Raw genomic sequence first — 55,362 nt, forward strand, 5'->3', positions numbered from 1 at the left:
CGGATCACCAGCCCCACCCCCTGCACCACCCCGCCGCTCGGGAGCCGGGACGCTCCTGAGGCGTCCCGGCTCCCGAGTGGCGGGGTGGTGCAGGGGGTGGGGCTGGTGATCCGGGATCAGGAGGCGGCGATCGCCTCGGTGACCGCGGAGCGGGCGTCGGCGGCGCTGTCGGCGGCGAGAGCGAGCTCCGCGTACCGCCTGGCGTCGTCGAGGGTGTGCTCGGCCAGCTCGGCGCGGACGTCGGCGAGAGCCGACGGTGACATCGAGAGGGTGGTGGCGCCGAGGCCGACGAGGACCACGGCGAGCAGCGGGTCGGCGGCGGCTTCTCCGCAGATCCCGACGGGCTTGCCCAGCGCCGCTCCCGCGCGGCCGACCTCGCCGACGAGGCGGAGCACGGCCGGGTGCCACGGGTCCTGGAACGCCGAGACCGTGCCGAGCATGCGGTCGGCGGCGAGCGTGTACTGGGTCAGGTCGTTGGTGCCGATCGAGGCGAAGTCCGCGACTCCGAGGATGCGGTCGGCGAGCAGGGCGGAGGAGGGGACCTCCACCATCACTCCGGCGGTGCGGATGCCGAGCTCCCGCGCCATCGAGGTGAAGTAGCGGGTCTCGTCCACGGTCGCGACCATCGGCGCCATGACCCAGAGGTCGGCGTCGGTGGCGGCGTCGGCCTGGGCGAGGGCGGTGAGCTGGTCGCGGAGGATCTGCTCGCTGGCGCGGAGGGCGCGCAGTCCGCGGAGACCGAGGGCCGGGTTCTCCTCGTGGTCGTCGTTGAGGAAGCTCAGCGGCTTGTCGGCGCCGGCGTCGAGCGCGCGGACGACGACCTTGCGGCCGGGGAACGCGGCGAGCAGGCGCGTGTACTGCTCCGCCTGCTCGGCGACCGAGGGCGCCTCCTTCGCGTCGAGGAAGAGGAACTCGGTGCGGAACAGCCCCACTCCCTCGGCGCCGAGCTCGACCGCGTTCGCAGCGCCGTCGGCCGAGCCGAGGTTCGCGAGCAGCGGCACGGCGTGGCCGTCGGCCAGCGCGCCGGGGACGACCGGTGCGGCGAGCATCTCGGCGCGCTCGGCGATCGAGGACTTCGCGGCGCCGATCTCGGCGTCCGAGGGGTTCACCGTCACGACGCCGGAGGTGGCGTCGAGGATGACGAGCTGGCCGTCCCGCAGGTCGAGGGCGCCGGTGGTGCCGACGATGGCGGTGATCGACTTCTCCCGGGCGAGGATCGCCGTGTGCGAGGTCGGTCCTCCGTCGCTGGTGATCAGGCCGAGGACCTTCTCGAGGTCGAGCAGCGCCGTGTCGGCCGGAGCGAGGTCGCGGGCGACGAGCACGAACGGCTCGTCCGACTCGGGGACGCCGGGAGCGGCGACGCCGCGGAGGTGCGCCACGACGCGCTGCGAGACGTCGTCGAGGTCGGTCGCGCGCTCGGCCATGTAGCCGCCCATCGCCACGAGCAGGTCGCGGAAGCCGGCGAAGGCCTCGTGCACGGCGCGCTCCGCGGTCTTGCCCCCGGCGATCCGCGCCTTGACGTCGTCCGCGAGGGACGGGTCCTCGGCCATCAGGGCCTGGGCGTCGAGGACGTCCTTCGCCGAGCCGCCGGCCCGCTCGCCTCGGTGGCGGATCGTCGCGGCGGTGGCGGACAGCGACGAGACGGCGCGCTCCTCCTCCTGGGCGACGCTGCGGGTGCTGGCGGTGTCCTCGGGTTCGGGCAGCGGCTCCGGCATGCGCAGGACCGGCCCGAGGGCCAGCCCGCGTCCCACTCCGGTGCCCTGGAGCTTGGCGGAGGCGTAGGCGGTCTGAGGAGTGGACAGCGTCATGGGTGCTCGTTCCTGTCGTGCGGAGTGCGGGCGGGAGAAGAGGATGCGGGGGCGGCGGCGTGGGGCCGGCAGAGGGCGGGGCCGGGTCCCGCAGGCGCCTGATGCGACCCGGTGAGGGTCGCCGTCACGCTCCAGGGGCTGCCGCGGCTACCGGCGCCGTGGGCGCCGGGGCCGGCCGCCTCGCGTGACGCTCCGCGTCACGCGTCGTGGTCGGTGGTGAGGAAGGTCGCGAGCTCCTCGAGCACGGCCTGCTCGTTGTCGCCCTCGACGCTGACGGTGAGCTCGTCGCCGTGCTCGATGCCGAGCGAGATGATCCCGAGGATCGACGCGGCGTTGACCGGGGTCGCGTCGCCCTTGGCGACGAGGACCTTCTGACCCGACTTCGCCGCGGCCTGGCTGAAGAGCGAGGCGGGGCGGGCGTGGAGGCCCTTCGACGATGCAACCTGCACGGTGCGCTCGACCATGAACGTTTCTCCTTGATCCTGCAGTCGCGACTGCATCAGTGGTGCCCGGAGTCGGGCTCGCCCGGACGGACCGGGCGGGTGGAGGAGTCCCCGTCCGCGCCTGCGACGACCGCGCGAGCGGCGAAGAGGACGGGCAGGGTCTCGAGCACGGCATCGGCACCGTGCGCTCCGAAGACATCGGGCGGGAGGAGGGCGGCCGCGGCTCCCACGAGCTCCGCACGGTGGCGGAGTCCGTCGAACTGCGACTCGAGGTGCGGCCCCACGAGGAGGACGTCGGCCTCGGGGAGGGAGTGGTCGAGACCGGTGAGGGTCTCGGAGCGGAACACGGCATCCATGCCGCGCTCCTTCGCGCCCGCTCGCAGCCGGTGGGCCAGGAACGTGCTCGACGCGCCTGCACCGCAGACGATCAGGATCTTCCGCACCTCGTTCGCCTCCTCGCGTCCGGGTCGTGATTCATCCAAGCATCCCCTCGGAGGGGCGGCACCCTCCAGCAGACAATCTTCCGCGGGGGCGGAAGACGGCCCCTTCCACCCGCGGCGCGGGGGCTCCCGGGCGCGTCGCCGGGGTGATTGACTGACGGGACGTACGACTCGCCGCCCGCGTCCTGCGGGCCCGCGGCAGGGTCGTGGCGCTCCCGGCGCCCGCCCCGACCGCACGCCTGGAGCCTGATGCCTGACAACCGCGAACGACTGCTGGAGTACCTCTCCCGCGCCGACGGCTGGGTGACGGCGCACGAGCTCGCCGACAGGCTCGGAGTCACCACCCGCAGCGTCCGGAGCTACGTCACCGCGGTGAAGGCGCAGGCCGCCCCGCTGGAGCCGGTCGAGTCCTCCGCGAACGGCTACCGGCTCGCGCGCGAGGCGTACGCGGCCTACCTGGAGGCGCAGCGCAGCCGCGACGTCGAGCCCGACACACCGCGTGACCGGCTGTACAGCATCGTCCGCCGCCTGGTCGACTCCGACGAGGGCCTTGACGTCTTCGCCCTCGCCGACGCGCTGTCGGTGAGCGAGTCGACCGTCGACGCCGATCTGCGCCGGGTGAAGGCCCTCGCCGACGAGGCCGGCCTCGGGCTGGTCCGGCGCGGCCCGTCGGTGCGCCTCGAGGGCAGCGAGGAGGCCCGCCGCCGCCTGATCTCGCGGATGTTCCGCGACGAGAGCGCGCAGGGCGTCTTCACGCTCGACGACGTCCAGCGCGAGTTCGCCTCCCCCGGCCTCGGCGCCTTCAAGACCGAGCTGCTGGCCGAGCTCGAGACCCGCGGCTACTACATCAACGACTACGGCGTGAACAGCGTCCTCCTCCACATCGCGATCGCCGTCGACCGCGTCGCCCGGGGCATCGGGGACACCTCCGGCTCCCGCCCCTCCCCCGCGATCCACGGCGAGCTCGCGGCCCTGCTGGCGGAGCTGGTGGAGCGGCACTTCGCGACGCGCCTGACCGACGCCGAGCTCGCCCAGCTCGCGATCCTGATGACGACGCGGGTGGCGACGCCCGGGCAGAACGAGCCGGTCGCCGCCGTGGTCGAGAACTACCTCGACCCGGAGGACCTCGCCGTCGTCCGCGAGCTCGTCGCCGACGTCAACCGCGAGTACCTGGTCGACCTCGACGACGAGGGCTTCATCGTCCGCCTCGCCCTGCACGTGCGGAACCTGATCGCCCGGGCCGCCGAGGGCGGTTACTCCCGCAACCCGCTCACCCGCTCGATCAAGACCAGCTACCCGATGACCTACGAGATCGCGGTGTTCCTGGCGAGCGGGCTGCAGCGCCGGCGGGGCATCGTGGTCAACGAGGACGAGATCGCCTACATCGCCCTCCACGTCGGCTCCTTCCTCGAGCGGGTGTCCCGGCGGGAGGAGCGTCTGTCCTGCGTGATCGTCTGCCCCAACTACTACGACCTCGCTCACATGCTGCGCCTGCGCGTCGAGCGCTCCCTCGGCACCGAGGTGGAGGTGCGCTCGCTGATCACGCGGAGCGACGTCGACTGGGACCGGCTCACCGCCGACCTCGTGATCACCACGATCGACGAGCGCCCCGCGTCCGACGACGTCGTGGTGGTGCAGCCGTTCCTCACCGACCACGACGTCGAGACGGTGCGCCGCGCCATCGCCCGCGTCCGCCGGCACCGCCGCCGCGCGCAGATCAAGGACGAGCTGCTGCAGTTCTTCGACGAGGAGCTGTTCTTCCGCAACGTGCACGCGCGCGACGAGGCGGCGATGATCCGGATGCTGGGCGAGCGGATGATCGCCGGCGGCATCATCGACGAGGACTACGTCGACGGCGCCATCGAGCGCGAGCGGATGAGCTCCACGGCGTTCACCGACAACCTCGCGGTCCCGCACGCGATGGCGATGAGCGCCCGCCGCACCTCCATCGCGATCGTCGTGAACGACACCGCGATGGAGTGGGGCGAGCAGCGGGTGAACGTGATCGCGATGATCGCGTTCGCCTCGGCCGGCCGCAGCACCTTCCAGTCGGTGTTCGACCAGTTCGTCGAGGTGTTCGCCGACCGGGCGGAGGTGCAGCGCCTCATCCGGCGCTCCACGGACTTCGGCGGCTTCATCGAGGAGCTGGTGCGGGTGATCGACAGCTAGCCGACACCCGCACTCCGGGTGGAGCCGGAGGGCGCTGTCGTCCTCCCGCTCCCGCGCTTCGTGGGCGCCCGACGGGCCCCCGCCGGGCGCGAGAGGCCACGAGGAGCCTCCTCCGCATCGGATCTGAGGAGCTCCGCGTTGCGGCCTCTAGGCGAAGGGCGTCGGCACGATCCCGTAGGGGGCGAGGCCGGCCGCGCCGCCGTCGGCGAGCGTGGTGACCCAGATGCCGTCGTGGTGCACGGCGACGGAGTGCTCCCAGTGGGCGGCCATGCTGCTGTCCTCGGTCGCGACCGTCCACTCGTCCTCGCGGACGAAGGTCTCGGCGCTGCCCGCGGTGACCATCGGCTCGATCGCGACGACGAGTCCCGGCTTCACCTGGGGGCCGCGCTGGCGCACCCGGTAGTTGAAGACCGGCGGAGCCTCGTGCATGGTGCGCCCGATGCCGTGGCCGATGTAGTCGGTGAGGATGCCGTAGACGCGGCCCGAGCGCTCGGCCTCGTCCTCGATGTACTCCTCGATCGCCGCGCCGACCTCGTTGAGATGGCGGGCGGAGGCGAGGGCGGCGATCCCCCGCCACAGGGATCCCTCGGTCACCCGCGAGAGCTCGGCGCGTGCCGCGACCTCCTCCGGGCGGGAGGGATCGGGCAGGACCACCGTCATCGCGGAGTCGCCGTTCCAGCCGTCGATCTCGGCGCCGCTGTCGATGGAGACCAGGTCGCCCGGCTCGAGCACGCGCCCGCCGGGGATGCCGTGGACCACCTCGTCGTTGACCGAGGCGCAGATCGTGTGCCGGTAGCCCGGGACGAGCTGGAAGTTCGAGTGGCCGCCGAGCGCGACGATCGCCGCCTCGGCGATCGCGTCGAGCTCGAGCGTGGTGACGCCCGGGCGGACCGCCGCGCGGACCGCGTCGAGCGAGGCGGCCGTGGCGAGGCCCGGAGCGAGCATCGACCGCAGCTGCGCGGGCGTCTTGTAGAGCGAGGAGCGGAACGCCACGGCTCAGGCGGCCGGGGTGTCGAGGCGGCCCACGCGGTGGCCCTCGAGGGCGACGACGATCCGCTCGGTCACCTCGTCGACCGGCCCGAGGCCGTCGACCACGACCACGAGCCCGCGGGCCGCATAGACGTCGATGAGCGGAGCGGTCTGCTCCTCGTAGAGCGAGAGTCGGCGCCGGATGACGTCCTCGGTGTCGTCGCTGCGCCCCTGCTCGAGCGAGCGCTTGAGCAGGCGGCCGACGACCTCGTCGGGATCGGCCGTCAGCTGGACGACCGCGTCGAGCCGGTTGTCGTCCGCGGCGAGGATGCGGTCGAGCTCGTCGACCTGCTCCGTGGTGCGCGGGTAGCCGTCGAGCAGGAACCCGGTCGACACGTCCGCCTCCTGGAGGCGGTCGTGCACGATCGCGTTGGTCAGCTCGTCCGGCACGTAGCGCCCGTTGTCGAGATAGGCCTTCGCCTGGAGACCGAGCTCGGTCTCGTTGGCGACGTTCGCGCGGAAGATGTCCCCGGTGGAGATGGCGGGCACCTGGAGGATGTCGCTCAGCCGAGCGGCCTGGGTCCCCTTGCCTGCGCCGGGAGGGCCGATCAGCAGGAGACGGAAGCCGATCGGGTGCGACGTCATCGGAGGAGTCCTTCGTAGTGGCGCTGCTGCAGCTGGGAGTCGATCTGCTTCACCGTCTCCAGGCCGACTCCGACGATGATCAGGATGGACGTGCCGCCGAAGGGGAAGTTCTGGTTCGCACCGACCAGCGCGAGAGCCACGAGGGGCACGAGCGCGATGAGGCCGAGGTAGACCGATCCGGGCAGCGTCACCCTGGTGAGCACGTAGTTGAGGTACTCGGCGGTCGGGCGGCCGGCGCGGATGCCGGGGATGAACCCGCCGTAGCGCTTCATGTTGTCGGCGACCTCGTCCGGGTTGAAGGTGATCGCGACGTAGAAGTAGGTGAAGCCCACGATCAGGAGGAAGTACAGCGCCATGTAGAGCGGGTGATCGCCCTTGGTGAGGTAGTTCGTGATCCAGGTGACCCAGACCGGGGCCTCCTGGCCCGCGGCGGGCTGGTTGAACTGCGCGATGAGCGCGGGCAGGTACAGCAGCGACGAGGCGAAGATGACGGGCACGACGCCGGCCATGTTGACCTTGATCGGGATGTAGGTGTTGTTGCCGCCGTAGGTGCGGCGGCCGACCATCCGCTTGGCGTACTGCACGGGGATCCGCCGCTGCGACTGCTCCACGAAGACCACGGCGACCACGAGCACGAGGCCCACGCCGAGGACGAGGAGGAAGGTCTCGAAGCCGCGCGACTGCGCGATCGACCACAGGGAGGTGGGGAACTGGGCGGCGATCGAGGTGAAGATCAGCAGCGACATGCCGTTGCCGATGCCGCGCTCGGTGATGAGCTCGCCCATCCACATGATGATCCCGGTGCCCGCGGTCATGGTGATGACCATGAGGAGGATGGAGTACCACTCGTCGGTGATGATGAGCGCCGAGCACTCCGGGACGCCGGAGTTGCCGAAGAGGGCGCCCGAGCGGGCGACGGTGATCAGCGTCGTCGACTGGAGGACGCCGAGCGCGATGGTGAGGTACCGCGTGTACTGGGTGAGCTTGCCCTGACCGGACTGCCCCTCCTTGTACAGGGTCTCGAAGTGAGGGATGACCACGCGCAGCAGCTGCACGATGATCGACGCCGTGATGTACGGCATGATCCCGAGCGCGAAGATCGACAGCTGGAGCAGTGCTCCACCGCTGAAGAGGTTCACGAGCTCGTAGAGACCCGAGGTGCCCTGGTTGCCGGCGAGACAGGCCTGCACGGCGCTGAAGTCGACGAACGGAGCAGGGATGAAGGATCCCAGCCGGAAGATCGCCACGATCGCGAGGGTGAAGCCGATCTTGCGGCGGAGGTCGGGGGTGCGGAAGATCCGCGCAACGGCGCCAAACACTACCTAAGGTCTCCTGCTCAATTCTGTGGTGCGGGATACAGGTCGAGCTTGCCACGCGCTCCCGGAGGGAGTCGGCGTGGCAAGCTCGACCGACAAGCTGCTGGTGCTACTTGATGGATCCGCCCGCAGCGACGATCTTCTGCTCGGCAGAGCTGGAGACCTTGTCGACCGCGACGTTCAGCTTAACCGCAATGTCGCCGTCCCCGAGGACTTTGACCTTCTCGTTCTTGCGGACAGCACCCTTGGCGACCAGGTCGCCGATGGTGACGTCGCCGCCCTGGGGGTAGAGCTCCGCGAGAGCGGACAGGTTCACGACCTGGTACTCGACCCGGAACGGGTTCTTGAAGCCGCGCAGCTTCGGGGTGCGCATGTGCAGCGGCATCTGCCCACCCTCGAAGCCGACGCGCACCTGGTAGCGGGCCTTGGTGCCCTTGGTGCCGCGACCGGCGGTCTTTCCCTTGGAGCCCTCACCGCGACCCACGCGGGTCTTGGCCTTCTTGGCTCCGGCAGCGGGGCGGAGGTGGTGGACCTTGAGCACGTGCTCCTTGGTCGCCGGCGCCGCCGCGCCCTTCGTGGTGGTCGCCTGCGCGGGAGTCGTGGACTCCGCGGCGGCGGCCTTCTTCGTCTCAGCCATTAGTCAATCTCCTCGACCTTCACCAGGTGGGCGACGGTCTTCACGTATCCGCGGTTCTGGGCGTTGTCCTCGCGGACGACGCTCTGACCGATCTTCCTGAGGCCGAGCGAGCGCAGCGTGTCGCGCTGGTACTGCTTCTCGCTGACCTTCGACTTGATCTGGGTCACCTTGAGCTGGGCCATCAGGCACCTGCCTTCGCGTTGGACGCGGCGGCGAGGGCGTCGGCCTCGGCACGGACGAGACGTGCCGGCGCGACCTGGTCGAAGTCGAGACCACGACGAGCGGCGACGGCGCGCGGCTCCTCGAGCTGCTTCAGAGCCTCGACGGTCGCGTGAACGATGTTGATGGTGTTCGACGAGCCGAGCGACTTGCTCAGGACGTCGTGGATGCCGGCGCACTCGAGGACGGCGCGGACGGGACCGCCGGCGATGACACCGGTACCCGCGGCGGCGGGGCGCAGGAGCACCACACCGGCGGCGGCCTCACCCTGGACGGGGTGCGGGATGGTCGAGGCGACGCGGGGGACGCGGAAGAAGTTCTTCTTCGCCTCCTCGACGCCCTTGGAGATGGCGGTCGGGACCTCGCGGGCCTTGCCGTAGCCGACGCCCACCAGTCCGTTGCCGTCTCCGACGACCACGAGCGCGGTGAAGCTGAAGCGACGTCCGCCCTTGACGACCTTCGACACGCGGTTGATGGTCACGACGCGCTCGAGGAACTGGCTCTTCTCGGCGTCACGGCCACCGCGGTCGCGGCCACCCTGGTTGCGGTCGCGGCCGCCGCGGCGGGGCTCACGAGCCTCCTGCTGCGGCTGCGTGGACGCAGCGGTCTCGACGGGGGCCTCCGACACAGCGGCGACCTCGGGTTCCTTGTTCTCTGCGGCGCTCACAGGTTGAGCCCTGCCTCTCGTGCTCCATCGGCGATCGCGGCGACGCGACCGGCGTACTTGTTGCCTCCGCGGTCGAAGACGACCGCCTCGACACCGGCGTTCTTGGCGCGCTCGGCGACGAGCTCGCCGACCTTGCGGGCCTTGGCGGTCTTGTCGCCGTCGAACACGCGCAGGTCGGCCTCGAGGGTCGACGCCGACGCGAGGGTGCGGCCCTGAGCGTCGTCGACGACCTGCACGAAGACGTGGCGGGCCGAGCGGTTGACGACGAGGCGGGGGCGCTCGGCGGATCCGACGACCTTCTTGCGCAGACGGTCGTGACGACGACCCCGCGCAGCGGACTTGCTCTTTCCTCTGGTTCCGAGTCCCATGATCACTTACCGCTCTTTCCGGCCTTGCGGCGAACGACCTCGCCGGCGTAGCGCACGCCCTTGCCCTTGTAGGGCTCGGGCTTGCGGATCTTACGAATGTTGGCGGCCACCTCACCGACGGCCTGCTTCGAGATGCCGTGCACGGTGAGCTTGTTGTTGCCCTCGACCGTGAACGAGATGCCCGCGGGCGGGGTGACGACGACCGGGTGCGAGAAGCCGAGCGCGAACTCGATGTCCGAGCCCTTCGCCAGCACGCGGTAACCGGTTCCGACGACCTCGAGGCCCTTGGAGTAGCCCTGCGTGACACCGATGATGTCGTTCGCGATGAGCGTGCGGGTGAGGCCGTGGAGCGAGCGCGACTCGCGCTCGTCATCGGGACGCGAGACCAGCACCTGGCCGTTCTCGACGGACACCTGGATGGGGCTGGCGACCGAGACGGTCAGCTCGCCCTTGGGGCCCTTGACGGTCACAGCGGATCCGGCGACGGAGACGTCGACGCCCGCCGGGATCTCGATGGGGAGTCTTCCAATACGCGACATGAGGGGTTACCACACGTAGGCGAGGACTTCCCCACCCACGCCCTTCTTCTCGGCCTGGCGGTCGGTCAGGAGACCGCTCGAGGTGGACAGGATGGCGACGCCGAGGCCGCCGAGCACGGTGGGGATCTCGGCCGACTTCGCGTACACGCGGAGTCCGGGCTTCGAGACCCGCTTGATGCCGGCGATCGAGCGCTCGCGGTTCGGGCCGTACTTGAGGGAGATGGAGAGCGTCGTGCCGACGCGCGCCTCCTCGACCTTCCAGTCGGCGATGTAGCCCTCGGTCTTGAGGATCTCGGCGATGTTCGCCTTGAGCTTCGAGCCCGGGAGGGTGATGGAGTCGTGGTGCGCGGAGTTCGCGTTACGGATTCTGGTCAGCAGATCTGCGACCGGATCAGTCATGGTCATGGCTGATGGTGCCTTTCTCGCCTGGTTTCGGCACCCTTTACAAGAGTGACGACCTGTGGTGTGGGACGGCGCCGACGACGTCGACGCCCATGCGACCGCGCGAACGCAGGCCAACGAGCCATGCTACATGGCCGAGGTCCTGCGGTCGAGGGCCGATCGTGCACGGGATCCGGGGATCCCGCGTGGCGCCCGCCGCCGGCTCCGGACGGACCGGCCCGGCGGCGGACGCACGACGAGGCCGGAGGGCGGTTCTCACCGTCCCCCGGCCTCGAGGCTTGCTGCTTACGCGTTGTCCGACGACTTGAACGGGAAGCCGAGCTGCTTGAGCAGCGCGCGACCCTCGTCGTCGGTCTTGGCGGTGGTCACGACGGTCACGTCGAAGCCGCGGACGCGGTCGATGCGGTCCTGGTCGATCTCGTGGAAGATCGACTGCTCCGTGATGCCGAAGGTGTAGTTGCCGTTGCCGTCGAACTGGCGGTCCGACAGCCCGCGGAAGTCGCGGATGCGGGGCAGCGCCACCGAGAGCAGGCGGTCCAGGAACTCCCAGGCGCGGTCGCCCCGGAGGGTGACGTGAGCGCCGATGGCCTGGCCCTCGCGCAGCTTGAACTGCGCGATGGACTTGCGGGCCTTGGTGACCTGCGGCTTCTGACCGGTGATGGCGGTGAGGTCCTTGACCGCGCCGTCGATGATCTTGCCGTCGCGGGCGGCCTCACCGACACCGGTGTTGACGACGACCTTGACCAGGCCGGGGACCTGGTGGACGTTGCCGAAGCCGAACTGCTCCTTGAGAGCGGGGATGATGTCGGCCTGGTACTTGGCCTTGAGCCGCGGCTGAACCTTCGCAGCCACTGCGGTGGTGTCAGTCATTACAGTTCCTCACCCGACGCCTTCGCGTAGCGCACGCGAACGGTCTTGGTCACGCCGTCCTTGGTGACGGCCACGTTGCGGTGGCCGACCCGGGTCGGCTTCTTGGTCTTCGGGTCGACGAGCGCGACGTTGGAGATGTGGATCGAGGCCTCGACGGTCTCGATGCCGCCCTCCTTCGAGCCGCGCTGCGTCTGGCCGACGCGGACGTGCTTCTTGACGAAGTTCACGCCCTCGACGACGACGCGGTTGCGCTCGACCAGCACCTCGAGGACCTTGCCCTGCTTGCCGCGGTCTCCACCGCGGGCCTGGGTAGCGCCCGAGATGACCTGGACGAGGTCACCCTTCTTGATCTTGGCCATGACTAGATAACCTCCGGTGCCAGCGAGACGATCTTCATGAACTTCTTGTCGCGGAGCTCGCGACCGACCGGTCCGAAGATGCGGGTGCCACGGGGGTCCCCGTCGTTCTTGAGGATGACGGCGGCGTTCTCGTCGAACTTGATGTACGAGCCGTCGGCGCGACGGGTCTGCTTGATGGTGCGGACGATGACGGCCTTGACCACGTCGCCCTTCTTCACGTTGCCACCGGGGATCGCGTCCTTGACGGTGGCGACGATGATGTCACCGAGGCCCGCGTAGCGGCGGCCGGAGCCTCCGAGGACGCGGATGGTGAGGAGCATCTTGGCGCCGGTGTTGTCGGCGACCTTGACTCGGGATTCTTGCTGAAGCATGTGTCTCTCCTGCTAACTCAAGTAGGCCGCGGCCTACTTGGCCTTCTCGAGGATCTCGACCAGGCGCCAGCGCTTGGTGGCGCTGAGGGGACGGGTCTCGCTGATGACGACGGAGTCGCCGATGCCGGCGGAGTTCAGCTCGTCGTGGACCTTGACCTTGGACGTACGGCGGATGACCTTGCCGTACAGCGGGTGCTTCACCCGGTCCTCGACCTCGACGACGATGGTCTTGTCCATCTTGTCGCTGGTGACGTAGCCGCGACGGGTCTTGCGGTATCCGCGAGCGCCCGCCTCCTTCACGTCGTGGGCGGCCGACTCGTGGCCGGCGCTGTCATTGACGGTTGCCATTACTTGGCCTCCTCGTTCGACTCGGTCGCCTCGACCTCGGCCTTGGCGGCCTTCTTGGTCTTGGGCTTCTTCTCCGCCTTGGCCGGGGCCTCGACGGGTGCGGGGGTGGCGCGGATGCCCAGCTCGCGCTCACGGATGACCGTGTAGATGCGGGCGATGTCGCGCTTGACGGCACGTAGGCGGCCGTTGGTGTCCAGCTGACCGGTGGCCGACTGGAAGCGGAGGTTGAACAGCTCCTCCTTGGCCTTCTTCAGCTCGGTGACGAGACGCTCGTCCTCGTAGGTGTCGAGCTCGGCGGGGGCGAGCTCCTTGGATCCGATCGCCATTACGCGTCTCCCTCCTCGCGCTTGATGATGCGTGCCTTGAGGGGCAGCTTGTGGATGGCACGGGTCATGGCCTCACGAGCGAGCTGCTCGTCGACGCCGGCGACCTCGAAGAGGACGCGACCCGGCTTGACGTTCGCGACCCACCACTCCGGCGAGCCCTTACCGGAACCCATGCGGGTCTCGGCGGGCTTCTTGGTGAGCGGACGGTCGGGGTAGATGTTGATCCACACCTTTCCGCCGCGCTTGATGTGACGCGTCATCGCGATACGAGCGGACTCGATCTGACGGTTGGTCACGTAGGCGGGGGTGAGGGCCTGGATGCCGAACTCACCGAACGACACCTTGGTGCCACCGGTGGCCTGGCCGGACCGGCCCGGGTGGTGCTGCTTGCGGTGCTTGACTCGACGCGGAATCAACATGGTTATGCCTCAACTCCTGCTGCGACGGGCGCCTCGCTCTGCTGGCGGGGTGCACGGCGCGGACGGTCGCTGCGCTCGGGGCGCGACGACTTGCTGTTCGCCTGCTCGCGGGCGAGCTCCTTGTTGGTGATGTCGCCCTTGTAGATCCAGACCTTCACGCCGATGCGGCCGAAGGTGGTCTTCGCCTCGTAGAAGCCGTAGTCGATGTTCGCGCGGAGGGTGTGCAGCGGCACGCGTCCCTCGCGGTAGAACTCCGAGCGGCTCATCTCGGCGCCGCCGAGGCGGCCGGAGACCTGGATGCGGACGCCCTTGGCGCCGGCGCGCTGAGCACCCTGCAGGCCCTTGCGCATCGCGCGGCGGAAGGCCACGCGGGCGGAGAGCTGCTCGGCGATGCCCTGGGCGACCAGCTGCGCCTCGGCCTCGGGGTTCTTGACCTCGAGGATGTTCAGCTGGATCTGCTTGCCCGTGAGCTTCTCGAGGTCGGCGCGGATGCGCTCGGCCTCGGCGCCGCGGCGGCCGATCACGATGCCCGGGCGGGCGGTGTGGATGTCGACGCGGACGCGGTCACGGGTGCGCTCGATCTCGATGCGGGCGACGCCCGCACGGTCGAGCTGCGTGGCGAGGAGTCGGCGGATCTTGACGTCCTCGGCGAGGTAGTCGCTGTACCGCTGGCCCTTCTTGGTGCTGTCGGAGAACCAGCGCGACACGTGGTCGGTGGTGATTCCCAGACGGAAACCGTAGGGGTTTACTTTCTGACCCATTACTTGGTCCCCTCCTCAGGAGTGGCCAGCACGACGGTGATGTGGCTGGTGCGCTTGTTGATGCGGAAGGCACGACCCTGAGCACGGGGCTGGAATCGCTTGAGGGTGGTTCCCTCATCGACGAAGGCGCGGGACACGATCAGGTCCTGGTCGTCGAGGTACTCGTTCGAGGCATCGGCCTTGACGCGAGCGTTGGCCATCGCCGAGGCGACGAGCTTGTAGACGGGCTCGGACGCACCCTGCGGCGCGAACTTCAGGATGGCCAGTGCCTCCTGAGCCTGCTTCCCGCGGATCAGGTTCACGACACGGCGAGCCTTCTGGGGGGTGACGCGGATGTGTCGCACGCGTGCGATCGACTCCACCATTTCTCTCCTCCTTCTCGTCGCCGCGTCAGCGGCGACGGCCCTTCTTGTCGTCCTTCTCGTGACCGCGGAAGGTCCGAGTGGGGGCGAACTCGCCGAGCTTGTGGCCGACCATGGTCTCGGTCACGAACACGGGGATGTGCTTGCGACCGTCGTGGACCGCGATGGTGTGACCCAGCATCGCCGGGATGATCATCGAACGGCGCGACCAGGTCTTGATGACGTTCTTGTTGCCGGCTTCGTTGGCCGTGAACACCTTGCGGAGCAGGTGGTCGTCAACGAAGGGGCCCTTCTTGAGACTGCGAGGCATCTTCTACAACTCCTACTTGCGCTTCTTACCGGCGGTGCGGCGGCGAACGATGAGCTTGTCGCTCTCCTTGTTGGGGCGACGGGTGCGTCCCTCGGACTGACCCCACGGGCTGACCGGGTGGCGTCCACCGGAGGTCTTGCCCTCTCCACCACCGTGCGGGTGGTCGACCGGGTTCATCGCGACACCGCGGACGGTCGGGCGGACGCCCTTCCAGCGCATGCGGCCGGCCTTGCCCCAGTTGATGTTCGACTGCTCGGCGTTGCCGACCTCGCCGATCGTGGCGCGGCAGCGCGCATCGACGTTGCGGATCTCGCCCGACGGCAGGCGGAGCTGCGCGTAGGGCCCGTCCTTGGCGACGAGGCGGACCGAGGTGCCGGCCGAGCGGGCGAGCTTGGCGCCGCCTCCCGGCTTGATCTCGATGGCGTGGATGACCGTACCGGTCGGGATGTTGCGCAGCGGCAGGTTGTTGCCGGGCTTGATGTCGGCGCCGGCGCCCGACTCCACGACGTCGCCCTGCGAGAGCTTGTTCGGGGCCAGGATGTAGCGCTTGGTGCCGTCCACGAAGTGGAGCAGCGCGATGCGCGCCGTGCGGTTGGGGTCGTACTCGATGTGAGCGACCTTGGCGTTGACGCCGTCCTTGTCGTTGCGACGGAAGTCGATCAGACGGTACTGGCGCTTGTGGCCACCACCGATGTGACGCGTCGTGATGCGGCCGGAGTTGTTGCGGCCACCGGTCTTGGACAGCGGGCGCAGGAGCGACTTCTCGGGCGTCGAGCGGGTGATCTCGGCGAAGTCGGCAACGCTGGAGCCGCGGCGACCGGGGGTCGTGGGCTTGTACTTACGAATAGCCATTGTCTGTTTCCTCTACGCTTCTTCGGCTCAGCCGACGCTCGTGAAGATGTCGATGGAGCCGGACTTCAGCGTGACGATCGCGCGCTTGGTGTCCTTGCGCTTGCCGGTGCCGAACTTCGTGCGGCGGGTCTTGCCCTGGCGGTTCAGCGTGTTGATCGACGCGACCTCGACGCCGAAGATCTTCTCGATGGCGAGCTTGATCTCGGTCTTGTTCGAACGCGGGTCGACCACGAAGGTGTACTTGCCCTCGTCGATCAGGCCGTAGGACTTCTCCGAGACCACCGGGGAGATGATGACGTCGCGGGGGTCCTTGTTGAACGCGGCGGACTGGCTCATGCGTTCACCTCTTCCTTGTTGGACTCGACGCCCGACTTGGCCGCGATGAACGCGTCGAGCGCGCCCTTCGAGAACACGATGTCGTCGGAGACGAGCACGTCGTACGCGTTGAGCTGGTCGGCCGGCAGGATGTGCACGAACGGCACGTTGCGGAGCGAGAGCTCGGCGATGTAGTCGTCGCGCTCGAGCACCACGAGGACGTTGCGCGACACCGAGAGGGCGTCGAGCAGGACGAGGACGTCCTTGGTCCGGGGGGTGTCGCCGAGGGCGAGGGACTCGACCACGTGGATGCGGGCACCGCGGGCGCGGTCCGAGAGAGCGCCGAGCAGAGCAGCGGCGATCATCTTCTTGGGGGTGCGCTGCGCGTAGCTGCGGGGGGTCGGTCCGTGGACCACGCCACCACCGGTCATGTGCGGGGCGCGGATCGAGCCCTGACGAGCGCGACCGGTTCCCTTCTGCTTGAACGGCTTGCGACCGGCTCCGGAGACCTCACCGCGGTTCTTCGTCTTGTGGGTTCCCTGGCGCGCCGCGGCGAGCTGGGCCACGACGACCTGGTGGATGAGGGGGATGTTGGTCTGGACGTCGAAGAGCGCGGCGGGGAGCTCGACCGAGCCCGCCTTCTGGCCCTTGACGTCGATGATGTCGACAGAGGTAGCCATGGAACTACGCTCCCTTCACGGCGTTGCGAACGAACACGAGGCGACCGCGGGCACCGGGGACGGCGCCCTTGACGAGCAGCAGGCCCTTCTCGGCGTCCACGGAGTGCACCTTGAGGTTGAGCACGGTGACGCGCTCGCCACCCATGCGACCGGCCATGCGCATGCCCTTGAAGACACGGCTGGGGGTCGAGGAGGCGCCGATGGAGCCGGGCTTGCGGTGGTTGCGGTGCGAACCGTGCGAAGCCGAGACGCCCTTGAAGTTGTGACGCTTCATGACACCGGCGAAGCCCTTGCCCTTGCTGGTGCCGACGACGTCGACCTTGGTGCCGGCCTCGAAGACGGCGTCCACGGTCAGCTCCTGGCCGGCCGAGTAGTCGGCGGCGTCGGAGGTGCGGACCTCGGTGAGGTGGCGGCGGGGGGTGACGCCCGCGGCGTCGAAGTGACCGGCGGCGGGCTTGTTCACCTTGCGCGGGTCGATCGCACCGGCGGCGAGCTGGACGGCGGTGTAGCCGTCCTTCTCCTCCGTGCGGACCTGGGTCACGACGTTGGGGCTGATCTCGATGACGGTGACCGGCACGAGCTTGTTGTTCTCGTCCCAGACCTGGGTCATTCCGAGCTTGGTGCCGAGGAGGCCCTTGCTGGTCTTCAGCGTGGGGGAAACAGTGACAGACATGGTGGCACTCCTCCTTAGAGCTTGATCTCGATGTTGACGTCGGCCGGCAGGTCGAGGCGCATGAGCGAGTCGACGGCCTTGGGCGTCGGGTCGATGATGTCGATGAGGCGCTTGTGGGTGCGCATCTCGAAGTGCTCGCGGCTGTCCTTGTACTTGTGGGGAGAACGGATCACGCAGACCACGTTCTTCTCGGTCGGCAGCGGCACGGGGCCGACCACCGTTGCACCGGCACGGGTGACCGTGTCGACGATCTTGCGCGCCGACGTGTCGATGACCTCGTGGTCGTACGACTTCAGTCGGATGCGGATCTTCTGTCCCGCCATGTGTGATCTCTCACTCTCTTGTTATTGCGTCGTACGCGACTCCCCCGGCCGGAGCCGGACTCGTCTCGCATTGGACGCGCTCGCGAAGGAACTCCGGTGACCCGGAAAAGTGCAACCAGTGTTCTTCTGTCAAAAGCACCGCACCCCTGAGGCGCTCCGATCGGCGTGCAGAACGCACGACGCACGGAGAACCCGTTGAGATGTCGGTTGTTGTCGTTCTGCTACCCGCCGCCTCGACGTCGCATCCGCGTGGCCGCCCTCTCGGGTCGAGCCTCCGCGATGCCGTCTCGGCACTGCCTGGCAGTGTCCCCCTCCGAGCAGCACGCCGCCCGAGAGGAAATTTTGAACTAGAAGAGTCTCCCACAGATGCCCCACCCCTGCAACCCGGGCGTGTCGCGCCGGAGGGCTCCTTCGCGAGCACGTCGTGACGGCCCCTGGGAGCCGGTCGCTCCGAGCAGCAGCGCGGGCCGGAGGGCCTCCCCCGCTACTCGAAGAGCAGCGCCCGGACGGCGGTCTCGGCCGACGCGGGGCGCGACGCGTCGATGGTCTCGCCGGCGCGGAAGTGGTCCAGAAGCCGCGGGTCGACGTAGCTGGCGCGGGCGACCGTCGGCGTGTTACCGAGCACGTCGGAGGCGTCGCGCATCGCCTGGGCGATCGCGGAGTTCCGAGCGCGCTGCGTGGCCTGCGGGCCCGACTTCGCCAGGCTCAGCGCGGCCGCGACCGTGCCGTGCAGAGTGCGGAAGTCCTTCGCCGTGAAGTCGTCGCCGGCGCGCTCGCGCACGTAGTCGTTGATCTCGGGTGCCGAGATCGGCCGCCACTCCCGCCCGTCCTTCCAGGCGAGCAGGCGGGCGTTCGGCCCGCGACGCTTGAGTGCACGGACGACGCGCGAGAGGTCGTGGTCGAGGATCTCGCTCGTCCACGCCTGGTGGCTCTTCCCGGGGAAGGCGAGGGCGACCCGGTCCCCGTGGGTCGTGGCGTGCGCGCACAGGAGCGTCGAGAGGCCGATGCTGCCGTGCTCCTTCGCGTACCTCTCGCTGCCGACGCGGAGCGACCCGGTGTCGAGCATCCGGAAGGCGGTGGCCAGCGCGCGCTCGCGGCTGGGTCCGTCCGAGCGGAGGGCGATGGTCACGGCCCGGCGCGCCCCGGGCAGGGCCTCCGCGAGCCGCAGCGCCCGGTCGAACTTGATCCGGTCCTTCTGCTCGCGCCAGGTCGGATGGTAGATGTACTGGCGGCGGCCGGCCGAGTCGACGCCGGTGGCCTGGATGTGCCCGTTGGGGTATGGGGCGATCCAGACGTCCGTCCAGGCCGGCGGGATGCCGAGACGGTCGAAGCGCGCGCGCAGCTCCTTGTCGGCGACGGTCGCGCCCTTCGGGTCGCGGTAGCTGAAGCCGGAGCCCGCGCGCACCCGGGTGTAGCCGCGCCCGCTCGAATCGGTCCTGCGGAGTCGTTGCGCGCGAGTGTCAGCCATCGATCCGACGATAAGACGGCGGATCCGAGGCCCGCACCCGCTTGACGGCGGGGAGGAGCAGTCGGACGGCAGCCGCTACTCGTTGCCGATCCGCTTGTCGGCCTGGCGCTTCAGGTCCTCGATGCGGTCGTCGTACTTGCCGTTGGTGAGGCGGCTGGCGATCTCGCCCGCCTTCTCGAGGGTCTGGTCGGAGACCTGCTCGGCCTTCTCGCTCCGCAGCGCGTCCTGGGCCTTCCGGCTGTTGAGCAGTTCGCCGGCCTGGCGTCCGAGCTTCCCGAGATCCACGATGATGCCTCCTTGTAAACGCGCACAGGGCGGCGCATGCCTCAGTGTGGCGCTCCCGGCTGGGGGAACGGTGCGGGCGCGCCGGTCAGCCGGCCAGTGTGATCACCTGCTCCGCTGCGTCTGCCAGGGCGCGGCCGTAGGAGGGACCGTGACCGGCGGCGTGGACGGCGAGCGGGTGCAGCTGATGGAGTGGCACCCGCTCCTCGTAGCCGGCCCCCAGCGGATGCTGCTCGCGGTAGCCCTCGAGGACGGCGTCGAGGTGCGGAGCGCCGAAGAGGGCCAGCATCGCGAGATCGGTCTCGCGGTGGCCCCCGTGAGCGGCGGGGTCGATCAGGACGGCGCCGTCCGCCGACCAGAGCACGTTGCCGGTCCAGAGGTCCCCGTGGATCCTGGCGGGCCCCGCACCGTCGTCGAAGGCTCCGGCCGCCACCCGGTCCAGAGCCTGCTCGACGAGCCGCGACTCGGCTGCCGTGAGGTTGCCCGCCTCCACGGCGGGGCCGAGGAACGGCCGCACCCGCTGCTCTGCATAGAAGCGCCCCCACGACTCGTCCGGGCGGCACGGCATCCCGCGGCGGCCGATGTAGGCGGGGCCGGTCCATCCCGGGGGCGGCGCTCCGAACGCCGCGGCTCCGGCGTCGTGCGTCCGGGCGAGCGCGGCGCCGAAGGCCCGAGCCGATTCGGCTGAGGGACGCACGGAGCGGATCTCCTCCAGCTCGATGCGCCCGGGCGACACCCTCTCCACCCCGACACAGCGCGCACCGCCGTCCTCCTCGCGCAGCCAGTCCAGGCCGGCCGCCTCCCACTCGAAGAACTGCGGGAGGGCACGGGGGTCGCTCTTCACGAAGGGCATGCGGCCACGCTAGCCGGGCGTCCCCGGGAACGACGAGAGGGGCCGCCCGCCGAAGCGGACGACCCCTCTCGAGAGATCGGTAGGACGGACCTACTTGATGATCTTGGTGACCGTACCGGCACCCACGGTGCGTCCACCCTCACGGATGGCGAAGCCGAGGCCCTCCTCCATGGCGATCGGCTGGATCAGCGCGACCGTCATGTCGGTGGTGTCGCCGGGCATGACCATCTCGGTGCCCTCGGGCAGCGTGATGACGCCGGTGACGTCGGTGGTGCGGAAGTAGAACTGCGGACGGTAGTTCGCGTAGAACGGGTTGTGACGCCCACCCTCATCCTTCGACAGGATGTACGCGGTGCCCTCGAAGTCCGTGTGCGGCGTGACCGAACCCGGCTTGACGACGACCTGGCCGCGCTCGACGTCCTCGCGCTTGGTGCCGCGGAGGAGCAGACCGCAGTTCTCGCCGGCCCAGGCCTCGTCGAGCTGCTTGTGGAACATCTCGATTCCGGTGACCGTGGTCTTCTGCGTCGGGCGGATGCCGACGATCTCGACCTCGGAGTTCAGAGCGAGGGTTCCACGCTCCGCACGGCCGGTGACGACGGTTCCACGACCGGTGATCGTGAAGACGTCCTCGATCGGCATGAGGAACGGCTTGTCCTTATCGCGCACCGGGTCCGGGATGGACTCGTCGACCGCGTCCATCAGGTCGAGGATCGACTGGGTCCAGGTGTCGTCGCCCTCGAGGGCCTTGAGGCCGGAGACGCGCACGACGGGGGCGTCGTCGCCGGGGAAGCCCTGCGACGAGAGGAGCTCGCGGACCTCGAGCTCGACGAGCTCCAGGATCTCCTCGTCGTCCACCATGTCGGCCTTGTTCAGCGCGACGAGGAGGTAGGGGACGCCGACCTGCTTGGCGAGGAGGACGTGCTCACGGGTCTGAGCCATCGGGCCGTCGGTGGCGGCGACCACGAGGATCGCGCCGTCCATCTGGGCCGCGCCGGTGATCATGTTCTTGATGTAGTCGGCGTGACCGGGGGCGTCGACGTGCGCGTAGTGGCGCTTCGGCGTCTCGTACTCGACGTGCGAGATGTTGATCGTGATGCCGCGCTGGCGCTCCTCGGGAGCGGAGTCGATCGACGCGAAGTCACGCTGGACGTTGGTCGCGGACGGGAACTTGTCCGCCAGAACCTTCGAGATCGCCGCGGTGAGCGTGGTCTTTCCGTGGTCGACGTGACCGATGGTTCCGATGTTGACGTGCGGCTTGGTCCGCTCGAACTTGGCCTTAGCCACTGTGGGTCCTCCTCAGGACTTAGGTGCAAGCATCCGCATCCGGGCGGCCGCACGGGGCGGCACGAGGACAGGAGGACTTGCGGGGGTTTTGTGTACGTATGTTACCGGCAGTGGTCGTGCGGCCGTCCCGCTGCGACAGGGGGCGCGCTGCACTCGGCAGCAAACCCGCACGACACTACCAGGCCGCCGCCGTTCCGGGGAACGGGGACGGCCCAGGGGCGGAGCTACTCGCCCTTGTTCTTCTGGACGATCTCCTCGGCCACGGCCTTGGGGACCTCGGCGTAGGTCTCGAACGTCATCGAGTAGACGGCGCGGCCCGAGGTCTTCGAGCGCAGGTCGCCGATGTAGCCGAACATCTCGGACAGCGGGACATTGGCCCGGATGACCTTGATGCCGGTGGCGTCCTCCATCGACTGGATCATCCCGCGACGCGAGTTGATGTCGCCGATGACGTCGCCCATGTACTCCTCGGGAGTACGGACCTCGACGGCCATGAGCGGCTCGAGGAGGACCGGCTGCGCCTTGCGCGAGGCCTCCTTGAACGCGATCGAGCCGGCGATCTTGAACGCCATCTCGGAGGAGTCGACGTCGTGCGCCGCTCCGTCGACCAGGGTCGCCTTCACGCCGACCATGGGGTAGCCGGCGAGCACGCCGACCTGCATGGCGTCGCGGATGCCCGCGTCGACGGAGGGGATGTACTCGCGCGGGACGCGGCCACCGGTGACGCCGTTGACGAACTCGTAGGTCTTGTCGGCCTCGACCTCCATCGGCTCGATGGTGATCTGGACCTTCGCGAACTGGCCGGAGCCGCCCGTCTGCTTCTTGTGGGTGTAGTCGTACTTCTCGACCGTGCGGCGGATCGTCTCGCGGTACGCGACCTGGGGCTTGCCCACGTTGGCCTCGACGTTGAACTCGCGCTTCATGCGGTCGACCAGGATGTCGAGGTGCAGCTCGCCCATTCCCTTGATGACCGTCTGACCGGTCTCCTGGTTCTGCTCGGTGCGGAACGTGGGGTCCTCCTCCGCGAGCTTCTGGATCGCGGTGCCGAGCTTCTCCTGGTCCGCCTTCGTCTTGGGCTCGATGGCGACCTCGATGACGGGCTCCGGGAAGGTCATCGACTCGAGCACGACCTGCGCGGCCGGGTCGCTCAGGGTGTCACCGGTGGTGGTGTCCTTGAGGCCGATGACGGCGTAGATGTGGCCGGCGGTGACCGAGTCGACCGGGTTCTCCTTGTTGGAGTGCATCTGGAAGATCTTGCCGATGCGCTCCTTCTTGCCCTTGGTCGAGTTGATGACCTGGGCGCCGGAGTCGAGCTTGCCCGAGTAGACGCGGACGTAGGTCAGGCGGCCGAAGAACGGGTGCACGGCGACCTTGAACGCGAGCGCCGAGAAGGGCTCGGTCGAGTCCGCGTGGCGCATGATGACCTTCTCCTCGTCGCGGACGTCGTGCGCCTCGATGGCGGGGACGTCGAGCGGGGAGGGGAGGTAATCCACGACAGCGTCGAGCATCGGCTGGACGCCGCGGTTCTTGAACGCCGAGCCGCAGAGCACCGGGTAGATCTCGGAGTTGACGGTCATCTTGCGGATGGCGCCCTTGATCTCCGCGACGGTGAGCTCCTCGCCGCCGAAGTACTTCTCGAGCAGCTCGTCGGAGGTCTCCGCGACGGTCTCGAGGAGCTTCTCGCGGTACTCCGCCGCCTTGTCGGCGAGGTCGGCCGGGATCTCCTCGATCTCGTACTTCGCGCCGAGCGCGACGTCGCCCTTCGAGTCGCCGCGCCACGTGAGCGCGCGCATCTCGACCAGGTCGACGACGCCCTCGAAGGAGGACTCCGCGCCGATGGGCAGCTGGATGACCAGCGGCTTCGCGCCGAGGCGCTTGATGATCGTGTCGACCGTGTAGTAGAAGTCGGCGCCGAGCTTGTCCATCTTGTTGACGAAGCAGATGCGCGGGACGTCGTACTTGTCGGCCTGACGCCAGACGGTCTCGGACTGGGGCTCGACGCCCTCCTTGCCGTCGAAGACGGCGACGGCGCCGTCGAGGACGCGGAGCGAGCGCTCGACCTCGACCGTGAAGTCGACGTGACCGGGGGTGTCGATGATGTTGATCTGGTTCTTGTTCCAGAAGCAGGTCGTCGCGGCGGACGTGATCGTGATGCCGCGCTCCTGCTCCTGCGCCATCCAGTCCATCGTCGCGGCGCCGTCGTGGACCTCGCCGATCTTGTGCGTGATACCCGTGTAGAACAGGATGCGCTCGGTGGTGGTGGTCTTGCCGGCATCGATGTGGGCCATGATGCCGATGTTGCGGACCTTGTTCAGGTCGGTGAGCACATCTTGTGCCACGGAGTTCCTCCGATAGGTGATGGAGCCAGCGCACCGGGTTCATGGCCGAATGGCTGGGATTCTGGTGGTGGCGGTCGCCCGGTCGCGGGGATCGGGCGATCCGCCGCCGGGACCGGGCCCGCAGCGGTGACGCCGCGGGCCCGGTGGTCGCGGTCGCCCGGAGGCGGCCGCGGGGTGCGCTACCAGCGGTAGTGCGCGAAGGCCTTGTTCGACTCGGCCATCTTGTGGGTGTCCTCGCGACGCTTGACAGCGGCGCCCAGACCGTTCGACGCGTCGAGGATCTCGTTCATGAGACGCTCGGTCATCGTCTTCTCGCGACGGGCCTTCGCGTAGCTGGTGAGCCAGCGGAGCGCGAGGGTGTTGGCGCGGTGGGGCTTGACCTCGACCGGGACCTGGTAGGTCGAGCCGCCGACGCGGCGGCTGCGGACCTCGAGGGTCGGGCGGACGTTGTCGAGCGCCTTCTTGAGGGTGACGACCGCGTCCTGGCCGTTCTTGCCGGCGACGCCCTCGAGGGCACCGTAGACGATGCGCTCGGCGAGGCCCTTCTTGCCGTCCAGGAGGATCTTGTTGACGAGCTGGCTGACGATGGGGGCGCCGTAGACGGGGTCTGCGACGACGGGGCGCTTGGGAGCGGGGCCCTTACGAGGCATTACTTCTTCTCCATCTTCGCGCCGTACCGGCTGCGAGCCTGCTTGCGGTTCTTGACGGCCTGGGTGTCCAGGGCGCCGCGAACGATCTTGTAGCGGACACCGGGGAGGTCCTTGACGCGACCGCCGCGCACGAGCACCATCGAGTGCTCCTGCAGGTTGTGGCCCTCGCCGGGGATGTAGGCGGTGACCTCGGTGCCGTTGGAGAGCTTCACGCGGGCCACCTTGCGGAGGGCCGAGTTCGGCTTCTTGGGCGTGGTCGTGTAGACGCGCGTGCAGACGCCGCGCTGCTGGGGGTTGGCCTTCAGGGCGGGCGCCTTGGTCTTGGTGACCTTCGGCGTGCGTCCCTTGCGGACCAACTGCTGAATCGTTGGCACTGGTTTTGCTCCTTGAATGCTGCACGGTGACAGCGGATCGATGGTCGACATTCGGCCCTCCCGTCTCCGGGAACGGCCGAGTTCATCTGGACCCGACGCACCCCGCGGCCCCGCGAGCGGGACCGGGAGGGTGAGGGGTATGCCGTGGGGGCCGCCCGATCGGACGAACCCGCGGATCCTCGCGGACCCGGTGGAGCGAAGTGCGGCGACCGCATCGACCCGGAGGCACGACACGAGCGCACGGCAAAGCGCACACCCGAAGAATATTACGGGGAGTGACGGGGCCGGTCAACCGAGCGGCGTTCGCCCTGGGAGATGCCGCAGCGCCGCGCTGAGCCGCGCCGGGACTCCGTCGTCACTCCCGCTCGTCGCCCTCCCAGCCCCAGTGGGGGCTGCGGCCGCCGGCGTCGCGACGAACCAGGAGCAGGAGGAACACGAGCTGGACGGCGGCCGCGAGCACGCCGGTCGCGATCGCGAAGACAGTGGGGGCGTGGTCGAGGATCCAGCCGAGGATCTCCCCCGGCTCCTGGCGGCCGAGCCCGTAGAGCGCTCCGCCCGTGACGAGGAAGAGCAGGTAGACGACGACCCCGGTCAGCAGCGACGGGCCGAGGACGCGGTGGACGGCGGGACGGGCGGCGAGGGTCACCATCGCGACCAGCACGGCGACGACGCAGACCGCCACCGAGACCGGCCCCAGCAGCGGGCCGGCGTCGCGCTCGGGCACGACGTCCTGGTCCAGCAGGAGGCTGAGGACCCCGAACGCGCAGACGACCAGGGCGAGGTAGAGGAACGCGGCGAAGCCGGCCAGCGCGAGGCCGTAGCCCAGACCGGCTCCGCGGCCCTGCCCCTGCCCCTCCGGAGTCACGACTGCGCGGCCGCTTCGCGCTCGGCGTTGCGGCGCTTGACGCCTCGGGCGCGGCCCGCGATCGCGGCGCCGCCCCAGACGCTCGCCTCCCGGCCGAGGACGCCGGCGGCGAGGACCGCCGCGAGGACGGCGGGATCGCGGACGTAGTCGAGCGCGAGGGAGCGGTCGATCGGCAGGGCGAGCGGTCCGACGGCGCTCCAGCCGCCGACCAGCGCGGCCGCGGCCGTGAGGAGGGCGACGAGGAAGCCGCCGAGGACGTAGGCCCACCAGCCCGCGCGGTTCACGACCAGCACGATCAGCGCCAGGCCGACCAGGAACGCGGCCACCGGGGCGAGGAAGAGCGCGGTCGGCGCAGCGTCCAGCGCGAGGGCGACCGGGTCGCCGCCGACGCGGTCGACGAGGAGGCGGATCGCCGTCAGGGCGACGAGGTACAGGACGGCGAAGACCGCGGTCGTCAGGAGGGCGAGCGCGAGGCCCGCGAGGCGGTTGCCGGAGCGCCGGACCGGCTCGGGCTCGGCCTCGACCGGCCCGAGGGCGCTGGGGGCGGACGCCGCGACGGCCGGGGCGACGGGCTCGACGGTCGGCTGCCGGCCCGTCACGGGTTCGGGCCAGACGTACTCCCGGGTCGGCTGGGGTCCGGTTCCGCCGGACGTCTCGGTCGCGGAGGGGATCCGCGTGGTCTCGGCGTCGCTGCTCCAGGTCACCCGGACAGCATAGGCACGCCTTCCGCCGCGCCCGGTGCGCCGCGCGGCTCCCCGTCGACGGGGGACAGCGCCGACCGTCTACTCGAGCGGGTGGAGGAGGCGGTGCAGGAACTGCCGCGTGCGCGGCTCGCGCGGCTCCCGGAGGATCTGCGCAGGGGCGCCCCGCTCGACGACCACGCCGTCGGCCATGAAGACGACCTCCGAGGCCACCTGCCGGGCGAACTCGAGCTCGTGCGTCACGACGAGCATGGTCCAGCCCTCCCCCGCCAGCTCCCGCATCAGCGAGAGCACGTCGCCGACCAGCTCCGGGTCCAGCGCCGAGGTGGGCTCGTCGAAGAGGAGCAGATCGGGCCGCAGCGCGAGCGCCCGGACGATGCCGACGCGCTGCTGCTGACCGCCGGAGAGCTCGAAGGGGTAGGCGCTCCCCCGGCCGCCGAGGCCGACGCGCTCGAGCAGGCGCTCCGCCTCCGGGACCACCTCGGACGCGGGACGGCGCTGCACTCGCAGCGGCCCCTCCGTCACGTTCTGGAGGACGGTCAGGTGCGGGAAGAGGTTGAAGTGCTGGAAGACCATCGCGGAGTGGTCGCGCAGCCCGGTCAGCGCCTTCCGTCCGACGCCGCGGTCGAAGTCGAGGACGCTGCCGTCGGCGAGCTCGACCACCCCGCCGTCCGGCACCTCGAGGCTGTTCAGCGAGCGCAGGACGGTGGTCTTGCCCGAGCCCGAGGGCCCGATCAGGGCGACGACCTCGCCGCGGCGGATCTCCAGGTCGATGCCGCGCAGCACCTCCACCCCGCCGAACGACTTGCGGAGGCCGCGGGCCGTGAGCACGGGCCGCGCGTCGGTCGGAGTGTCAGCGGGCGACATAGCGGTCCAATCGCTTCTCGAGCAGGCCCTGGCCGCTGGAGAGCACCAGGCAGATGAGCCAGTAGATCAGAGCGGCCTCGAGGTAGAGGAGCATGAACTCGCTCGACGCGGTGGCGATCTTCTGCGCCTGCCGGAAGAGCTCGGTCACCAGGATGAGGGAGGCCAGCGAGGTGTCCTTCACCAGCGAGATGAAGGTGTTCGACAGCGGCGGGACGGAGACGCGCGCGGCCTGCGGGAGGATGATGCGCCGCAGCGAGAGCGAGCGGCTCATGCCGATCGTGTGCGCCGCCTCCCACTGCCCCTTCGGGACGCTGAGGATCGCCGCGCGGATCACCTCCGCCGCGTAGCCGCCCACGTTGAGGGCGAACGCGATGGTGGCGCTGGGCCAGGGGTCGATCTTCAGTCCGAGGCTCGGCAGCCCGTAGAAGATCACGAACAGCTGCACCAGGAGCGGCGTGCCCCGGATGACGGAGATGTAGGCGCGCGCGATCCAGGAGAGGATCCGCACCCGCGAGAGCCGCATCAGGGCGACCGCCAGCGCGAGCACGAGCCCGATGGCGAAGCTCGCCAGCGCGAGCGGGATCGTCCCGACGATGCCCCCGGAGAGGATCGGCCAGAACGACCGGAGGACGAGGTCCATTGTGTTCTCCCGCCTTCGCGGGAGGATCCGCGGTCGGCTCGATCGGGTGGTGGCGTCGGGGGCGGATCGTGTCCGCCTCCTGGGGAATGCTGGCACGCTTCGCGCCGGGGCGGGCGCCCTTGCGGGCGGACCCGCGGCCTGAGCCGCTCCGCCGCTCCCCCGCGACGGGACCGCTCACGCACGAGACGGCCCCTCCCGGAAGGGGAGGAGCCGTCTCGAGGTGGGGCTACTGGGAGACGTCGGCTCCGAAGTAGCGCTCGGAGATGGAGGCGAGGGTGCCGTCCTCGCGCAGCTCGTCGAGGGCGGAGTCGACGGCCTCGACGAGGTCGTCCGAGCCGTTCGGGAAGGTGAAGGCGCTCTCGGAGGTGTCGTCGGTGGTGACGGCGACCTTGAGGCCCGCGGCCTGGTCGGGGTAGGTCGTGGACCAGTCGAGCCAGGTGAGGCGGTCGTTCACGGTCGCGTCGACGCGGCCCTGCTCGACGAGGGCGATGGCCTGCGCCCAGCCCTCGACGCCCTCGACCTCGGCGCCGTTCTCCTGCGCGACCGTGTACCAGTTGCTCGAGAGCGACTGCGCAGTGGTCTTGCCGGAGAGGCCGGCGAGGTCGGTGATCGAGGTGTCGCTCGAGGGGACGATCACGACGCCGGGGCTGACCGAGTACGGCTCCGAGAAGTCGTACTTCGCCTCGCGCTCGTCGTTGATCGAGACCTGGTTCGCGATCACGTCGAAGCGCGCTCCGTCCAGGCCCGCGAACATCGCGTCCCACTGCGTCTCCTGGAAGTCGGGTTCGACGCCCAGCTTCTCGGCCACGGCGGTGATCACGTCGACGTCGTAGCCGGTGAGAGCTCCCGTCCCGCCGTCGGCGTGGAAGGAGAAGGGCGGGTAGGTGCCCTCGGTGCCGATGGTGAGCTTCCCCGACTCCTCGACCTCGGCCAGGGTCAGGCCGGAGCTCGCGGAGGCGGTGCCCTCGCCGCTCGAGCCGGAGACCACGTCGTCGGTCGAGGCGGGCGCGCAGCCGGCGAGGACCAGGGCGGCGGCGGCGGCGGTCGTGCCGAGCAGGACGCGCAGAGAGGTGCGGGCGGAGAGGGTCACGGTGTTGTCCTTCGGTGCATCACGGAGTCGTGGCGGTCCCGCTGCGCCGGATGCGGCGCGGGGATCGACGAGGGGACGGGTCGTCCCGGGGCGGACCGCTGCTCGGCGGAACCGCCCGGAGTGACGATAACCAGTGGAGGGGGCGGCCCTATTCCCGGATGTCGCCGTGTGACGCCGGGAGTCCGGCCAGGAAGTGCTCGGCACCGGCGACCTCGTCGCTCGTGAGGCCCGTCGCCGACTCCGGACGCACCAGGTGGAAGGGGGTGCTCTGCTCGCGGGCCCAGTCGTAGGCGTCCTCGTGGAGGTTGTCGTCGATCCACACCACGGCGTCGATCGCGCCGCGCTCGGCGGCCGCCTCCAGCCACACCGCGACGGGCTGGAGCTTGCCCGTCCGGCCCGGGAACCGCGGGTCGCGCGGGAGGCCGCCGTCGAAGACGATCGCCTCCGTGCCCGCCGGCAGCCCGAGGTCCTGGGCGAGGACCCGCGTCAAGCGCGGCGGCCAGGTCGTGGCCCACACGATCGTGCCGACCGCGGCCAGGCGGGAGACGAGCGCCGCCCGCTCCGGCTCGAGCTCCAGGCGGTGCGAGCCCGAGGCGCGATCGCTGCGGACAGAGGGGTTCAGGACGCCGTCGACGTCGAGCAGGATCAGGGCGGCCATGCCTGTCACCGTAGCGGCGGACCTTCCTGGATGTCGAGGATAACCGTCTCGTTTTTCACTCGAGTCAACGACGCTTCGCGCCATGAATTATTGCTCGCTGGGCAAGCCATTTAACAAGCTCGATCTCCGGATTCATAGCCAAGACTTCTCGGCTCGAGGGGAGGATGACTTCATCTTTGGCCCCTTCTAAAGATTCCTTGGTGTGGACGATCCTGTTCCTCAACGCATAGACGCGCTCAGAGACCTCCTCTTGAAGCCGACTGGATTTTGGATCCAAAGCCTTCAATCCGGCGATCTTCTGCCGTCTTTCAGTAAAGTGTTCAACCTCTTCGAAGGTCAGAATGAATTGTTCAAGTTCCTCAGGAGAGATCATAGCCTTCACGGCACCTATTAGCTGACTGAGCTCCTGTGACCGCCCCCTGTGGGCGTCGGCGGTAGTCTCTATCAGTCGAAGGATGTCAGCCTGATCTTCAGAATCGAACGTTGGGTCTCTTATCAGACGCGACAATGCACCAATAACTGATTCTCTGTTGAATTGCTGAAAGAAATGTTCGATAACCTGGTAATAGGACAAATATCGCAAGAGAGGGAAGTCGAGCGCCGCATTGCCGTGCGCATACAACGATTTGGCGTTAGTTGAGTACGAATTTACTGGGAAGGCGAAAGGCCGGGCTTTCCGCGGCAACGCGACCTCGCGAGAGCCAGAAGGAGGCTTTTGAATCCAGATATTTAGGCCATAAATAAGGTTTAACTCGAGAAGGAAATCTGTAAGCACACCGGAGATGATCTTCTCGGGCGAGGACATCGCAGTGCCAGAGGTCGTGATCTTGGCAGATGTAAGTTCGCCAAATTCTGAAGCGAGCAGAGCGTGGAACACATCTGACTTCGGAGAGATCTCTATCCGGACATTCGCTTTCTCCACGACAAGCTGCCACCCCAGCGGGACACCCATCAGGTCGGCAATCAGTTCCTGCTTTGAGAATTTGCTTCTGTCTTTCGGGAGATCGGAGACCAGAGGATCACTGCCTTCCACGTAAGCGACAATATCCCAGATGTTGATTCCCGACCGCGTTGATCCGTCTTGTCGCGTAAGCGCAACTTCTAAGGTCGAATTTTGCGTAAAAACAATTGCTTCGTGGTATTCAACAAAACGCAGAGACGCAACCTCACCGCTTACAGCAACGTCCGCGTCGTACTCGTCAATACTGACGATTCGAGATTCTCGGCCATTCGGCAAAGCGAACACGGTACGCGACCCGACCTGCTCGTGCTCGATCGATTGTTCGTCCAAGTAGTCAGCGAGTCGTTTCACATTTACCGCACGCTCTTCTTCGCTGGGCACAGGAGTGCTTTCAGTCTTCCTCAAAACAACCTCTTTTCGACCAAGATGACTTCATCGCTGCGGACGGAGGGGTTCAGGACGCCGTCGACGTCGAGCAGGATCAGGGCGGCCATGCCTGTCACCGTAGCGGCGGCGGGGCGGATCGCGCGAGGAGCGCTAGCGTGACGGGATGCCTCCGTCCCTCCTGCTGCCGGGAGGCCGCACAGCCGTGCTGGGGCCGGATCCCGTGCGGCCGGAGGCGCTGCTGCTCACGGTCGGCGGCGCGGAGCAGTCGCTGATCGATCCGGGCGATCCCCGGGCTCTGCACCTCGAGTACCTCGCGCGCCTCGGCGCGGTGGTCGACGCCGCCGCCCCGCCCGGCGAGCCGCTGCGCGTGCTGCACCTCGGAGCCGGAGCCCTGGCCCTGGCCCGGTACGTCGCCGCGACCCGGCCGGGCTCCGAGCAGCTCGCGGTGGAGAGCGCGACGGGACTCGTGGAGTTCGTGCTCGAGCACGCGCCGCTCCCCCGCGGCGCGCGCGTCCGACTCCTCACGGCCGACGCCGCAGGGCCCCTGCCGCCCTGGAGCGCCGACCTCGTCGTGCTCGACGTCTACGACGGGGACGAGATCCCGGAGGCGTTCTACCGCGCGTCCGTCCTCGCTCCGCTCGCCGCCCGGGTCGGCGCCGACGGGCTCCTCGCGGTCAACGTCGCCGACGACGCCGACCACCGGAGGCTGGACCGCCTGCGCGGGGTCGTCCGGGAGCTGCTCCCGGTGACCGCAGCGGTCGGATCGACCGCCTTCGTCGAGGGGCGCACCGGCGGGAACGCGATCCTGCTCGCCTCAGGCTCGGCGCTCGCCGACCACGTCGCCGGCCGCCTGCTGCGCGCCGGCCCGCACCCGGTCTCCGCCGCGGCGGATGGCGACGTCGTGGTCGCCGAGGTGGCGGTAGAAGTCGACCCGTGAGTCGAGAGTGACGCCGGTCTCGAGGTACTTGGCTCGGATCCGCTTGATGTACGTGCGGACGGTGTGCTCGGCGACGCTGAGGTCGACCGCGACGGTACGGACCGCGGCACCCGCTCCGTAGGCGCGCATCACACGGCTCTCCTGGGGGCTCAGCACCGGGCGGCGCTCCTCGCGCCCGTGCACGAGCCGGTGGCGGGCGGTGTCCGAGATCCAGGTCCGGCCGGAGGCGACCGAGACGACCGCCGCGGCGAGCTCGCTGGGGTCGTCGCCCTTCCAGACGTAGGCCGCTCTCTCCCGTCGCAGCACGGCCCGCACCGGCTCCAGCGAGTCGGAGGAGGAGAGCACGACGAGGCCGACGGTCCGGGTAGCCGCACGCTCGAGGGTGTCGGCCACCTCCTCGCCGGGCACACCGTCCAGGTCGAGGACCGCGATGCGGTCGACGCCCTCCTCGTCGTGCGAGAACTGCGGCAGCAGCTGCGCGAGCAGCGCCTGCAGCGCGGCGCGCTCGATCGCTGGTCCGTCGACGACGGCCAGCGTGAACCGATCGAATCCGGTCACGGGGGTCCCCTAGCAGGGGCAGGTTCGGGTCCGCCCCGGCTGCACCGTAGCGGTCCGCGACGTCGTCGTGCACGTGATGGGACATTCCGTCTCAGTGGGAGGACGCCCCCAGAGCGCTCCGGATCGGCTCACGGAGCGCGTGGAGGACCACCCGCGGTACCGTCTCCGGCTAGTGTCCCTCTCCATGGACGACAGCGCAGAGGGCTCCCGGCGGGCCCGGAGGATCCCCGCGGAGCAGGTCCGCAGCCGCATGATCGCCACGGCGCGCGACGTCGTCTCGAACCACGGCCTCACGGTGAGCTTCGCGCACCTGCCCATGGAGGAGTACATCCGCCTGGCCGGCGTGCCGCGCAGCTCCGTCTACCGGATCTGGAGCACGCGCGAGGAGTTCGTGGCCGACCTGGTCGGCGAGGTCTTCGTGCGGGACCGGTACGCGGAGGGCGCCGATCCCGAGGCCCAGCAGGAGATGCGCGAGGTCTACGAGCGCTCCACCGATCTGCTCTCCACGGCCGCCGGCCGCCGCCGGGTCGCCTGGGAGACCATCCGCATCGGGGCGCGGGCCAATGCCGAGTCGCTCCGCCGCTCCGCCGACTGGTCGTCGTACAACGCACTGCTCGCCTGCACCTTCTCGATGGAGGAGGGGCCTTCACGCGACGCCGTGCGCGCCACGGCGAAGCGGATCGAGGGCATGCTCACGCGCCGGATGCGCGACTTCTACGAGGAGACGCTGCAGGTCTTCGGCGGGACGATGCGCCCGGGATTCACGACGCTCCAGCTCGCCCACCTCACCGCGATCGTGATCGACGGGCTCGCGCACCGGGGCCGGCTCCTCGACGACGACCTCGACGCTCCGGTGACCGCCCCCGGCCTCGACGGCGAGCCGGTCGAGTGGACCCTGGCGGCCTGGACGATCCGCTCGATCGTCGACGGGATGCTGGAGCCGGTCGCGGAGGACTGAGCGGACCCCGCGACCCGGATCACTCGTCCGGTTCGGTGAACCCGTCGATCAGCAGCAGCACCGACACCACCGCCAGCGACGGTCCCTCGGGATCGGCCGGGTCGAGCGGGCCGGTCACCAGCTCCGGTGCCGCGATCCGCGCGATGCACAGACCCTCGATCAGGGCCGAGACGGCGGAGGCGAGAGCGGCGGAGCCGCGGTCCGGGCGCAGCCGGAGCCCCGCCTCGGCGAGGGTGTGCTCGTAGTACTTCGCCATGTTGTCGATGAAGTGCAGCTGGCGGGACCGCAGAGCGGATCCGATGGCGGTCCGTGCCGGCTCCTCGTGCGAGCCCACCGCGCCGGCGAGAGCGATGAAGTTGCGCCAGTGCTGCGACGAGAAGACGTTGTCGACGTTCGCATCGACGGCGACCCGGACGGAGGCGATCAGGGCCTCGCGGCGCTGCGCCGGGGTCGGCTCGGGGTCGAGGCTGCGGTGGAGGTGGGAGTTCCCGGCCCGCAGGGACGGCTGGTCGAGGCGGGTGGCGAGGACCCGCTCCGGGATCGCGGCGATCAGCTCGTCGTAGAACGACTGGCGAGTGGGCCAGATCCGGTACACGGTGCTGCGCGGAACACCCGCCGAGCGGATGACGTCCTCGAGGGGCAGGTGGGCGACTCCGACGCGCAGGCCCTCGGCGCGGACGACCGCGAGAGCGGCGTCCAGCAGGCGGGTGCGGACCTGCTCGCGGGTCAGGCGGGGAGGACGCGCCGGCTCCTCCGCATCGAGGGGGTCGTCGCTCATCAGGCCTCCGGCGCCGGGATGCACGGAGGAGCCTCCGACATCTACTGTCCAGCCGAGCGTACCCGGAGGGAGCGCGGAACGTGAGAGGAGATCGGAGACGGGCGCGGCCCGCGCATGCGGCTCGGGTGCCGCGCGGGCCGCGCTGCCTGTCCCCCAGGCGGCCTCCCCATGGGCCGGTCCGACCGTATGCTTCCCGACAGACGTCCGTCAACTGACGCGACATGGTGTCTCCTCGGCGGTGTCCGCCGACCGGTCACGAGGACCGCCTCCGGGACTCCTCCGCCGCCGGGAGCGCCCTCGCCGCGGTCTGCGCTCGAGAGGCGTGCGGAGCGGACAGCTCGCCCGCGACGACGTCCGACACGACGCCGGTGGCGTGCTCGACGAGGTCGACGTTCCGGGTCAGCCGCGCGTGGTGGCACGGGCTCGCGTCGACGTCGACCACGAGCTTCGCGAAGCGCAGAGCATCGCCGAGCCGCGCGAACGGCGAGAGCTCGGCGACGAGGGACGGCACGTCCGCCGCGGCGAGGTAGGTGTAGCGGCAGGTCGAGACCACGTAGTCGTCGACTCCGGCCGTCGCCGATCCGGTCGCGACCATGATGTCGCCGAGGTCGACCGGCGCGGTGGCGAGGCCGAGCGCCACGGCGGCGGTCACCTGGATGTCACCCACCAGCGCCGTCACGTGCACGCCGGCGGGCCAGGGCGGCAGGGAGCCGAGCTCGGTCGATCCCGTCCGCAGGCCCTTGCCCGCCGCCGAGGCGAGGGCGTCGATCATCGGCACTCCCGTGCACTCCCCCGCGTGCTCGGCGTCCTCGGAGACGGCGTCCCCGCAGGAGGCGAGCATCGCCGAGACGCTCAGCCGGCTCTGCGGGTCCAGTCCTGCGATCACCGCGGGGCTGACCTGACCGGAGTCGTCGACCATCCGTCCGAGGCGCTCCGCGACGTCGGATCCCGTGTTCGGGGTGCCGAAGGTGAGGACGGACGAGACCATCGAGGCGACGGCGGTCCCGTCGACCGAGCCGCTCAGCGCCTGGCGGGCGGCGAGCCCTCCCATCGAGTGCGCGACGACGACGGCGCGGTGCCCGGTCGCGGAGACGAGGCAGGCGATCGAGGAGGCGAGCGCGTCGCTGATCCCCGGGTCGGTGACCCAGCGCGCGGCGAGCCGGCGGTAGTCGAAGGTGTAGACCGCGGCGCCGTCGATCTGCTGCAGCCGGCCGAGGAGGGACGGCTCGGGAGCGTCGAGCGGAGCGGTCGCCGACTCCGACGACACCATGTCGACGAGATGGGAGAAGGCCCCTGTGCGGTCGGCGTCGTGCGTCGCCGTGCCCAGCCAGCCGTGCAGCATCACGATGGGGACCAGGGCGGCGGCGGAGCGCGGCCGGACGTCGTCGCCCGTGAGCACGGGAGCCAGCTCGGCGACGCCGCAGGACGAGGGTGCGACCGCCTCGCCCGCCTCCGCCCGCCCCGCGGGCACCACGACGACGCCGACCACCACGAGCAGTGCGGCCAGCACGACGATCACGAGTCTCATCCGCGCGTTTCCTCACGTGCCGCGACCAGGACGGGGAACGGGTACAGGCTCGACCCGACGAGCACCCATCGAGTCAATCACCCCGCTCCTGCGGGGGAGGACGCTCGTCGCGAACGGGCGGCCCCCCGTGCGGGTGACCGCGGGTCGGGGACGACGAAGGCCCCGCCGGTGTCCCGACGGGGCCTTCGATCGTTCAGCTCACCTGGATCAGCTGTAGTTGCCCGGCTCGTAGCCGTCGCTCGAGAACGAGTCGAAGTCGACGAACGAGAGGTCGGCGTCGCTGAACGCGGCGTCGTCCGCGAAGATGCGGTTGGGGTACCGCTCGGCCTTCGCCTCCTCGGTCGCCTCGACCGACACGTTCCGGTACTTGGGCAGACCGGTTCCCGCCGGGATCAGCTTTCCGATGATCACGTTCTCCTTCAGGCCCATCAGCGGGTCGCGCTTGCCCTCCATGGCCGCCTGCGTCAGGACGCGGGTGGTCTCCTGGAAGGACGCGGCCGACAGCCACGACTCGGTCGCGAGCGAGGCCTTGGTGATGCCCATGACCTCCTGGCGGGCGGACGCGGTCCGCTTGCCCTCGGTCAGAGCCGCACGGTTGACCTCGCTGTAGCGCGAGCGGTCGACGAGCTCGCCCGGCAGCAGCTCCGTGTCGCCGTGGTCGACCACGGTGACCTTGCGGAGCATCTGACGCACGATGACCTCGATGTGCTTGTCGTGGATCGGCACACCCTGCGAGCGGTAGACGCCCTGGACGCCGCCCACCAGGTGCTTCTGGACCTCGCGGACGCCCAGCACGCGCAGGACCTCCTTGGGGTCGACCGTTCCGACGTGCAGCTGCTGCCCGAGCTCGACGTGCTGGCCGTCCTCGATGAGGAGCTGCGAGCGCTTGAGCACCGGGTAGATGACCGCCTCGTCGCCGTTGTCCGGCTGGAGGATGACGCGGCGGGCACGGTCGGTGTCCTCGATGGTGATCCGGCCGGCGGCCTCCGCGATCGGCGACGCGCCCTTGGGGGTGCGGGCCTCGAAGAGCTCCTGCACGCGGGGAAGACCCTGCGTGATGTCGTCGGCCGAGGCCGATCCACCGGTGTGGAAGGTGCGCATCGTGAGCTGCGTGCCGGGCTCGCCGATCGACTGGGCCGCGATGATGCCGACGGCCTCTCCGATGTCGACGAGCTTGCCGGTGGCGAGCGAGCGGCCGTAGCAGGCCGCGCAGACGCCGACGGCGGACTCGCAGGTCAGGACGGAGCGCACCTTGATGTGGCGCACGCCCGCTCCGACCAGCTTCTCGATGAGCACGTCGCCCACGTCCTCGCCGGCCTCGGCGACGAGCTCGCCGGCCTCGTTCGACGCCGGGGTGGCGAGCGAACGGGCGTAGACGGAGTTCTCGACGTTGGAGTCCTTGATCCAGGCGCCGGTGGCGTCCTGGAGCATGATCGGCAGGTCGAGGCCCTTCGAGGTGCCGCAGTCCTCCTCGCGGATGATGACGTCCTGCGAGACGTCGACGAGTCGACGCGTCAGGTAGCCCGAGTCCGCGGTGCGGAGCGCGGTGTCGGCCAGGCCCTTGCGGGCACCGTGCGTGGCGATGAAGTACTCGGCGACCGACAGGCCCTCGCGGTACGAGGAGATGATCGGTCGGGCGATGATCTCGCCCTTCGGGTTGTTCACCAGGCCTCGCATGCCGGCGATGTTGCGCACCTGCAGCCAGTTGCCGCGGGCACCGGAGGTGACCATGCGGTTGATGGTGTTGTCCGTCGGGAAGTTCGCGCGCATGGCCTTGGCGACCTCGTCGGTCGCCTCGGTCCAGATCTTCACGAGCTCCTGGCGGCGCTCGGCCTGAGTGGTCAGACCCTTGTCGTACTCGGACTCGACCTTCGCGGCCTTCTTCTCGTAGCCCGCGATGATCTCGGGCTTCGACGGAGGCGTGAGGATGTCGGACAGCGCCACGGTGACACCCGAGCGGGTGGCCCAGTAGAAGCCGGCGTCCTTGATCCGGTCGAGGGAGGCGGCGACCTCCACCTTCGGGTAGCGCTCCGCGAGGTCGTTGACGATCCCGGAGATGGTCGTCTTGTCGGCGACCTGCTCGAAGTAGGGGTAGTCGACCGGCAGCGCCTCGTTGAAGAGGGCGCGGCCGAGCGTGGTCTCGAGGAGGACCGGCGCGATGACCTTGCCGTTCTCGTCGATCTCGACGCCCTCGGGTGCCTGACCCTGCGCGAAGTACACGTCCGACATGCGGATCCTGACCTTCGAGTTCAGGTGCAGCGAGCCCTGGTCCTTCGCGAGGATCGCCTCCGAGACGGAGGAGAACGCGCGGCCCTCGCCGGCGGCGCCCTCGCGGATCGTCGTCAGGTGGTGGAGGCCGATGATCATGTCCTGCGTGGGCAGGGTGACCGGACGGCCGTCCGAGGGCTTGAGGATGTTGTTCGACGCGAGCATCAGGATGCGCGCCTCGGCCTGGGCCTCGACGGACAGCGGCAGGTGGACGGCCATCTGGTCGCCGTCGAAGTCCGCGTTGAACGCGGCGCAGACGAGCGGGTGCAGCTGGATCGCCTTGCCCTCGACCAGCTGGGGCTCGAAGGCCTGGATGCCGAGACGGTGCAGCGTGGGCGCGCGGTTCAGCAGGACGGGGCGCTCGCGGATGATCTCCTCGAGCACGTCCCACACCTGCGGGCGCGAGCGCTCCACCATGCGCTTGGCGGCCTTGATGTTCTGCGCGTGCGACAGGTCGATCAGGCGCTTGATCACGAACGGCTTGAACAGCTCCAGCGCCATCTGCTTGGGCAGACCGCACTGGTGCAGCTTGAGCTGCGGGCCGACGATGATGACCGAGCGGCCCGAGTAGTCGACGCGCTTGCCCAGCAGGTTCTGGCGGAAGCGACCCTGCTTTCCCTTGAGCATGTCGCTCAAGGACTTCAGGGCGCGGTTGCCGGTTCCGGTGACGGGGCGGCCGCGGCGGCCGTTGTCGAAGAGGGCGTCGACCGCCTCCTGGAGCATGCGCTTCTCGTTGTTCACGATGATCTCGGGGGCACCGAGGTCGAGCAGGCGGCGGAGTCGGTTGTTGCGGTTGATCACGCGACGGTAGAGGTCGTTCAGGTCGCTGGTCGCGAACCGGCCTCCGTCGAGCTGCACCATCGGGCGCAGCTCCGGCGGGATGACCGGGACGACGTCGAGGACCATCGCGGCCGGCGAGTTGCCGGTGGCGAGGAACGAGTTGACGACGCGCAGGCGCTTGATGGCGCGGATCTTCTTCTGACCCTTGCCCTCGGCGATCTGCAGGTGCAGCGTCTCGGCCTCGGCCTGGAGGTCGAACTGCTCGAGGCGCTTCTTGATCGCCTCGGCGCCCATGTAGGCCTCGAAGTAGACGCCGTACCGGTCGACGAGCTCGTTGAAGACCGCGTCCTCGGGCTTGAGGTCGCCGACCTTGAGGGTGCGGAACTGCTCCCACACGCTCTCGAGCCGCGCGATGTCCTCGTCGAAGGACTTGCGGATCTGGCCCATCTCCTTCTCGGCGCCGTCCTTGGTGCGGCGCTTCTGGTCGCTCTTGGCGCCCTCCGCCTCCAGGGCGGCGAGGTCGGTCTCCAGGCGCGCCAGGCGGTCCGCGATGCGGGAGTCGCGCTGGTCCGAGAGGGTCTTGATCTCGAGCCGGAGCTCGTTCTCGAGCCCGGGCATGTCGGCGTGACGGCCGTCGTCGTCCACGTCGATGATCATGTATGCCGCGAAGTAGATGACCTTCTCGAGGTCCTTCGGCGCCATGTCCAGCAGGTATCCGAGGCGCGAGGGGACGCCCTTGAAGTACCAGATGTGGGTGACGGGGGCGGCGAGCTCGATGTGGCCCATCCGCTCGCGGCGGACCGAGGACTTGGTGACCTCGACGCCGCAGCGCTCGCAGACGATGCCCTTGAAGCGGACTCGCTTGTACTTGCCGCAGGAGCACTCCCAGTCGCGAGAGGGTCCGAAGATCTGCTCGCCGAACAGGCCGTCCTTCTCGGGCTTCAGGGTGCGGTAGTTGATGGTCTCGGGCTTCTTCACTTCACCGTGCGACCAGCGACGGATGTCATCGGCCGTTGCGAGGCCGATGCGCAGCTCATCGAAAGTGGTTACGTCGAGCAATGTTTTCTCCTTGTCGGAAAACAGGGTGTCTCGTCAGAGACGGGAGGTCGTCAGATGCTGGCGCGGATCAGATGTCGTCGACGGAGGACGACTCGAACCGGGAGGAGATGTTGATGCCGAGCTCTTCCGCGGCGCGGTAGACCTCGTCATCGGTGTCGCGCAGGCTGACCGCGGTGCCGTCGGCCGAGAGGACCTCGACGTTCAGGCACAGGGACTGCATCTCCTTGATGAGGACCTTGAAGGACTCCGGGATGCCGGGCTCCTGGATGTTCTCGCCCTTGACGATGGCCTCGTACACCTTCACGCGGCCGAGGATGTCGTCCGACTTGATGGTGAGGAGCTCCTGGAGGGCGTAGGCGGCGCCGTAGGCCTCGAGGGCCCACACCTCCATCTCGCCGAAGCGCTGTCCGCCGAACTGCGCCTTACCACCCAGCGGCTGCTGGGTGATCATCGAGTACGGGCCCGTCGAGCGCGCGTGGATCTTGTCGTCGACGAGGTGGTGCAGCTTCAGGATGTACATGTAGCCGACCGAGACCGGGTCCGGGAAGGGCTCCCCGGAGCGGCCGTCGAACAGCTGCGTCTTGCCGGACGAGCCGATCAGGCGCTCTCCGTCGCGCGTCGGGGTGGTGGAGTCGAGGAGCCCTGCGAGCTCCTCCTCCGCCGCACCGTCGAAGACGGGGGTCGCGACCTTGGTGCCGGGCGCCGCCTCGCGGGCGTGCTCGGGCAGGCGCGCGGCCCACTCCGGCTGACCCTCGACCTTCCAGCCCTGCTTCGCGATCCACCCGAGGTGGATCTCGAGGACCTGGCCGAAGTTCATGCGGCCGGGGACGCCGAGCGGGTTGAGGACGATGTCGACCGGGGTGCCGTCGGCGAGGAACGGCATGTCCTCGACCGGCAGGATCTTCGAGATGACGCCCTTGTTGCCGTGGCGGCCGGCGAGCTTGTCGCCCTCGGTGATCTTGCGCTTCTGGGCGATGTAGACGACCACGCGCTGGTTGACGCCCGAGCCGAGCTCGTCGTCGCCGTCCTGCGCGTCGAACACCTTGACGCCGATGATCGTGCCCTGCTCGCCGTGGGGCACCTTCAGCGACGTGTCGCGGACCTCGCGGCTCTTCTCGTTGAAGATCGCGCGGAGCAGGCGCTCCTCGGCCGAGAGCTCGGTCTCGCCCTTGGGCGTGACCTTGCCGACGAGGATGTCGCCGGGGCGGACCTCGGCGCCGATGCGGATGATGCCGCGCTCGTCCAGGTCGGCCAGGAGCTCCGGGCTGACGTTGGGGAGGTCGCGGGTGATCTCCTCCTTGCCGAGCTTGGTGTCGCGGGCGTCGACCTCGTACTCCTCGATGTGGATCGAGGAGAGGACGTCGTCCTTCACCAGGTTCTGGCTGAGGATGATCGCGTCCTCGAAGTTGTGGCCCTCCCACGGCATGAACGCGACGAGCAGGTTCTTGCCCAGCGCGAGCTCGCCGTTCTCGGTGGCGGGGCCGTCGGCGACGACCTCGCCGACCTCGATGCGCTCGCCGGCCGAGACGACCACGCGGTTGTTGTACGAGGTGCCCTGGTTGGAGCGGTCGAACTTGCGGAGGAAGTAGGTCTGCGTGCCGCCCTCGTCCAGCTGGACGGTGACGGAGTCGGCGGAGACCTCCTGGACGACACCGGCCTTGTCGGCGGTGATGACGTCGCCGGCGTCGATGGCCGCGAAGCCCTCCATGCCGGTTCCGACGACGGGCGACTCGCTGCGCAGCAGCGGGACGGCCTGACGCTGCATGTTCGCGCCCATGAGCGCGCGGTTCGCGTCGTCGTGCTCGAGGAACGGGATCAGCGAGGTCGCGACCGAGACCATCTGGCGCGGCGAGACGTCCATGTAGTGGACGCGCTCGGCGTCGACGAGCTCGACCTCTCCGCCCTTGGGGCGGACCAGGACCTTGCCCTCCGCGAAGCGGAAGTCCTTCGTGAGGGGGGCGTTCGCCTGGGCGACCAGGTACTCGTCCTCCTCGGACGCGGTGAGGTAGTCGATCTGCGAGGTGACGGTGCCGTCGACGACCTTGCGGTACGGGGTCTCGATGAAGCCGAACGAGTTGATGCGCGCGAAGGACGCGAGCGATCCGATCAGGCCGATGTTCGGGCCTTCCGGGGTCTCGATCGGGCACATGCGGCCGTAGTGCGAGGGGTGGACGTCGCGGACCTCGACGCCGGCGCGCTCACGGGAGAGTCCACCGGGGCCGAGCGCCGACAGGCGGCGCTTGTGGGTCAGACCCGCGAGCGGGTTGTTCTGGTCCATGAACTGCGACAGCTGGCTGGTCCCGAAGAACTCCTTGATCGCGGCGACGACGGGGCGCACGTTGATCAGGGTCTGCGGGGTGATCGCCTCGATGTCCTGCGTGGTCATGCGCTCGCGGACGACGCGCTCCATGCGGGACAGTCCGGTGCGGACCTGGTTCTGGATCAGCTCGCCGACCGCGCGGATGCGGCGGTTGCCGAAGTGGTCGATGTCGTCGACGTCGAGACGCAGCTCCACCGGCTCGCCGTCGCGCACGCCGGGGAGGGCGGTGCGGCCGTCGTGCAGGGCGACCAGGTACTTGATGGTCGCGATGATGTCCTCGACCGTGAGCACCGAGTCGGACAGCGCCTTGTCGATGCCGAGCTTGCGGTTGATCTTGTAGCGGCCGACCTTCGCGAGGTCGTAGCGCTTGGAGTTGAAGTAGAAGTTGTCCAGCAGCGCGCGGGCGGCCTCGGCGGCGACCTGCTCGCCCGGACGGAGCTTGCGGTAGATGTCGCGGAGGGCGTCCTCCTTGGTGAGGATGTTGTCCTTCTCGAGGGTCAGCTCGATCGACTCGTAGCCGGCGAACTGCTCGAGGATCTCCTCGCTCGTCAGGCCGAGTGCCTTGAGGAACACGGTGACCGACTGCTTGCGCTTGCGGTCGATGCGCACGCCGACCTGGTCGCGCTTGTCGATCTCGAACTCGAGCCAGGCTCCACGGCTCGGGATGACGCGGGCGGAGTAGATGTCCTTATCGGACGTCTTCTCCTGCTGGCGCTCGAAGTAGACGCCGGGGCTGCGCACGAGCTGGGACACGACGACACGCTCGGTGCCGTTGATGATGAACGTGCCCTTCTCGGTCATCAGCGGGAAGTCGCCCATGAAGACCGTCTGGGTCTTGATCTCACCCGTGAGGTGGTTCATGAACTCGGCCTCGACGTACAGCGGAGCGGCGTAGGTCTTGCCGCGCTCCTTGCACTCCTCGATCGTGTACTTCTCGGGCTCGAGGTACGGGTTCGTGAAGCTCAGCTGCATCGTCTCGCTGAGGTCCTCGATCGGGGAGATCTCCTCGAAGATCTCGTCGAGGCCGGAGTTGGCGGGGAGGTCCTCCCGGCCGGCGGCCTTCGCCTCGGCGACGCGGGTCTTCCACGCCTCCGAGCCGACGAGCCAGTCGAAGCTCTCGGTCTGCAGCGCGAGCAGATCCGGAACGGTCAGGGTGTCGCTGATCTTGGCGAACGAGAGACGCGAAGCTCCGCGTCCGTTCTTGGGTGAGGTGGTGGTCGCGGTGGACGCAGCAGCCAAGGAAGGAACCTCCGTAGACCCTCGCGGGTCTCAATCTGTGGGATGTGTGGAGTGGGCTCCCGCCGGACGGGCCGCCACCCCTGCCCGCACGCCGTGCGGACCGAGGCGACTCGGTCTTGGGGGCGGGGCTAGAGTGTGGCAACGGCATCCACCATCTGATGCCGGGTTCCGGTGACCTGCCGACCGCGATATGAGGGCATGGGTACTCGGGAGCGCAAAGTACGAATATAGCCGCATCGCGCCACGCCGCGCAAGTGCGGATGCTTGCGCCGCCCCGCGGGGTCCGGTATACGAGGCCACGGCCTCCCGGATCGATCCGACCGGGCCGGGCGCGGAGCCCCGCCGTCCCGCCGCCGCGGCAGACTGGTCGGATGCAGGAACGCACCGGCCGCCGACGCGGAGACGACTCCGAGCACCCCCGCGCCGTGCTCGCCAGCGGGTACACCGCGCGGATCGAGCCCGACCGCCACTCGCCCGACGCGGCGACCCTGGTCGTCGACGGCACTCCGCAGTCGCACGTCGACCTCGCGGATCCGACGCACCTCTCCTTCGAGTACGTCCGCCGGATCGGCCACGCGATCGACCTCGTCGCCCCCGAGGGCGACAGCGTCACGGCGCTCCACCTGGGCGCCGGAGCGCTGACCCTCCCCCGCTACGTCGCCGCGACCCGGCCGGGCTCGCGCCAGCAGGTCGTCGAGATCGAGGGCGCTCTGGTCGAGCTGGTGCGCGAGGCGCTCCCGCTCCCCCGCGGGGCGCAGATCCGCATCCGCCAGGGCGACGCCCGCGAGGTGCTCGGCAAGCTGCCGCCCGGGCTGCGCGGCACGGTCGACGTGGTCGTCGTCGACATCTTCTCGGGCGCGCGCACTCCCGCGCACGTGACCAGCGCCGAGTTCTACGGGGCGATCGCGCCGCTGCTCGCCCCCGGCGGCCTGGTCGCGGTGAACGTGGCCGACGGCGGCGCGCTCGCCTTCGCCCGCGCCCAGGCCGCGACGCTCGCCTCCGTCTTCGCGCACACCGCGATCATGACCGACACCCAGATGCTCAAAGCCAAGCGCTTCGGGAACGTGGTGATGCTCGCCTCGGCCGATCCGCTGCCGCTCGACGGCCTGCCGCGGCGCCTCGCCTCCGACCCCGCGCCCTCCAAGCTGGTGCAGGGGCGGGAGCTCGAGAACTTCATCGCCGGCGCCCTCGTCGTCACGGACGAGACCGCCACCCCGTCGCCGCTGCCGGCGCGGAGCATCTTCCAGGTGCGACGGGGCTGACCCGGGCCGCGCGTCGGGGCGCCGTCCGGGGACCCGCCGGTACACTCGACGCCGGGGTCAGCGACCCCGACCGTCCTCTCGTCCGCCGCGCGCGACGATCCGGATCCGCACTCCACGAGGAAGCATCGCCCTGAGCATCATCATCCGCCACGACCCCGCGACCCTCCACGAGGAGATCGACGTCGACGCCGCCCAGGAGCGCCTGGAGGAGATCGGCGCGCTGCGCAGCCTCGCCGCGCTCACCGAGAAGGCGGAGCTGCTGCGCCTGCTCGGGCGCGTCGACGAGGCGTGGGACCTCGCGAACGAGGCCGTCCGCCGCACCCGCTTCTCCGGCGACCGCGCCGAGCTGCTCACCGCCCGTGTCCGCCGCGCCCGCCTCATGCAGCTGCGGGGCCGCACCGACGAGGCCCTCTCGGAGCTCGCGCTCTGCGTCGAGGAGGCGCGCACGCACGAGTGGCACCTCGAGCACTCCTTCGCGCTCAAGCACCGCGGCCTCACCTTCTTCGAGCTGGGCGAGTACGGCCGGGCGATGCGCGACTTCGACGCCGCGACCGCCCTCGGCGAGCGCGTCGGGGTCCCCGAGGAGGAGCTCGAGGTCGCCCGCCTGGGCTACGCCGCCGCCTCCGAGTTCCAGGACGGGACCGACCGAGAGGCCCGCACCGACGGCACCGCCCGCGGCCGCCGCCGCGCCGACGGCGACGAGTCCTAGGCAGCGCCACCGGTGGCCGACCTCGAGGACGTGGCCCGCTGGGCCGACGCGCTGATCGAGGAGCACCTCGACCCCTCCTGGTCCTTCGCGCTCGACCACGCGCGCACCCGCGGCGGCGCCTGCCACTGGACGCGCCGCCGGATCACGGTCTCGCGCCACCTCGCCGCCCGCTGGAGCGACGAGGAGGTCCGGCAGACACTCCTGCACGAGGTCGCTCACGCGCTCGCGGGGCCCGACGCCGGGCACGGACCGCAGTGGCGGCGGATCGCGGCGCGGCTCGGCTACACGGGATCGCGCACCCACAGCAACCCGACCGCGGACGAGCTCGCACCGTGGGTCGGCACCTGCCCGGGCGGACACCTCTTCTACCGCCATCGCCGGCCCACCCGGCCCCTGGCCTGCGGCCGCTGCGCGCGCCGGTTCGAGCCCGCGAACGCGATCCAGTGGCGGCGCCGACCGGTCCCGGCGCCGTGACCCCGGACGAGGCCCCGCACGGCGGGCGCACGCCGGTCACCGGGCAGTGGCTCCCCGAGGCCGACGGCCGGCGCTGGTGGTTCGACTCCGGGAGCCTCGCACTCGACTTCGCCACGACGGGAGCACTGCCTCCGGGAGCGGCCGAGCACCTCGACTCCGACGCCGCCCTGGCCGCCTGGCTCGCCGAGCGCTTCGAGGCGGTCGGCCCCGAGAGCCGGGACGCGCGCCTGGACGACGCGCTGATGCTCCGGGGCGCGATCGCCCGGCTGGCCGTCGCGGCCGAGGCCGGCACCGCGCTCGACCCGCGCGACGTCGACGTGGTCAACCTGGTCGCGGCGATGCCCGACATCCCGCCGGTGCTGGGCGGCGGATCGCGGCAGGCAGGACGGCTCCACGCGGCGGGCAGGCAGGCGCTCGCGTCCATCGCCCGGGAGGCCGTGGGGCTGCTGGGTCCGGCCGCGACCGGACGGCTGCGGCGCTGCGCGGATCCGGAGTGCCGGATGCTCTACCTCGACACGTCCCGAGCCGGGTCGCGCCGCTGGTGCTCGATGCAGCGCTGCGGGAACCGGTCGAAGGTCCGGGCCTACCGGGCGCGCGCCGCCGCCCCGCGCGGCTGACGCACCGCCGCGGCACCGGGAGCGGCGCCGCGGCGGGACGGGTCAGTCGGAGACGCGGACCGAGCGGTCGAAGGCGACGTAGCCCGAGAAGTCCTTGCCGACGCGGTCGAACGCCGTCGGGTAGGGGTGCGGGTACGACCAGGCCTTGTCCTTCTGCAGGCCGTCGCCGGTCTGCACCGAGAAGTACTGGCACTCGCCCTTCCACGGGCAGGTGTAGGGCGTGGGGCTCTCGACGAGCACGCCCTCGGCGATGCTCGACGGCGGGAAGTACCAGTTGCCCTCGATCGAGATCAGGTCGGAGTCGGGGGCGTCGGCGAGGACGACGTCGTTGAGGACGGCTTTCATGCGGGCCAGCTTTCGGTCGGGGCGGGGGGCGGAGGGACCGCCTCCGCCGAACGCTACGCCGGGGGCGGGCGAGTGGTCGAGGCGGCGGCTCGGATCCGCAGGGGCTTGTGCGCTCCGCGGACGCCCTGCACCGCTCGGAGGCCGCGCCCGCCGGAGCGGCGGGTCAGCGGAGGACCGCCACCTCGTCGACGGTGTCGACCCGGGCAGCGGCCCGGACCTCGTCCGCCCGCCCCTCGGCGGCGAGCAGGCGGCCGGACTCGGACGCGGTGAGCAGATGCGCGCACGCCCGGCGCAGGCCCTCGTAGGACGAGCAGGCCACCGCGGCCTCGGGCGAGACGTGGTCGATGCCCAGCCCGATGAGCGCGTCGACGACGGCGCCGGCCGCCAGCTGGTCCTCCATCGCGAACCGCGCCGCTCCGCTGTCATCGATGTCGCCGAGGGCGATCACGTTGACGCTGGTGCGCCCGCCGTTCTCGTGCTGGCGCTCCAGGATCCAGCGGGCGACGGCCGAGCGGTCGGCCAGGCCCGCGCGGACGACGCGGCCCTCCACTCCCCCGAGGTCGGGGCTCTCGCCTCCGGGCAGAGCGTCGACGAGCACCGTGACGTGGGCGGGGGCGAGCACACGGAGGGCGCGGGCCCCCCACTCGAAGCGGATCTGGTAGGTCGACTGGTCGACGGAGGCGGCGGGAGCGGTCACCCTGACACGGTAGCGAGCACCGGAGGCGCATACACGTCCGGGGCTCCGCGCGCACCCGGTTCCCGCGCAGGGGCGGGCGGAGGAGGATGTCCCTCGTGAAGGTGATGCTCAAGCACGTGCTCGACACCGACGCCGACTCCGCCTGGCGCGCCCTGCAGAGTCCGGCCGTGTTCCGGGAGGTGATGTCCCCGCTCCTGACCGCCGCGTCGCTGGACGAGGGCGGCTTCCGCCCGACCTGGGGGCTCGGCTCCCACGAGGTCGCGATGGACGCCCTCGGGATCGTGCCGATGGGCGCGCAGGAGATCGACCTCTCCTACCGCCGCGTCCCCTCGATGCCCGACGTGCGGATCCTGCGCGACAGCGGCGGGCCCCTCACCGGCTCCCTCCGACTGATCACCGCGTGGGACCACCGCATGGCCGTCGCCCCGCTCCCCGACGGGCGCACGCTCTTCCGCGACCGCCTCGAGTTCTCGGCGGGCCTCGCCTCGGCCGCGCTCTGGCCGTCGATGTGGGCGTTCTGGCAGTGGCGCGGCATCCGCATCCGCTCCCTCGCCCCGTCCTGGCGCCACGATCTCGGTGCCGACACCCGCCCGCGCGGGGAGTCCGCCGCATGAGCCCCGACGGCGTCGCCGAGGAGGAGACCGAGCTGTCGCGCTCGGAGCTCCTGCGCCTCCAGTGGCCCTCCGCCGACGAGGAGGAGCAGGACGACGACGGCGTCTCGCCCCACCGCCGCCTCACGACCGCGGTCGAGGTGTCGGACTGGCGCCGCCACGTCCAGGCCCTCTACGCGGAGGTGCGCCGGCTCTCGAACGTGGACCTGCTCGCCGCGCACGCGTCCTGGATCCGCGGGCGCAACGCGCTCTTCGCGCAGCACCCCTCCACCCCCCTCCTCCCGGCCGACCGCGCGCACTTCCGCTCGCTGCCGATCGCGCCCTACGACGCGGCCTGGCGCTTCGAGCTCGAGGTGGCCCCGGCCGAGGAGGCGCGGCGGATGGACGTGGAGACCGGCACCGACGGCACCGTCCCCTTCGAGCTGATCGGCACGGTCGAGGTGCCGGACACCGGCAGCCTCGACGTCTGGCGCCTGGCGTCCTACGGCGGAGGCCTGTTCCTGCCGGTCAAGGACGCCCTCGCGGGGACACCCGGCGGCACCTACGGCGGCGGCCGCTACCTCCTGGACACCGTGAAGGGCGCCGACCTCGGCCCGGGCTCCGCCCCGGGGACGCTGGTGCTCGACTTCAACTTCGCCTACAACCCCTCCTGCGCCTACGACCCGGCCTGGGCCTGCCCGCTCGCCCAGGCGGGCAACCGGCTGCCGGTCGAGGTGCCGGTCGGCGAGCGCTACCGGGGCTGACACCGACCCTGGACGTTCTCGGAGGGGCGGCCGATAGCCTCCGGGCGGCGCCGTCGTGCGCCGGAAAGCAGGAAAGCCGCATGCCCCGTCCCGTCCTCCTCGTCACCGGAACCTCCACCGGCATCGGCCGCGCCACAGCGATCGAGGCCGCGCGCGCGGGCTGGCGGGTGGTCGCCACCGTGCGGGATCCGGAGCGGGCGGAGGGCCTGCGCGCCGCCGCCGCCGAGGCCCGCGTCGAGCTCGACCTGCGGGCGCTCGACCTGACCGACGCGGACTCCGTCGCCGGCTGCCTCCGCGCCGTGGAGGAGGAGCTCGGCGGTCTCGACGCCCTCGTGAACAACGCCGGAGCCGGCCACCTCGGCACCCTCGAGCTGGAGGATCCGGAGGAGCTGCGCCGCGTGATGGAGGTCAACTTCTTCGGCACCGTCGCGGTCACCCGCGCCGCGCTGCCGATGCTGCGCTCGTCCCGCGGCCGCATCGTCACCGTCTCGAGCGTCGGCGGCGCGATCGGGCAGCCGTTCAACGAGGACTACTGCGCGGCGAAGTTCGCGGTCGAGGGGTTCTTCGAGGCACTCGCCCCCGTCGCCGCCTCCGTCGGCGTCCACGTGTCGCTGATCGAGCCGGGAGCGGTCCGCAGCAGCTTCGTCGAGAACGTCGGCATCGACGCGGCGGCGATGCTCGCGCAGGCCGGCCCCTACTCGCCGGCGCTCGGCGCCTACCTCGACCGCGCCGCGTCGTCCTTCTCCTCGACCCACGCGCAGGACCCGTCCGACGTCGCCGCCGTCATCCTGAAGACCCTGCGCGACCCGGAGCCGGCCTTCCGCGTGCAGACCTCGGACTGGGCGGGCGACTTCGTCGGGACCAAGCTGAGCGACCGCGACGGCTCCCGCGTGCAGGCCGCGATGCGCGGATGGATCGGCATCCACTAGAGTGGGACGGTGCGAGCGCAGCGACTGCGCTCCCCCGCGTCGTAGAACGCCCCTTGTCCCCTAGGACTCTGACCGTCGAGGATCCGTCCCGACCATCTGGCGCACGTGCATGAGGCCCCCGGCCGCGCGCACCGAATCGTACGGCGAACGGATGTGACCACCGTCACCTTCGCCCGAACGCCGATCACCCGCGCCCCGGCCACCGCCCGCGCGTCCTCGATCGGCATGATGCCCCCGAAAGGCACCACTCCATGTCGAACACCCCCCTCTCCTTCAGCGCCCTCGGCGTGCCTGCCCCCCTCGTGGCCGCGCTCACCGCGAGCGGCATCACCGAGCCCTTCCCGATCCAGGTCGACACGCTGCCCGACACCCTCGGCGGACGCGACGTCCTCGGCCGCGGCAAGACCGGCTCCGGCAAGACCCTCGCCTTCTCCATCCCGATGATCGCCCGACTCGGCGGCTCGCTCGCCGGCGGACGCCGCCGCCCCGGCCGCCCGCTCGGACTCGTCCTCGCGCCGACCCGCGAGCTCGCCACGCAGATCACCGCCGCGATGCAGCCCCTCGCCGACGCGTACGGCATCGTCACCACCACGATCTTCGGAGGCGTCTCGCAGCAGCGCCAGGTCGCCGCGCTCAAGCAGGGCGTCGACATCGTCGTGGCCTGCCCGGGCCGCCTCGAGGACCTGATGAAGCAGGGCTTCGTGAACCTCGACGCCGTCGAGATCACCGTCCTCGACGAGGCCGACCACATGGCCGACCTCGGCTTCCTGCCGGTCGTCACGCGCATCCTCGACAAGACCCCCCGCGGCGGGCAGCGCCTGCTGTTCTCCGCGACGCTCGACAACGGCGTGGACAAGCTGGTCAAGAAGTACCTCCAGAACGAGGTGCTCCACTCGGTCGACGAGGCCAACTCGCCGGTCGCGCTGATGACCCACCACGTGTTCGAGGTCGACGGCCTCGACGCCAAGAACGCTCTCGTGAAGACGCTCGCGTCCGGCACCGGCCGCCGCATCCTCTTCATGCGCACCAAGCACCACGCGAAGAAGCTCGCCAAGCAGCTCACCGGCCAGGGCATCCCCGCGGTCGACCTGCACGGCAACCTCTCGCAGGTCGCCCGCGACCGGAACCTCGCCGCGTTCGGCGCCGGCACCGTCAAGGTCCTCGTCGCCACCGACGTCGCCGCCCGCGGTGTGCACGTCGACGACGTCGAGCTCGTCATCCACGTCGACCCGCCGATGGAGCACAAGGCGTACCTGCACCGCTCGGGCCGCACCGCCCGCGCCGGCAGCGAGGGAGACGTCGTCACCGTCGTCCTGCCCACGCAGCGCAGCGACGTGAAGACCCTCCTCCGCAAGGCCGCGATCCAGGTCGCGCCCCAGCAGGTGACGGCCGACTCGGCCGCCGTCGCGAAGCTCGTCGGCGACGTCGCTCCGTACGTCACCCCCAGCGCCGTCGTCGAGCCCGTCCGCGGCCAGTCGCAGGGCGGACGCTCGCAGGGCGCCAACGCGCAGCGCAAGCGCGCGGCCCGCACCGAGGGCACCGCCGCACCCCGCGGCGGACGCTCGACGGGTGCCGCGACCGGCGGAGGCGACCGCCCCCGCCGCGACCGCACCGCCGCCGAGGGACCCGCCCGCGGCGGCGCCCGCGGCGGCCGCAGCCGCTCGGCCGCCGGTGCCCCCTCGACCTCGGGCGGATCGCGCTCGTTCTACAGCACCGCGACCGGCGGAGCAGCCTCGGCCGCTCCCGCCCGCGAGTCCGCCGGCGGCGGCGCCCGCCGCGGCGGGCGCCGCGCTCAGGGCTGAGTCCGATTGTGCGCCGCGGAGCGGCGCACCGCGGTCGGCTTCAAGCACGGTCGCGACGCGCAGAGCGTGTCGCGACCGGCTAGGCCGATCCGCTCGCACGCGGATCGACCGTTCGCCTCGCGGGCAGCCGCGGAACGGCGCACCGCGGTCGGCTTCAAGCACGGTCGCGACGCGCAGAGCGTGTCGCGACCGGCTAGGCCGACCCGCTCGCACGCGGATCGACCGTTCGCCTCGCGGGGAGCGGCTGGTCCGGGGGCTGAGCGTTCGGTGATCGCACCTCAGCGCTCGTCCTGATCAGGGCGCCGACATCACGAAGGGCCGGGGCCCGCGACTACTGGTCGCGGGCCCCGGCCCTTCGTCGTTCACGCTTCACCTCTTCGAGCGGAGTCCCGCGCAGGGAGCTCCGGAAGTCCTCACCGCGTCCTGATCAGGCGATCCCCTGCTGCGCCGTCGTCGGGCAGGGGCGCCGCCTCTCCTCGCCCGGTCACAGAGGTCCCGTGGACGCCGGATCCACGAGCCGAACGGCCGAGTCGCGTGCCGGCGGATCGGTCCAGGCGGACGCCCGACACTCCAGCCGGCCCGCCGTCCTTGCGAGCCGACCGCGGCGCGCCGCTATCGGTGCGCAGAAGGGAGCGCCGCGGCCGATCCGCGCCGCTAGGACAGGCGGCCGACGGAAGCGAGCGCGGCGCGGATCAGCGCGCCCCGCCCGCCCTCCATCTCGGCGGAGATCGCGTCGGAGCAGGCCTCGTCGGGGGTCATCCAGGTGAGCTCGAGGGCGTCCTGGCGGGGGTCGCAGGTGCCGGTGACGGGAACGACGTAGGCGAGGGAGACCGCGTGCTGGCGGTCGTCGGTGAACGGTCCCATGCCGGGCATCGGGAAGTACTCGGCGACGTGGAAGGGGAGCGGGCTCGCGGGGAGGAGGGGGAAGGCCATGGGGCCGAGATCCTTCTCGAGGTGGCGGAACAGCGCGTCGCGCAGCGTCTCGCCGTACATCACGCGGCCCGAGACGATCGTGCGGGTGATCTGGCCGGAGGGGGTCGCGCGCAGGAGCACGCCGACCTCGGTGACCTGCCCGAGCCCGTCGACCCGGACGGGCACGGCCTCCACGTACAGCAGCGGGAGCCGCCGGCGGATCTCGGCGAGTTCGTCGTCGGACAGCCACCCGGAGTTCGGGTCAGGGGTGCGCACGCTCATGCAGCCATTCTCACCCTTCGCGGCTGGTGTTCCGACCGGCGGCGGCGATCCCGCACTCAGGGGGATGATGGAGCGATGGGAATCGACGCGAACGCGGTGCTGTGGTCCTCCTCCGAGCGCGACCGCGTCGGCAGGCCCCTCCTGGTGCTGCTGCACGGCTACGGCTCGCACGAGGGGGACCTGTTCTCGCTCGGCGCCTACCTGCCGCTGGAGCCGGTCCTCGCGTCCCTCCGGGCGCCTCTCGCCCTGGGCGGCGGGGCGAACGCGTGGTGGCCCCTCCGGGTGCCGCTGGTGCCGGACGAGCCGCGGGCCGATCCCGAGGCCGTCGAGGCGGCGGCGGCGGGTGTGATCGAGTGGCTCGACGCTTTGGAGCACCCGGGTCCGGTGGGGCTGCTGGGCTTCTCCCAGGGCGCCGCGCTGGCGGTGCAGCTGCTGCGGCGCGCGCCGGGCCGCTTCGCCTTCGCGGTCGCTCTGTCCGGGTTCGTGGTCCCGCTCGCCGAGGGCGACGACGCGGACGAGCGGCTCGCCCGCGAGCGTCCTCCGGTGTTCTGGGGCCGCGGGACGCTCGACACGGTGATCCCGGAGGAGCTCGTGCGGGACGCGGCGGCCTGGTTCCCGGAGCACACGGCGCTCGACGCCCGGGTCTACGAGGGCGTCGCCCACGGAGTCGGGCAGGCCGAGCTCGCCGACATCGGCACGTTCGTGCGTCTCGGCTTCGCCTGACGGGCGGGCTCCCCCGCGTCAAGGGCTCGCCCCCGGGCCGCGGCCCCGGCAATGTCGGAGGTGGCAGGGAGGATGGGTGCATGCCGGACGTCCTCGAGCGCTTCTCCCCCGCCACGCGCGCGTGGTTCGAGGGCGCGTTCCCGGCGCCGACCGCCGCCCAGGAGGGCGCCTGGTCGGCCATCTCGAGCGGAGCGCACGCCCTCGTGGTCGCTCCCACCGGCTCCGGCAAGACGCTCTCGGCCTTCCTCTGGGCGATCGATCGGCTCGTGCAGGGCCCGCCGCCGGAGGATCCGCAGCACCGCACGCGCGTGCTCTACGTCTCGCCGCTCAAGGCTCTCGGCGTCGACGTCGAGCGCAACCTCCGCTCGCCGCTCGTCGGCGTCACCCAGACGGCGCTGCGGCTGAGCGCCGAGGGCATCGGCAGCGCGCCGGCCACGGTCACCGTCGGGGTGCGGTCGGGAGACACGCCCGCCGCCGAGCGGCGCGTGCTGCAGAAGACGCCGCCGGACATCCTGATCACGACCCCCGAGTCGCTCTACCTCATGCTCACCTCGGCGGCGCGCGAGTCGCTCCGCGGCGTCGAGACGGTCATCGTCGACGAGGTCCACGCGGTCGCGTCGACCAAGCGCGGGGCGCACCTCGCCGTCTCCCTCGAGCGGCTCGACGCCCTGCTCCCGAAGCCGGTGCAGCGCATCGGCCTCTCGGCGACGGTGCGTCCGCGCGAGGAGGTGGCCCGGTTCCTCGCCGGCCGCTCCCCGGTCGCGATCGTGGCTCCGGCGTCCGAGAAGCAGTGGGACCTCAGCGTCGTCGTCCCGGTCGAGGACATGTCCGAGCTGGGGACGGCGGCTCCGCAGGACGGATCGACGATGGGGGCCACCGGTCCGCAGAGCGGGTCGATCTGGCCGCACGTCGAGGAGTCGATCGTCGACCGGGTCCTCGCGCACACCTCCTCCATCGTCTTCGCGAACTCCCGCCGCCTCGCCGAGCGGCTGACCGCCCGGCTCAACGAGATCTACGCCGAGCGCCGCGAGCTCGCCGCGGAGCGGGCGCGCGAGGCGGGCGAGCCCGTCGCGGTCGGCGCCCTGCTCGCCGAGGCGGGCTCCTCCTCCGTCCGCCGCTCCCCGGCCGAGGCGATGGGAGCGGCCGGGGGCACGAGCGGCAGCGGGCAGTCCGCGCCCGACGAGGAGCCACTGCTCGCCCGCGCTCACCACGGCTCGGTGAGCAAGGAGCAGCGCGCGATCATCGAGGACGACCTGAAATCCGGCCGCCTGCGCTGCGTGGTCGCGACCTCGAGCCTCGAGCTCGGGATCGACATGGGCGCGGTCGACCTCGTCGTCCAGGTCGAGACGCCGCCCTCGGTCGCGAGCGCCCTGCAGCGCGTGGGTCGAGCCGGCCACCAGGTCGGCGAGGTCTCGCGCGGGTCCTTCTACCCCAAGCACCGGGCCGACCTGCTCCACTCCGCCGTGACGACGGAGCGGATGCGCTCGGGATTGATCGAGGCGATCGCCGTCCCCGCGAACCCGCTCGACATCCTCGCGCAGCAGACCGTCGCCGCGACGGCCCTCGAGAGCCTCGACGTGGACGACTGGTTCGACACCGTCCGCCGCAGCGCCCCCTTCGTGTCCCTGCCCCGCTCCGCCTACGAGGCGACCCTCGACCTGCTCTCGGGCCGCTACCCCTCCGACCAGTTCGCGGAGCTGCGGCCGCGCCTCGTCTGGGACCGCGACGCGAACACGCTCACCGGCCGGCCCGGCGCCCAGCGCCTCGCCGTCACCAGCGGCGGCACCATCCCCGACCGCGGGCTCTTCGGCGTGTTCATGG

At 70.4% G+C, this 55,362-nt stretch carries 60 protein-coding genes (1 of these 60 only partly in view); 12 read left to right on the forward strand and 48 right to left on the reverse strand.

Features of this window, described 5'->3' with window-relative positions; translation table 11 throughout:
* Positions 1-116: 116 nt before the first annotated feature.
* The 3 genes from ptsP to C5C25_RS13115 all read right to left on the reverse strand — a co-directional run bounded on the left by ptsP (position 117) and on the right by C5C25_RS13115 (position 2,733).
* A complete protein-coding gene (gene ptsP / locus C5C25_RS13105; protein ID WP_374955575.1) occupies positions 117-1,715 on the reverse strand; it encodes a phosphoenolpyruvate--protein phosphotransferase in 1,599 nt (532 codons plus the stop codon).
* Positions 1,716-2,005: 290 nt separating this feature from the next.
* On the reverse strand, positions 2,006-2,272 hold the full coding sequence (locus C5C25_RS13110) for an HPr family phosphocarrier protein (RefSeq protein ID WP_104224553.1): 267 nt from the start codon (positions 2,270-2,272) through the stop codon (positions 2,006-2,008).
* A gap of 35 nt (positions 2,273-2,307) precedes the next feature.
* Positions 2,308-2,733: a PTS sugar transporter subunit IIB gene (locus tag C5C25_RS13115; protein WP_181065531.1), complete on the reverse strand. Its 426-nt coding sequence runs from the start codon at positions 2,731-2,733 to the stop codon at positions 2,308-2,310.
* A 207-nt stretch (positions 2,734-2,940) separates the two neighbouring features.
* Between C5C25_RS13115 and C5C25_RS13120 the strand changes: the two genes are divergently transcribed.
* The gene (locus C5C25_RS13120; protein WP_104250877.1) at positions 2,941-4,860 is read left to right on the forward strand and encodes a BglG family transcription antiterminator; all 1,920 of its coding nucleotides are present in this window, start codon (positions 2,941-2,943) and stop codon (positions 4,858-4,860) included.
* A 147-nt stretch (positions 4,861-5,007) separates the two neighbouring features.
* Here C5C25_RS13120 and map read toward each other — a convergent pair whose 3' ends face one another.
* From map to C5C25_RS13305, 38 genes are all read right to left on the reverse strand, one after another.
* Positions 5,008-5,853: a type I methionyl aminopeptidase gene (gene map / locus C5C25_RS13125; protein ID WP_104250878.1), complete on the reverse strand. Its 846-nt coding sequence runs from the start codon at positions 5,851-5,853 to the stop codon at positions 5,008-5,010.
* A gap of 3 nt (positions 5,854-5,856) precedes the next feature.
* Entirely contained in the window at positions 5,857-6,474 is a 618-nt protein-coding gene (locus C5C25_RS13130) for an adenylate kinase (RefSeq protein ID WP_181133704.1), read from the reverse strand.
* Complete coding sequence (gene secY, locus C5C25_RS13135) at positions 6,471-7,793, reverse strand: preprotein translocase subunit SecY (RefSeq protein ID WP_104224557.1); 1,323 nt, start codon at positions 7,791-7,793, stop codon at positions 6,471-6,473. The genes C5C25_RS13130 and secY overlap by 4 nt, the downstream gene beginning before the upstream one ends.
* A gap of 106 nt (positions 7,794-7,899) precedes the next feature.
* The gene (gene rplO, locus C5C25_RS13140; protein ID WP_104226755.1) at positions 7,900-8,427 is read right to left on the reverse strand and encodes a 50S ribosomal protein L15; all 528 of its coding nucleotides are present in this window, start codon (positions 8,425-8,427) and stop codon (positions 7,900-7,902) included.
* On the reverse strand, positions 8,427-8,609 hold the full coding sequence (rpmD, locus tag C5C25_RS13145; protein WP_181024623.1) for a 50S ribosomal protein L30: 183 nt from the start codon (positions 8,607-8,609) through the stop codon (positions 8,427-8,429). Before rpmD ends, rplO begins: the two co-directional genes overlap by 1 nt.
* Positions 8,609-9,313 carry a 30S ribosomal protein S5 gene (rpsE, locus tag C5C25_RS13150; protein ID WP_104224559.1) on the reverse strand — a complete coding sequence of 235 codons (705 nt, stop codon included), beginning with the start codon at positions 9,311-9,313 and terminating at the stop codon, positions 8,609-8,611. The genes rpmD and rpsE overlap by 1 nt, the downstream gene beginning before the upstream one ends.
* Positions 9,310-9,681 carry a 50S ribosomal protein L18 gene (gene rplR, locus C5C25_RS13155; RefSeq protein ID WP_056037296.1) on the reverse strand — a complete coding sequence of 124 codons (372 nt, stop codon included), beginning with the start codon at positions 9,679-9,681 and terminating at the stop codon, positions 9,310-9,312. The genes rpsE and rplR overlap by 4 nt, the downstream gene beginning before the upstream one ends.
* Before the next feature lie 2 nt (positions 9,682-9,683).
* Positions 9,684-10,220, reverse strand: coding sequence for a 50S ribosomal protein L6 (gene rplF, locus C5C25_RS13160; protein ID WP_104224560.1), 537 nt, complete (start codon positions 10,218-10,220; stop codon positions 9,684-9,686).
* Between the two features lie 6 nt (positions 10,221-10,226).
* Complete coding sequence (gene rpsH / locus C5C25_RS13165) at positions 10,227-10,625, reverse strand: 30S ribosomal protein S8 (protein ID WP_068209423.1); 399 nt, start codon at positions 10,623-10,625, stop codon at positions 10,227-10,229.
* A 282-nt stretch (positions 10,626-10,907) separates the two neighbouring features.
* Positions 10,908-11,492, reverse strand: coding sequence for a 50S ribosomal protein L5 (gene rplE / locus C5C25_RS13170; RefSeq protein ID WP_068209425.1), 585 nt, complete (start codon positions 11,490-11,492; stop codon positions 10,908-10,910).
* Positions 11,492-11,851, reverse strand: coding sequence for a 50S ribosomal protein L24 (rplX, locus tag C5C25_RS13175; RefSeq protein WP_104224561.1), 360 nt, complete (start codon positions 11,849-11,851; stop codon positions 11,492-11,494). Before rplX ends, rplE begins: the two co-directional genes overlap by 1 nt.
* 2 nt (positions 11,852-11,853) lie before the next feature.
* Positions 11,854-12,222 carry a 50S ribosomal protein L14 gene (gene rplN / locus C5C25_RS13180; protein WP_104224562.1) on the reverse strand — a complete coding sequence of 123 codons (369 nt, stop codon included), beginning with the start codon at positions 12,220-12,222 and terminating at the stop codon, positions 11,854-11,856.
* 33 nt (positions 12,223-12,255) lie between these two features.
* The gene (gene rpsQ, locus C5C25_RS13185) at positions 12,256-12,570 is read right to left on the reverse strand and encodes a 30S ribosomal protein S17 (RefSeq protein ID WP_104224563.1); all 315 of its coding nucleotides are present in this window, start codon (positions 12,568-12,570) and stop codon (positions 12,256-12,258) included.
* Positions 12,570-12,896 (reverse strand): 50S ribosomal protein L29, encoded by a 327-nt coding sequence (rpmC, locus tag C5C25_RS13190; RefSeq protein ID WP_104224564.1) that lies wholly within the window; start codon positions 12,894-12,896, stop codon positions 12,570-12,572. The genes rpsQ and rpmC overlap by 1 nt, the downstream gene beginning before the upstream one ends.
* Positions 12,896-13,315 carry a 50S ribosomal protein L16 gene (gene rplP / locus C5C25_RS13195; RefSeq protein WP_068209436.1) on the reverse strand — a complete coding sequence of 140 codons (420 nt, stop codon included), beginning with the start codon at positions 13,313-13,315 and terminating at the stop codon, positions 12,896-12,898. Before rplP ends, rpmC begins: the two co-directional genes overlap by 1 nt.
* 2 nt (positions 13,316-13,317) lie before the next feature.
* Complete coding sequence (gene rpsC / locus C5C25_RS13200) at positions 13,318-14,076, reverse strand: 30S ribosomal protein S3 (RefSeq protein WP_068209439.1); 759 nt, start codon at positions 14,074-14,076, stop codon at positions 13,318-13,320.
* Entirely contained in the window at positions 14,076-14,441 is a 366-nt protein-coding gene (rplV, locus tag C5C25_RS13205) for a 50S ribosomal protein L22 (RefSeq protein ID WP_077221988.1), read from the reverse strand. Before rplV ends, rpsC begins: the two co-directional genes overlap by 1 nt.
* A gap of 25 nt (positions 14,442-14,466) precedes the next feature.
* Entirely contained in the window at positions 14,467-14,748 is a 282-nt protein-coding gene (gene rpsS / locus C5C25_RS13210; RefSeq protein ID WP_055787078.1) for a 30S ribosomal protein S19, read from the reverse strand.
* A gap of 12 nt (positions 14,749-14,760) precedes the next feature.
* On the reverse strand, positions 14,761-15,600 hold the full coding sequence (gene rplB / locus C5C25_RS13215; protein ID WP_068251462.1) for a 50S ribosomal protein L2: 840 nt from the start codon (positions 15,598-15,600) through the stop codon (positions 14,761-14,763).
* A gap of 27 nt (positions 15,601-15,627) precedes the next feature.
* Positions 15,628-15,936 (reverse strand): 50S ribosomal protein L23, encoded by a 309-nt coding sequence (rplW, locus tag C5C25_RS13220; protein ID WP_068209445.1) that lies wholly within the window; start codon positions 15,934-15,936, stop codon positions 15,628-15,630.
* Positions 15,933-16,595 carry a 50S ribosomal protein L4 gene (rplD, locus tag C5C25_RS13225; protein WP_104224565.1) on the reverse strand — a complete coding sequence of 221 codons (663 nt, stop codon included), beginning with the start codon at positions 16,593-16,595 and terminating at the stop codon, positions 15,933-15,935. Before rplD ends, rplW begins: the two co-directional genes overlap by 4 nt.
* Before the next feature lie 4 nt (positions 16,596-16,599).
* Positions 16,600-17,268 (reverse strand): 50S ribosomal protein L3, encoded by a 669-nt coding sequence (gene rplC / locus C5C25_RS13230; RefSeq protein WP_104224566.1) that lies wholly within the window; start codon positions 17,266-17,268, stop codon positions 16,600-16,602.
* A 14-nt stretch (positions 17,269-17,282) separates the two neighbouring features.
* Positions 17,283-17,591: a 30S ribosomal protein S10 gene (gene rpsJ / locus C5C25_RS13235; RefSeq protein WP_005050520.1), complete on the reverse strand. Its 309-nt coding sequence runs from the start codon at positions 17,589-17,591 to the stop codon at positions 17,283-17,285.
* 484 nt (positions 17,592-18,075) lie between these two features.
* Entirely contained in the window at positions 18,076-19,059 is a 984-nt protein-coding gene (locus C5C25_RS13240; RefSeq protein WP_104247600.1) for a DNA topoisomerase IB, read from the reverse strand.
* A 75-nt stretch (positions 19,060-19,134) separates the two neighbouring features.
* The gene (locus C5C25_RS13245) at positions 19,135-19,344 is read right to left on the reverse strand and encodes an antitoxin (RefSeq protein WP_159939075.1); all 210 of its coding nucleotides are present in this window, start codon (positions 19,342-19,344) and stop codon (positions 19,135-19,137) included.
* Positions 19,345-19,429: 85 nt separating this feature from the next.
* Complete coding sequence (locus C5C25_RS13250) at positions 19,430-20,194, reverse strand: fructosamine kinase family protein (protein ID WP_104250879.1); 765 nt, start codon at positions 20,192-20,194, stop codon at positions 19,430-19,432.
* Between the two features lie 90 nt (positions 20,195-20,284).
* Entirely contained in the window at positions 20,285-21,478 is a 1,194-nt protein-coding gene (gene tuf, locus C5C25_RS13255) for an elongation factor Tu (protein WP_104224570.1), read from the reverse strand.
* A gap of 224 nt (positions 21,479-21,702) precedes the next feature.
* Complete coding sequence (gene fusA / locus C5C25_RS13260) at positions 21,703-23,817, reverse strand: elongation factor G (protein WP_104224571.1); 2,115 nt, start codon at positions 23,815-23,817, stop codon at positions 21,703-21,705.
* Between the two features lie 179 nt (positions 23,818-23,996).
* Positions 23,997-24,467, reverse strand: coding sequence for a 30S ribosomal protein S7 (rpsG, locus tag C5C25_RS13265; protein ID WP_068251443.1), 471 nt, complete (start codon positions 24,465-24,467; stop codon positions 23,997-23,999).
* A complete protein-coding gene (rpsL, locus tag C5C25_RS13270; RefSeq protein WP_011186743.1) occupies positions 24,467-24,841 on the reverse strand; it encodes a 30S ribosomal protein S12 in 375 nt (124 codons plus the stop codon). The genes rpsG and rpsL overlap by 1 nt, the downstream gene beginning before the upstream one ends.
* A 355-nt stretch (positions 24,842-25,196) precedes the next feature.
* On the reverse strand, positions 25,197-25,706 hold the full coding sequence (locus tag C5C25_RS13275; RefSeq protein WP_104250880.1) for a DUF6121 family protein: 510 nt from the start codon (positions 25,704-25,706) through the stop codon (positions 25,197-25,199).
* Positions 25,703-26,410 carry a hypothetical protein gene (locus tag C5C25_RS16595; RefSeq protein WP_104295964.1) on the reverse strand — a complete coding sequence of 236 codons (708 nt, stop codon included), beginning with the start codon at positions 26,408-26,410 and terminating at the stop codon, positions 25,703-25,705. The genes C5C25_RS13275 and C5C25_RS16595 overlap by 4 nt, the downstream gene beginning before the upstream one ends.
* Before the next feature lie 78 nt (positions 26,411-26,488).
* The gene (locus tag C5C25_RS13285; protein WP_104226760.1) at positions 26,489-27,274 is read right to left on the reverse strand and encodes an amino acid ABC transporter ATP-binding protein; all 786 of its coding nucleotides are present in this window, start codon (positions 27,272-27,274) and stop codon (positions 26,489-26,491) included.
* On the reverse strand, positions 27,261-27,914 hold the full coding sequence (locus C5C25_RS13290; protein ID WP_104224574.1) for an amino acid ABC transporter permease: 654 nt from the start codon (positions 27,912-27,914) through the stop codon (positions 27,261-27,263). The genes C5C25_RS13285 and C5C25_RS13290 overlap by 14 nt, the downstream gene beginning before the upstream one ends.
* A gap of 226 nt (positions 27,915-28,140) precedes the next feature.
* Positions 28,141-29,004, reverse strand: a complete 864-nt coding sequence (locus C5C25_RS13295; RefSeq protein ID WP_374955574.1) for an amino acid ABC transporter substrate-binding protein — start codon at positions 29,002-29,004, stop codon at positions 28,141-28,143.
* Between the two features lie 148 nt (positions 29,005-29,152).
* Positions 29,153-29,662, reverse strand: a complete 510-nt coding sequence (locus tag C5C25_RS13300; RefSeq protein ID WP_104250881.1) for an HAD domain-containing protein — start codon at positions 29,660-29,662, stop codon at positions 29,153-29,155.
* A 64-nt stretch (positions 29,663-29,726) separates the two neighbouring features.
* Positions 29,727-31,004 carry a hypothetical protein gene (locus tag C5C25_RS16325; protein WP_146079480.1) on the reverse strand — a complete coding sequence of 426 codons (1,278 nt, stop codon included), beginning with the start codon at positions 31,002-31,004 and terminating at the stop codon, positions 29,727-29,729.
* An 820-nt stretch (positions 31,005-31,824) separates the two neighbouring features.
* Positions 31,825-32,505: a LuxR C-terminal-related transcriptional regulator gene (locus tag C5C25_RS13305; RefSeq protein WP_104224576.1), complete on the reverse strand. Its 681-nt coding sequence runs from the start codon at positions 32,503-32,505 to the stop codon at positions 31,825-31,827.
* Between the two features lie 184 nt (positions 32,506-32,689).
* Here C5C25_RS13305 and C5C25_RS13310 point away from each other — a divergent pair, with 184 nt between their 5' ends.
* Complete coding sequence (locus C5C25_RS13310) at positions 32,690-33,463, forward strand: hypothetical protein (protein ID WP_146078982.1); 774 nt, start codon at positions 32,690-32,692, stop codon at positions 33,461-33,463.
* Positions 33,464-33,482: 19 nt separating this feature from the next.
* On the opposite strand, the gene C5C25_RS13315 is transcribed toward C5C25_RS13310, so the two are convergent.
* The 4 genes from C5C25_RS13315 to rpoB all read right to left on the reverse strand — a co-directional run bounded on the left by C5C25_RS13315 (position 33,483) and on the right by rpoB (position 43,435).
* Positions 33,483-34,241 carry a TetR/AcrR family transcriptional regulator gene (locus tag C5C25_RS13315; RefSeq protein WP_104250882.1) on the reverse strand — a complete coding sequence of 253 codons (759 nt, stop codon included), beginning with the start codon at positions 34,239-34,241 and terminating at the stop codon, positions 33,483-33,485.
* Positions 34,242-34,494: 253 nt separating this feature from the next.
* On the reverse strand, positions 34,495-35,769 hold the full coding sequence (locus C5C25_RS13320; protein ID WP_104250883.1) for a triacylglycerol lipase: 1,275 nt from the start codon (positions 35,767-35,769) through the stop codon (positions 34,495-34,497).
* Between the two features lie 207 nt (positions 35,770-35,976).
* Positions 35,977-39,876: a DNA-directed RNA polymerase subunit beta' gene (locus C5C25_RS13325; RefSeq protein ID WP_104226764.1), complete on the reverse strand. Its 3,900-nt coding sequence runs from the start codon at positions 39,874-39,876 to the stop codon at positions 35,977-35,979.
* Positions 39,877-39,943: 67 nt separating this feature from the next.
* Complete coding sequence (gene rpoB, locus C5C25_RS13330; RefSeq protein WP_104224581.1) at positions 39,944-43,435, reverse strand: DNA-directed RNA polymerase subunit beta; 3,492 nt, start codon at positions 43,433-43,435, stop codon at positions 39,944-39,946.
* A 371-nt stretch (positions 43,436-43,806) separates the two neighbouring features.
* Between rpoB and C5C25_RS13335 the strand changes: the two genes are divergently transcribed.
* From C5C25_RS13335 to C5C25_RS13350, 4 genes are all read left to right on the forward strand, one after another.
* Positions 43,807-44,697, forward strand: coding sequence for a spermidine synthase (locus C5C25_RS13335; protein WP_104250884.1), 891 nt, complete (start codon positions 43,807-43,809; stop codon positions 44,695-44,697).
* A gap of 379 nt (positions 44,698-45,076) precedes the next feature.
* Positions 45,077-45,406 (forward strand): hypothetical protein, encoded by a 330-nt coding sequence (locus tag C5C25_RS16600; RefSeq protein WP_181027192.1) that lies wholly within the window; start codon positions 45,077-45,079, stop codon positions 45,404-45,406.
* Between the two features lie 12 nt (positions 45,407-45,418).
* A complete protein-coding gene (locus tag C5C25_RS13345) occupies positions 45,419-45,880 on the forward strand; it encodes a SprT-like domain-containing protein (protein ID WP_104250885.1) in 462 nt (153 codons plus the stop codon).
* A complete protein-coding gene (locus tag C5C25_RS13350) occupies positions 45,850-46,497 on the forward strand; it encodes a CGNR zinc finger domain-containing protein (protein WP_258069420.1) in 648 nt (215 codons plus the stop codon). Before C5C25_RS13345 ends, C5C25_RS13350 begins: the two co-directional genes overlap by 31 nt.
* Positions 46,498-46,539: 42 nt before the next feature.
* Here C5C25_RS13350 and C5C25_RS13355 read toward each other — a convergent pair whose 3' ends face one another.
* Both C5C25_RS13355 and C5C25_RS13360 read right to left on the reverse strand, forming a co-directional pair.
* Positions 46,540-46,842, reverse strand: a complete 303-nt coding sequence (locus tag C5C25_RS13355; RefSeq protein WP_104224584.1) for a DUF427 domain-containing protein — start codon at positions 46,840-46,842, stop codon at positions 46,540-46,542.
* Between the two features lie 163 nt (positions 46,843-47,005).
* Positions 47,006-47,539, reverse strand: coding sequence for a 2-phosphosulfolactate phosphatase (locus C5C25_RS13360; protein WP_104250886.1), 534 nt, complete (start codon positions 47,537-47,539; stop codon positions 47,006-47,008).
* An 86-nt stretch (positions 47,540-47,625) separates the two neighbouring features.
* Between C5C25_RS13360 and C5C25_RS13365 the strand changes: the two genes are divergently transcribed.
* From C5C25_RS13365 to C5C25_RS13380, 4 genes are all read left to right on the forward strand, one after another.
* Positions 47,626-48,153: a hypothetical protein gene (locus C5C25_RS13365; protein ID WP_244248113.1), complete on the forward strand. Its 528-nt coding sequence runs from the start codon at positions 47,626-47,628 to the stop codon at positions 48,151-48,153.
* Positions 48,150-48,893, forward strand: a complete 744-nt coding sequence (locus tag C5C25_RS13370; protein ID WP_104250887.1) for a DUF1684 domain-containing protein — start codon at positions 48,150-48,152, stop codon at positions 48,891-48,893. The genes C5C25_RS13365 and C5C25_RS13370 overlap by 4 nt, the downstream gene beginning before the upstream one ends.
* An 80-nt stretch (positions 48,894-48,973) precedes the next feature.
* A complete protein-coding gene (locus C5C25_RS13375; protein ID WP_104250888.1) occupies positions 48,974-49,822 on the forward strand; it encodes an SDR family oxidoreductase in 849 nt (282 codons plus the stop codon).
* A 251-nt stretch (positions 49,823-50,073) separates the two neighbouring features.
* Entirely contained in the window at positions 50,074-51,624 is a 1,551-nt protein-coding gene (locus C5C25_RS13380; RefSeq protein ID WP_104225114.1) for a DEAD/DEAH box helicase, read from the forward strand.
* A gap of 654 nt (positions 51,625-52,278) precedes the next feature.
* Here the strand turns inward: C5C25_RS13380 and C5C25_RS13385 are convergent.
* Entirely contained in the window at positions 52,279-52,818 is a 540-nt protein-coding gene (locus C5C25_RS13385) for an NUDIX hydrolase family protein (RefSeq protein ID WP_104225113.1), read from the reverse strand.
* Between the two features lie 75 nt (positions 52,819-52,893).
* On the opposite strand from C5C25_RS13385, the gene C5C25_RS13390 reads away from it, so the two are divergent.
* On the forward strand, positions 52,894-53,541 hold the full coding sequence (locus tag C5C25_RS13390; RefSeq protein ID WP_104250889.1) for an alpha/beta hydrolase: 648 nt from the start codon (positions 52,894-52,896) through the stop codon (positions 53,539-53,541).
* Positions 53,542-53,621: 80 nt separating this feature from the next.
* Positions 53,622-55,362 carry the start of an ATP-dependent helicase gene (locus tag C5C25_RS13395; protein ID WP_104250890.1) on the forward strand. The gene runs 2,942 nt beyond the window's last position, so 1,741 of the gene's 4,683 nt are visible here — the first part of the coding sequence; its start codon is at positions 53,622-53,624; its stop codon lies beyond the right edge, outside the window.

This window comes from Rathayibacter sp. AY2B9 (genome assembly GCF_002931595.1).
In the GTDB taxonomy this organism is placed as follows: domain Bacteria; phylum Actinomycetota; class Actinomycetes; order Actinomycetales; family Microbacteriaceae; genus Rathayibacter.

What these genes read in the sequence shown, in the direction of transcription:
- ptsP (WP_374955575.1), bottom strand. Translation starts at nt 1,715, where the DNA reads ATGCCGGAGCCGCTGCCCGAACCCGAGGACACCGCCAGCACCCGCAGC.
- C5C25_RS13110 (WP_104224553.1), bottom strand. Translation starts at nt 2,272, where the DNA reads ATGGTCGAGCGCACCGTGCAGGTTGCATCGTCGAAGGGCCTCCACGCC.
- C5C25_RS13120 (WP_104250877.1), top strand. Translation starts at nt 2,941, where the DNA reads ATGCCTGACAACCGCGAACGACTGCTGGAGTACCTCTCCCGCGCCGAC.
- C5C25_RS13130 (WP_181133704.1), bottom strand. Translation starts at nt 6,474, where the DNA reads ATGACGTCGCACCCGATCGGCTTCCGTCTCCTGCTGATCGGCCCTCCC.
- rplO (WP_104226755.1), bottom strand. Translation starts at nt 8,427, where the DNA reads ATGGCTGAGACGAAGAAGGCCGCCGCCGCGGAGTCCACGACTCCCGCG.
- rpmD (WP_181024623.1), bottom strand. Translation starts at nt 8,609, where the DNA reads ATGGCCCAGCTCAAGGTGACCCAGATCAAGTCGAAGGTCAGCGAGAAG.
- rplR (WP_056037296.1), bottom strand. Translation starts at nt 9,681, where the DNA reads ATGGGACTCGGAACCAGAGGAAAGAGCAAGTCCGCTGCGCGGGGTCGT.
- rplF (WP_104224560.1), bottom strand. Translation starts at nt 10,220, where the DNA reads ATGTCGCGTATTGGAAGACTCCCCATCGAGATCCCGGCGGGCGTCGAC.
- rpsH (WP_068209423.1), bottom strand. Translation starts at nt 10,625, where the DNA reads ATGACCATGACTGATCCGGTCGCAGATCTGCTGACCAGAATCCGTAAC.
- rplE (WP_068209425.1), bottom strand. Translation starts at nt 11,492, where the DNA reads ATGACTGACACCACCGCAGTGGCTGCGAAGGTTCAGCCGCGGCTCAAG.
- rplX (WP_104224561.1), bottom strand. Translation starts at nt 11,851, where the DNA reads ATGGCCAAGATCAAGAAGGGTGACCTCGTCCAGGTCATCTCGGGCGCT.
- rplN (WP_104224562.1), bottom strand. Translation starts at nt 12,222, where the DNA reads ATGCTTCAGCAAGAATCCCGAGTCAAGGTCGCCGACAACACCGGCGCC.
- rpsQ (WP_104224563.1), bottom strand. Translation starts at nt 12,570, where the DNA reads ATGGCAACCGTCAATGACAGCGCCGGCCACGAGTCGGCCGCCCACGAC.
- rpmC (WP_104224564.1), bottom strand. Translation starts at nt 12,896, where the DNA reads ATGGCGATCGGATCCAAGGAGCTCGCCCCCGCCGAGCTCGACACCTAC.
- rplP (WP_068209436.1), bottom strand. Translation starts at nt 13,315, where the DNA reads ATGTTGATTCCGCGTCGAGTCAAGCACCGCAAGCAGCACCACCCGGGC.
- rpsC (WP_068209439.1), bottom strand. Translation starts at nt 14,076, where the DNA reads ATGGGTCAGAAAGTAAACCCCTACGGTTTCCGTCTGGGAATCACCACC.
- rplV (WP_077221988.1), bottom strand. Translation starts at nt 14,441, where the DNA reads ATGGTGGAGTCGATCGCACGCGTGCGACACATCCGCGTCACCCCCCAG.
- rpsS (WP_055787078.1), bottom strand. Translation starts at nt 14,748, where the DNA reads ATGCCTCGCAGTCTCAAGAAGGGCCCCTTCGTTGACGACCACCTGCTC.
- rplB (WP_068251462.1), bottom strand. Translation starts at nt 15,600, where the DNA reads ATGGCTATTCGTAAGTACAAGCCCACGACCCCCGGTCGCCGCGGCTCC.
- rplW (WP_068209445.1), bottom strand. Translation starts at nt 15,936, where the DNA reads ATGAGCCAGTCCGCCGCGTTCAACAAGGACCCCCGCGACGTCATCATC.
- rplD (WP_104224565.1), bottom strand. Translation starts at nt 16,595, where the DNA reads ATGGCTACCTCTGTCGACATCATCGACGTCAAGGGCCAGAAGGCGGGC.
- rplC (WP_104224566.1), bottom strand. Translation starts at nt 17,268, where the DNA reads ATGTCTGTCACTGTTTCCCCCACGCTGAAGACCAGCAAGGGCCTCCTC.
- rpsJ (WP_005050520.1), bottom strand. Translation starts at nt 17,591, where the DNA reads ATGGCGGGACAGAAGATCCGCATCCGACTGAAGTCGTACGACCACGAG.
- C5C25_RS13240 (WP_104247600.1), bottom strand. Translation starts at nt 19,059, where the DNA reads ATGGCTGACACTCGCGCGCAACGACTCCGCAGGACCGATTCGAGCGGG.
- C5C25_RS13250 (WP_104250879.1), bottom strand. Translation starts at nt 20,194, where the DNA reads ATGCCCTTCGTGAAGAGCGACCCCCGTGCCCTCCCGCAGTTCTTCGAG.
- rpsG (WP_068251443.1), bottom strand. Translation starts at nt 24,467, where the DNA reads ATGCCTCGTAAGGGCCCCGCTCCCAAGCGCCCCGTCGTCGCAGACCCC.
- C5C25_RS13285 (WP_104226760.1), bottom strand. Translation starts at nt 27,274, where the DNA reads ATGTCGCCCGCTGACACTCCGACCGACGCGCGGCCCGTGCTCACGGCC.
- C5C25_RS13290 (WP_104224574.1), bottom strand. Translation starts at nt 27,914, where the DNA reads ATGGACCTCGTCCTCCGGTCGTTCTGGCCGATCCTCTCCGGGGGCATC.
- C5C25_RS13300 (WP_104250881.1), bottom strand. Translation starts at nt 29,662, where the DNA reads ATGGCCGCCCTGATCCTGCTCGACGTCGACGGCGTCCTGAACCCCTCT.
- C5C25_RS13310 (WP_146078982.1), top strand. Translation starts at nt 32,690, where the DNA reads ATGGACGACAGCGCAGAGGGCTCCCGGCGGGCCCGGAGGATCCCCGCG.
- C5C25_RS13315 (WP_104250882.1), bottom strand. Translation starts at nt 34,241, where the DNA reads ATGAGCGACGACCCCCTCGATGCGGAGGAGCCGGCGCGTCCTCCCCGC.
- C5C25_RS13320 (WP_104250883.1), bottom strand. Translation starts at nt 35,769, where the DNA reads ATGAGACTCGTGATCGTCGTGCTGGCCGCACTGCTCGTGGTGGTCGGC.
- C5C25_RS13335 (WP_104250884.1), top strand. Translation starts at nt 43,807, where the DNA reads ATGCAGGAACGCACCGGCCGCCGACGCGGAGACGACTCCGAGCACCCC.
- C5C25_RS16600 (WP_181027192.1), top strand. Translation starts at nt 45,077, where the DNA reads ATGCAGCTGCGGGGCCGCACCGACGAGGCCCTCTCGGAGCTCGCGCTC.
- C5C25_RS13355 (WP_104224584.1), bottom strand. Translation starts at nt 46,842, where the DNA reads ATGAAAGCCGTCCTCAACGACGTCGTCCTCGCCGACGCCCCCGACTCC.
- C5C25_RS13365 (WP_244248113.1), top strand. Translation starts at nt 47,626, where the DNA reads ATGTCCCTCGTGAAGGTGATGCTCAAGCACGTGCTCGACACCGACGCC.
- C5C25_RS13370 (WP_104250887.1), top strand. Translation starts at nt 48,150, where the DNA reads ATGAGCCCCGACGGCGTCGCCGAGGAGGAGACCGAGCTGTCGCGCTCG.
- C5C25_RS13375 (WP_104250888.1), top strand. Translation starts at nt 48,974, where the DNA reads ATGCCCCGTCCCGTCCTCCTCGTCACCGGAACCTCCACCGGCATCGGC.
- C5C25_RS13380 (WP_104225114.1), top strand. Translation starts at nt 50,074, where the DNA reads ATGTCGAACACCCCCCTCTCCTTCAGCGCCCTCGGCGTGCCTGCCCCC.
- C5C25_RS13385 (WP_104225113.1), bottom strand. Translation starts at nt 52,818, where the DNA reads ATGAGCGTGCGCACCCCTGACCCGAACTCCGGGTGGCTGTCCGACGAC.
- C5C25_RS13390 (WP_104250889.1), top strand. Translation starts at nt 52,894, where the DNA reads ATGGGAATCGACGCGAACGCGGTGCTGTGGTCCTCCTCCGAGCGCGAC.